We start from the raw sequence: 55,870 nt of genomic DNA on the forward strand, positions 1-55,870 counted from the left end.
CCGCCGCACCCGTTCCGCGACAGTTCACGAGTCGATCGACGCGTGGTCTGTCGCAAGAGTGGTGCGGGCGCTGGAGCGGCGCGGGGGCGCTAGCGGCGGGCGGGCTTGGGGAACGTGGCGCGCATGTGGTCGGTGGTGAGCACGTCGCCGATGCCGATCATGAACAGTGAGAACACGATCTGCTCGATCACCATCCAGAACGGGTACAGCCCGGGGATCGCCGCCACGATGAGCGTCACGATCGGGAAGATCCGACTGAACAACCGCACCCGCTGGTACGCCCAGTAGTACCCGAGCTGTGCCCGCCACGCGAACACGTAGAGCGTCAGGGTGATGAGCAGCACGACCGTCGCCCGGAACCACACCGCCCACGGCACGGTCTCCCCCGCGCGCGTCAGCAGCACTGCCACGACGATCGCGGCGAGTCCGACGATCGTCTCCGCGACGAGCAGCCACCGGATCCACCGGAAGGAGCGCACGGTGTCGGGGTGCTCGAGCATGTCCTGGCGGATGACGTACCCGCCCTGGCGACCTCCGGCCAGCCGGTCGAGCCGCAGCCGGCACCACAGACGGTCGGCGAGGCCACCGAGTCCGTCGTTGCGCTGCGTCACCAGTACATCGTGCCGCATCGAGCGACCACCGGCGTACCGCGCCGTCGCCGACCCCAACCCCGACCCCGACGCCGACGCCGAACGACGTCATCGAGGTCGCACGACGTCGACGATGTCGTTCCGGGTCGGCGCGGGACCGCCCAGCCGGCTCAGTCGCTCGGCACGAGCGCCGCGCCACCGAGCACGGTGCCGCTCGCCGCATCGAGCAGGACGAGGGAGCGGACCTCGTCGGGCAGTGTCCACGGGTCGCTCAACACGACGGTCAGTCCCTGCTCGACGCCGGCGGCCTGGAACACGTCGAAGGACTCCCCCGCCGGGGTCCACTCCGGGTCCTTGCCTCCGGTGACGGTCCCACCGGACAACACGACGTCGACGGGGCCGCTCGTGCCCGTCTTCAGGCGCGAGATGTCGACCGCGAGGGTCGCGTCACCCGTGTTCGCCGCGATGTGGACGTGTCCAGAGGCAGCGGCGCCGTCGATGCCGACGATGTCCCCGGAGACCGGCGGGACACGGCGCCACCACGGCTCGATCGGCGACGAATCGACGGGTTGCACGGCCGGGGACGCCTCGGGCAGGGGCACGCCGAGGCCGTTCGAGGGTCGCAGCCCCTCCGCGGGCGACTGCGCGGGCTCGGGCGCGGCACGGTCGGAGCGGGTGACGGTGTCGTCCTCGGGCGGTGCGTGCGAGACCGCCCAGAGTGACACCGAGCCGACGACGACCACGGCGACGAGGGCACCCACCAGGGCGAGCCGACGTCGATCCGTTCCCCACCGCCCGATGCGCACGCTCCCATGATGCCGCGCCGACGCTGCGGACGCGCTCCGGGCCTCCCGGCCGAACGCGAAGGCGAACGCGAACGCACAACGCGCCCCGTGCAGACGGGACGCGTTGTGTGTGACGGAGCTGCGACTCAGCGCTTCCGGCGCTCGCGCACCCGCATGTTGACGTTGATCGGCGTGCCGGAGAACCCCCAGACCTCGCGGAGTCGACGGGTGATGAACCGTCGGTACTGCGGGTCGAGGAACGCCGACGTGAAGAGCACGAACGTCGGCGGCTGGCTCGACGCCTGGGTCCCGAACAGGATGCGGGGCTGCTTCCCGCCGCGCACGGGGTGGGGGTGCTCCTGGACGAGCTCGGCGATGAAGGCGTTGACCTTGCCCGTCGGGATGCGGGTGTCCCACGACGCGAGGGCGGTCTCGAGCGCCGGCACGAGCTTCTCGAGGTGGCGGCCGGTGCGGGCCGAGATGTTCACACGCGGGGCCCAGGCGACGTGCGCCAGGTCCTGCTCGATCTCGCGCTCGAGGTAGCGGCGGCGTTCGTCGTCGAGCAGGTCCCACTTGTTGTAGGCCAGGACGAGCGCACGGCCCGACTCGAGCACCAGGTCGATGATGCGGAGGTCCTGCACGGAGACGGGCTCGGTGACGTCGAGGACGACGACGGCGACCTCGGCCTTCTCGAGCGCCGCGGTGGTGCGGAGCGACGCGTAGAAGTCGGCGCCCTGCTGCATGTGGACGCGCTTCCGGATGCCGGCGGTGTCGACGAACCGCCACACCTTGCCGCCGAGCTCGATCTGCTCGTCCACCGGGTCGCGGGTGGTGCCGGCGATGTCGTTCACGACGACGCGCTCTTCACCGGCGGCCTTGTTGAGCAGCGAGCTCTTGCCGACGTTCGGGCGGCCGAGGATCGCGACGCGGCGGGGGCCACCGACCTCCTGCTTGGCGACGGCCGAGGTGTCGGGCAGCGTCTTGATGATCAGGTCGAGCAGGTCCGCGACGCCACGGCCGTGCAGGGCCGACACGGGGTGCGGCTCGCCGAGCCCCAGGTTCCAGAGCTCGTAGGCGTCGAGTTCGCGGCGCTCGTCGTCGGCCTTGTTCGCGACGACGATGACGGGGCGGTCGGTGCCGCGGAGCATCTTGACGACGTGCTCGTCGGTGGCGGTGATGCCGACCGTGACGTCGACGACGAACAGCACGGCGTCGGCGAGGTCGATCGCGACCTCGGCCTGCGCGGCGACCGAGGCGTTGATGCCCTCGGCGCCGGGCTCCCAGCCGCCCGTGTCGACGAGCGTGAAGCGCTTGTCGTTCCAGTCGGCCTTGTAGCTGACGCGGTCACGCGTGACGCCGGGGACGTCCTGCACGACGGCCTCGCGACGACCGAGGATGCGGTTGACGAGCGCGGACTTGCCGACGTTCGGGCGGCCGACGATCGCGAGCACCGGGTAGGCGGGCAGGTAGTGGACGCCGTCCTCGCCGACCTGACCGGCCTCGAGCAGGGCGAGGTCTTCGTCCTCGAGGTCGTACTCCTCGAGTCCGGCGCGGAGCGCGGTCGCGCGCTGCTCGGCCTCGGCCTCGTCGAGTCCGGCGAGCCGCTCGCCGAGGGCGTCGTCGTACTGGGGGAAGTCGTCGTTGTCCGGGTTGTCCAACTGAGCCATGGTGGGTTCCTCGCGAGCGGCCGGAGCCGCGGTGTCGGTGGCCGTTCCCGGCCGGGCCGGAGATCCGGCCGTGGTGTGACCAGGCGGCCGAGGCCGTCCGGTCGTGCGTCAGTGCGTGGCCGCGCGGGCCAGGTCGACGACCGCCTGCACGGTCTGGTCGAAGTCGAGGTCGGTGGAGTCGAGCGTCGTGACGCCGTCTGCGGCGTTCATGAAGTCGACGACCTTCGCGTCCGCCGCGTCTCGACGAGCGAGTGCGGCGGAGGTCTCTGCGGCCGACTGGGTCGTGACCTCCGCCGAGCGCCGGGCCATTCTAACGGACTCGTCGGCCGTCAGCAGGATCCGGACCTCGGCGTCGGGTGCGACCACCGTGGTGATGTCCCGACCCTCGGTGATGATGCCCGGTGCGTCGGTCTTCCGCATGACGTTCCGGAACAGCTGCACGAGGCGGTGTCGGACGTCGGGGAGCTTCGCGATGTGCGCCACCGCGCCCGTCACGTCCGGGGTGCGGATCGCGTCGGTGACGTCGGTCTCCCCCACGCGCACGTAGTAGTCGTCGGGGTCGGTGCCGATGGCGTAGTCGAACGTGTCCCAGCTCGCCAGGATCGCCGCCGCGTCGTCGAGGTCGACCCGCTGCTGCAGGGCGTGCCAGGCGAGGGCGCGGTAGGCGGCGCCGGTGTCCTGGTAGCCGTAGCCGAGCGCACGGGCGGCCGCGCGGGAGACGCTCGACTTGCCGCTGCCCGCGGGGCCGTCGACCGCGATGACGATCTTGGCCACGTAGGCGCCGTCGATGAGACCGGCCGGTACCGGGGCGCTGGTCGAACCGGGCTCGCCGCCGGGCTCGCCGAGGCCGCCGGCCGGACCGCCGAGCGGGCCGCCGTCCGCGCCACCGCGGGCGCCGTCACCGGGGGGCGGGGTCGGCAGACCGGAGTCCGGACCGTCCGGCCCGCCGGTCACGCCGGAGTCGGCGGTCACACCGGAGTCGTTCGTCGCTGCGTTCGTGTCGTTCAGGCCCATGCTGCTGCGATCCTCCATCCGCGACCCTCGAGTTCCTCGACGAGTCGCTGTTCCTGCTCGGGCAGGACCGACACCTCGACGATGCCGATCTGCGCGCCCGGTGAGTGCTCGAGGCGCATGTCCTCGAGGTTGATGCCGATCTCCCCGATGAACGTCAGGAGCGCGGCGATCTGCCCGGGGGTGTCGTCGACGAGGACGACCACCTGGGCGAAGCGCTTGGTGGTGCCGTGCTTGCCGGGCAGCCGTTCGACACCGCGGTTGCCGGCGGCGATCGTCTCGGCCAGGGTCCGCGGCGCCCCGGCGGCGGCGGGGTCGTCGAGCGCCCCGATCACGTCGCTCAGCTCGTCGCGCAGGTCGGACAGCACCCGCCGCACGTTGGCCGCGTTCGCGCCGATGATCTGCACCCACAGGCCGGGGTCGCTCGCGGCGACACGGGTGACGTCGCGGACGCCACCGCCCGCCAGACCGAGGGAGCCGTCCGGGGCGTCACGAAGCCGCGAGGCCATCAACGTCGACACGAGCTGCGGCACGTGCGAGACGTAGGCCACGGCCAGGTCGTGCGACGCCGGGTCCATCGGCACGACGGTCGCACCGACGTCGAGCGCCAGGTCCTCGACCACGGCGGCGCGCTGGTAGCTGATGGCGTCGTGCCCGGCGATCACCCAGGGGCTGCCGACGAACAGGTCGGCGCGGGCGGCGCTCGGTCCGCTGCGTTCACGTCCGGCCATCGGGTGCGACCCGATGTAGCGGGTGACGTCGGCGCCGGCGGCCACGAGCTCGGCCAACGGTCCGGCCTTGACGCTCGCGACGTCGGTCACGATGGCGTCCGGGTACGCCGACAGTTCGCGGGCGACGACGGTCGCCACGACGTCCGGCGGGACCGCCACCACCACGAGTTCCGGCTGGTCGCCGGGTTCGGGCCGGCGGCCGGCCCCGTAGTCGACGGCGAGCGCCAACGCGCCGGGTGAGACGTCGTCGAGGACGACGTCGACCCCCTTCTCGCGCAGCGCCAGACCGATCGAGGTGCCGAGGAGCCCGGTGCCGACGACCCGCACCGGGCCGCGCACGCGGCGGTCGATGTCGGGTGGGGTCAGGTCGGTCACCGGGCAAGCCTACCGACCGACACCCGGGCGTCGGTCGACGCCCGGGTGCCGGTCACGGCCCGAGGGGCCGGGCGCGGTCAGTCCGCGGTCTCGTCGTCCCACTCGTCGTCGTCGCTCTGGTCGAGGGCGACGTCGCGGTCGTCACGAGCGGAGGGCTTCGCGTCGCGGACGGTGCCGAGCAGCTTGCCGACCTCGACCGTGCCGAGCTCGCGCATCTTGCCCGGCGGCAGGCTGCCGAGGTGGAGCGGCCCGAACGAGCGGCGGACGAGTTCGAGGACCGGGTGGTCGACGGCCTCGAGCATGCGACGGACGATCCGGTTGCGGCCGGAGTGCAGCGTGATCTCGACGAGCGACTCACCCCGCGAGGACTCGAGCAACCGCACCTTGTCGGCCTTGATCGGACCGTCCTCGAGCTCGACGCCCTCGGTCAGACGCTGGACCACGGCGGGGTTCACGTTGCCGTGCACCTTCGCGATGTAGGTCTTCTGCACGCCGAACGACGGGTGCGCGAGCACGTGTGCCAGGTCGCCGTCGTTCGTCAGGACGAGCAGCCCGGAGGTCTCGGTGTCCAGGCGACCGACGTTGAACAGGCGTTCCTCGTAGCGGTCCACGAACTCGGTCAGGTCGCGGCGACCGCGCTCGTCCTGCAGGCTCGAGACGACACCGGTCGGCTTGTTCAGCACGATGTACCGCCGCGAGGAGTCGATCTGCACCGGCACGCCGTCGACCGAGATCGCGTCGGTCGCGGGGTCGACACGACGCCCGAGGGCGTCCACGACCTGGCCGTTGACCGTCACACGGCCCTCGACGATCAGGTTCTCCGCGACGCGGCGAGATGCCACGCCCGCAGCGGCGATCACCTTCTGCAGGCGCTCCCCCTCTGCCTGGAGGCCCGGCTCAGCCCCGGCAGACGTCGTCCCGTCCGCCGCGTCCCAGTCCTCGATGATCGGGCGTTCGGGCGTGCCCTCCACCGGAGCACCGTGGCTGTCGCGCTCACCGCTCGGCTTCGGCGTGGTGCGGTTGCTGGCGCTGTTGCCGCCCTTGCCGGGGCGGTCGCTGTTGCGGACGCTCGTGGTTCCGCCGACGTAGCGGCGGCCGTTGTGCCAGACGCGGCTCTGCTGGCCGTCGGGGCCGCGGCGGTCCTCGCGGCTGTCGCGGTTGTCGCGAGGTGCCGAGCTGCGGTCGTCACGACCGCGGTACCCACCACGGTCGTCGCGCGGCGCGGCGCTGCGGTCATCGCGACCCCGGTACCCGCCACGGTCGTCACGCGGAGCCGAGTTCCCGCGGTAGCCACCACGGTCATCGCGCGGCGCGGCGCTGCGGTCGTCGCGCCCGCGGTAGCCGCCACGGTCATCACGCGGAGCCGAGTTACCGCGGTAGCCACCACGGTCGTCACGCGGCGCGGCGCTGCGGTCATCGCGGCCGCGGTAGCCACCACGGTCATCACGCGGCGCCGAGTTCCCGCGGTAGCCACCACGGTCATCGCGCGGCGCGGAGCTGCGGTCGTCGCGACCCCGGTACCCACCGCGGTCGTCGCGCGGAGCCGAGTTACCGCGGTACCCACCACGGTCGTCACGCGGGGCCGAGCTGCGGTCGTCGCGACCCCGGTAGCCACCGCGATCGTCACGCGGCGCGGAGTTCCCGCGGTACCCACCGCGGTCATCGCGCGGAGCCGAGCTGCGGTCATCGCGCCCGCGGTAGCCACCACGGTCATCGCGCGGCGCGGAGTTTCCGCGGTAGCCGCCACGGTCGCCGCCGCCGGCACGGTCGTCACGGCCGCGGTACCCACCGCGGTCGTCACGCGGAGCCGAGTTGCCCCGGTACCCGCCACGGTCGTCGCGCGGAGCCGAGCTGCGGTCGTCACGGCCGCGGTACCCACCACGGTCATCACGCGGCGCGGAGCTACGGTCATCGCGACCCCGGTACCCACCACGGTCGCCACCGCGGTCGTCGCGCGACTGGTAGCCGCCACGACGGTCGTCGTCACGCGGCGGACGTGCGCCCCCGCGGTCGTCGCGCCCGTACCCGCCGGAGCGGCCACCGGCACTGGAGCCGGCCCCGCCGCGGCCGGGAGCCGAACGCCCGGGGCGATCCGGGCCTCCTGAGCGTCCGTTGCGGTCGTCTCGGTCTCGGGGCGCGCCGCGCCCCCGGTCGTCAAACCCGGCCATCGGGGATCCCTTCGTTCTGCCCGAAGCCGTCCGCACCGTCGTCCAGGAGGGGCGAGATGAGCGGCAGCTCGTCGAGCGAGTTGATGCCGAGCTGCTGCAGGAGCAGATCGGACGTGACGTAGTTGATGGCGCCGGTCTCGGAGTCGGTGAACGACTCTTCGATGAGACCGCGCGCGACCAGCGTTCGGACGACGCCGTCGACGTTGACGGCGCGGATCGACGCGATCTGGGATCGCGTGATCGGTTGCTTGTAGGCGACGACCGCGAGGGTCTCGAGTGCGGCCTGCGACAGGCGCGAGGGACGCTCGGCCTCGACGAACTGCTCGACGACGGCGTCCAGGTCCTGGCGGACGTAGAAGCGCCAGCCGCCGCCGACCTCGCGGAGTTCGAACCCGCGGCGGGTGGTGCCGTCGACGCCGTCGAAGTCCGCGACGAGGCGTTCGACGGCCTGGCGGACGGCGGGGACGGGGGCGTTCACGGCGGCGCCGAGCGCGACGAGCGACTGGGGCTCGTCCGCGATCATCAGGATCGCCTCGAGCTGGCGGTCGATCGGGATCGCCGGGTGCGCCTGCGGGGCGCGGTCGTGCTCGGCGTGCTGGCCGTGCTCAGCGTGCTCGGCGCGCTCGTGCATCTCGTGCTCGATCGCGCGGGCGTCGGCCATCTCGTCGGCGCCGCCGGGTTCGGCGCTGGACGTGTCGTGCACGTCATCCGTCATAGTCGGCTCCCAGGTTGGCGAGGCTCTCGTCGGACCAGTCCTCGGCGGTCCATCGGAGCGTGAGTTCCCCGAGCGGCTCGAGTTGTTCGAACGAGATCGATGCGTTCCGGTACAGCTCCAGGATCGCGAGGAAGCGAGCCACCACGATACCCGTCTGGTCGACGCCCGCGACCAGTTCGCGGAACGAGACCCCCTCGCCGTCGCGTGTCCGCAGGATCGAGACGACGATCGCGGCCTGTTCGCGGATGCTGATGAGCGGCGCGTGCAGGTGGTCGAGTCCGACCGTCGGGATCTCCCGCGGGGCGAACGCCAGCGCTGCCAGTGCGGCGAAGTCCTGTACCGAGAGCGTCCACACGAGCTCGGGCGTGCGGGCGCGGAACCGCTCCTCGAGCCGGACGCTCCGGACGTGCCGACGCGACTCCACACCCCAGCGTTCGCCGAACCAGTCGGCGGCCTGCTTGAACGCCCGGTACTGCAGCAGCCGCGCGAACAGCAGGTCGCGGGCTTCGAGCAGGGCGACGTCCTCGGCGTCGACGAGCTCACCCTGCGGCAGCAGCCCGACGATCTTCAGGTCGAGCAGGGTGGCGGCGACGACGAGGAACTCGCTCGCCTCGTCGAGTTCGTCCGCCGACTCGGCCTGACGCACGTACTGGATGAACTCCCCCGTGACCGCGCCGAGCGAGACCTCGGTGATGTCGAGCTCGTGCTTCGTGATGAGCGACAGCAGGAGGTCGAACGGGCCGTCGAAGTTGGTGAGTCGGACCCGGAACCCCGACTCAGGCGACGGCGCCACGCTGGACGAGCTCTCGTGCGAGCTGCCGGTAGGCGTGGGCGGCGGCGTGGTCCGGCGCCGTCTGGGTGATCGGTCGAGCGGAGACCGTGGCGTCCGGGAACTTCACGGTGCGCCCGATGACGGTGTCGAGGACCCGGTCGTCGAACGTGTCGACGACGCGCTCCATGACCTCGCGCGAGTGCAGGGTGCGCGAGTCGTACATGGTGGGCAGGATGCCGTCGAGCGTCAGCGCCGGGTTGAGGCGGTCGCGCACCTTGTCGATCGTCTCGATGAGCAGGGCGACACCGCGCAGGGCGAAGAACTCGCACTCGAGCGGAATGAGCACCCCGTGCGCCGCGGTCAGGGCGTTGACGGTGAGCAGGCCGAGCGACGGCTGGCAGTCGACCAGGATCACGTCGTAGTCGTTCGCGACCTTGCGCAGCACGCTCGCCAGGATCTGCTCGCGGGCGACCTCGTTGACCAGGTGCACCTCGGCCGCGGACAGGTCGATGTTCGCCGGGATCACGTCGAGCCCCGGAGTGTTCGTCGGCTGGATGACCTGGATCGGGTCCTTCACGGCGCCCATGAGCAGGTCGTAGACGGTGTGGATGTCGTGCGTGCGGACACCGAGGCCCGCGGAGAGCGCACCCTGCGGGTCGAAGTCGACGGCCAGGACCTTGCGGCCGTACTCCGCCAGGGCTGCACCGAGGTTGATCGCCGTGGTGGTCTTGCCGACGCCGCCCTTCTGGTTGCAGAGGGCGATGATGCGCGCAGGGCCGGTGCTGTCGAGTTCCTCGGGCACGGGGAACTCCCGGACAGGACGACCCGTCGGACCGATGGAGGTCGCGCCGGTGGGGTTGGTCGTCGGGTTCGTGCTCACCCGGCCATCGTACCGGCGACGTCGGCCGGCCCGGGGCCGCACCGCCGCGCGCGGCCGGGTCTGCGTTGCTCGTGGCCGGGTCGGCTTTGCTCGTGGCCGGGTGCTTGGCCGACGCGGTCGCCGCTCAGGCTGCCCGCAGGGCCACGCGCATGCTGTCGACGCGTTCGGCGATGACGGCGTCCGTCGACCACCGCTGCTGCAGGCGTCCGACGAGCTCGCCGACCTGCTCGCGGTCGAGCCCGGGGTGCAACGCCAGTCCGACGGTCAGCTCCGGGCCGGCGAAGCGTCCGACCGGGTCACCGGGGGTCAGTTCGACACGGGCGACGCTGCGCTCCCCCACGACCGAGTCGGCGAACGCCTGAGCGACCTCGGGGTCCTCGAAGCACGGGGTCCACGGCAGGTCCTGGCCGAGCGCCCACACCGCGGGACGGCGCAGCACGAACTCGGTCGCCGACTTCGGGTCGAGCACGACGAGCTGCGTCTCCTCGCTCGCCGCGGCCATCGCCACCCGGCGTGACTCGACGGGCACGGGCCGGGCATCGGCGTCCCAGGCGTGCATCGCGTCGACCGAGGTGAACGCTGGCATCACGCTCCGCCCGTCCGGGCCGGCGACCGTCACGATCGAGAGCTCCTGGGTCTTGTCCACGAGCTTGCCGGCGTCGGTCTCGCCGAGGTCGCCGGCCTCGGCGATGAGCGGGATGAGCAGACGGGCGGTGCGCAGTGCATGGACGACCGCCGCCTGCGATGCACCGGCGGCCACGCCTGCGATCGCCGCGGTCAGCGCCGGGTCGGCCAGCCCGTCGTCGTCGGCGAACGCGGTGTCGTGGTGGTCGAACGTGCGGCCTTCCCACGTGAAGCCGGCCGAGTCCGCCGCGCCACCCGGGGTGTGTGCGTCGTCGGGACCGGTTGCCGCGTCCGGACCGGTTCCGCGCCCGTTCGAGATCCCCGCCACGCCGCTACTCCGAGGCGATGTCGAGTGCGGCCGGCAGCGTGAACGCCCCGGAGTACAGCGCCTTGCCGATGATCGCGCCCTCGAGCCCGAACGGCACGAGCTCGCGCAGTGCCCGCAGGTCGTCGAGCGTCGAGATCCCGCCAGAGGCCACGACGGGCTGGTCGGTCCGGTCGCACACCTGGCGCAGCAGCTCGACGTTCGGGCCCTGCAGTGTGCCGTCCTTCGTGACGTCGGTGACGACGTACCGGGCGCACCCCGCGGCCTCGAGCCGGTCGAGGACCTCCCACAGGTCGCCGGCGTCCTCGGTCCAGCCACGGCTGGCGAGGGTCGTGCCACGAACGTCGAGCCCGACGGCGATCTGCTCGCCGTACTCGCCGATCACCCGAGCGGCCCAGTCCGGGTTCTCGAGCGCCGCCGTGCCGAGGTTGACCCGGGCAGCGCCGGTGGCCAGCGCAGCTTCGAGCGAGGCGTCGTCGCGGATGCCGCCCGACAGCTCGACCGAGACGCCGTCGACCTCGCGGATCGCGTGCGCGATGACCTTGCGGTTGTCGCCCCGACCGAACGCCGCGTCGAGGTCCACCAGGTGGATCCACTCCGCGCCCTGGTCACGCCAGGTGCGCGCGGCGGCGACGGGGTCGCCGTAGCCGGTCTCGCTCCCCGCCTCGCCCTGGGTCAACCGGACGGCCTGGCCGTCGACCACGTCGACGGCAGGCAGCAGGACGAGGGGCGAGGTGTCGGTGAGGTCGGTCATGGTCCTGTCGATTTCGTCACGGTGGAGATGGTGCGGTGGAGAAGGTGCGGTGGTGAAGGTGCGGGGTTCGGCCTGGAGGCCCGTGGCGCGTCCGGCGGCGCCGTCGCGCCCGTCGCGGGCCGGGTTCAGAGCGAGCGCACCCAGTTGGTCAGCAGACGGATGCCCGGCTCGCCGGACTTCTCGGGGTGGAACTGGGTCGCGGTGAGCGGCCCGTTCTCGACCGCGGCGATGAACCGCTGCCCGTGTTCAGCCCACGTCAGGCCGGGTGCACGGAACGGGCCGTAGGCGTCGAGCGGGAAGTCGGTCACGCCGTACGAGTGCACGAAGTAGAACCGCTCGTCGTGCAGCCCGTCGAACAGCACGGAGTTCTCCGGTGCCTGGACGGTGTTCCAGCCCATGTGCGGCAGGACCTCGGCCTGGAGCTGCTCGACGGTGCCGGGCCACTGTCCCAGACCCTCGACGTCGGCTCCGCGTTCGATGCCGCGGGAGAACAGCACCTGCATGCCGACGCAGATGCCGAGCACCGGACGACCGCCGGCCAGACGGTGGTCCACGATCTCGCCGCCCTGGACGCCCTCGAGCTGGTCGATGACCGCGGCGAACGCCCCGACCCCGGGTACGAGCAGGCCGTCCGCACGGAGCGCCGCCTGCTTGTCGGCGGTCAGCGTGACCTCGGCTCCGGCCCGCTCGAGTGCCTTGGCCGCGGAGTGGACGTTGCCCGACCCGTAGTCGAGGACGACGACGTTCGGCTTCGCGGTCACAGTGCGCCCTTGGTGGAGGGGATGCCGTCGACGCGCGGGTCGAGCTCGACCGCCTTGCGCATCGCACGCGCGAACGCCTTGAACTCGGCTTCCGCGATGTGGTGCGGGTCGCGGCCACCGAGCACACGGACGTGCACGGTGATGCCCGCGTTGAACGTGATCGCCTCGAACACGTGGCGGATCATCGACCCGGTGAAGTGACCGCCGATGCGGTGGAACTCGAACCCCTCGGGCTCACCCGAGTGCACGAGGAACGGACGCCCGGAGACGTCGACGACCGCCTGGGCCAGCGCTTCGTCGAGGGGCACGAGGGCGTCGCCGTAGCGGCCGATGCCGGAGCGGTCACCGAGGGCCTGCTTGAGGGCCTGTCCGAGCACGATGCCGGTGTCCTCGACCGTGTGGTGCACGTCGATGTCGGTGTCACCGGTCGAGCGCACGCGCAGGTCGATGAGCGAGTGCTTGCTGAACGCGGTCAGCATGTGGTCGAAGAACGGCACGCTCGTCGAGATGTCGGACGAGCCGGTGCCGTCGAGGTCGAGCTCGAGTTCGACGCTCGATTCGCTCGTGCTGCGGCTGATCGAGGCGGTACGGGCGGTCATGCCCCAACCCTAACCGGCGGCTGCTCGGCGGCGACCTGCCGCATGGCGTCGAGGAACGCGGTGGTCTCCTCTTCGGTGCCGGCACTCACCCGCAGGTGGTTCGGGATCCCGAGGTCACGGACGATGACGTCCCGCTCGAGCAGTGACTCGAACGCGGCGTGCGGGTCGGCGACCCCGCCGAACAGGACGAAGTTCGACCAGGTCTCGTACGTCCGGTAGCCCAGGGCCTGCAGCTCGGTCACCATCCGGTCGCGCTGCTCCTTGATGTCGTCGACCATCGCGAGCATCTCGGGCGCGTGGCGCAGTGCTGCGACGGCGGCTGCCTGCGTCAGGACGGACAGGTGGTACGGCAGCCGCACGAGCCGTACGGCGTCGATCACGGCGGGGTGCGCCGCCATGTAGCCGACCCGTGCGCCGGCGAACGCGAACGCCTTGCTCATGGTCCGGGAGACCACGAGTCGCTCCCGCCCGGGCAGCAGCGTGAGGGCGCTCGGCACGTCGGCCGGCATGAACTCGGCGTAGGCCTCGTCCACCATCACGATGCCGTCGGTCGCGGCGTACGCGGCCTCGATCGTCTCGATCGGCAGCGGTGTGCCCGTGGGGTTGTTCGGCCCGCACAGGAACACGATGTCCGGACGGTGCTGCTCGATCGCCGCCACGACGGTCTCGGGCGAGATGCGGTACTCGTCGTCGCGCTCCGCCGGGATCCAGGTCGTGCCGGTGCCGGACGCCAGGATCGAGTGCATCGAGTAGGTGGGCGGGAACCCGAGGACGGAACGCCCCGGGCCACCGAAGGCCTGCAACAGCTGCTGGAGGACCTCGTTCGAGCCGTTCGCCGCCCACAGCTGTTCTGCCGTGAGGCCGTGGCCGAGGTACCCGGCGAGCGACTCGCGGAGCTCCGTGAACTCGCGGTCCGGGTAGCGGTTCACCGTCGCGAGCGCCTGTCGGATCGAGGCGACGATGTCGTCAGCAACGTCGTCCGGAACGGGATGCGTGTTCTCGTTGACGTTCAGCTGGACGCGGACGTGCTTCTGCGGAGCGCCGTAGGGGCTCTGACCGCGGAGGTCGTCTCGGATCGGGAGGTCTTCCAGCGTGAATGCCACCGATCCATCGTAGGCCGCTGTGGCCACCGGACGACCAGCCGTCCGGACGGGACTGCCCTCGACCACTCGCCGCGGCTACTGGCCGGAGGTGTACTTCGTCGGGATGGCGATCTGCTCGCCGGCCTGTAGCCCGGAGCCCTCGAGGGCGTTGAGGCTGATGACGTCCTGCACGAAGTCGCGCGGGTCGGCGTTCGGCGCGGTGTCCTCGGCCAGCTGCCAGAGCGTCTCGCCCGGCTGGATCGTGACCGTGTCGAACTGCGTCCGGGCGCCACCAGCGGCGGCGTCACCGGCGGACGCCTGGCCGCCGTTGAGGACGAAGAAGGCGACGACGATGAGGAGGGGGAGCGCGGCGAGCGTCGTGAAGACGATGCGGCCGCGGCGCGTCAGGCGCAGGCGGACGCGCACGGCGGGGGCCGCGGTGCGCTGGATGTCAGCGATGGCGATGGTGCTCATGTCGTTCTTGCCTTCCCGTTCGGGTGAACCGAAGTCGTGTACCGAACATAGTTTCGAATCAGACGACGCACAAGTCCTGGGAGTGGATTTCTGCGGGGTTTTCTTGCGACACGCTCGAACAGGTGTTTGTCCGGGGTTGACCGGTCGGATACTGTTTCGATCGACTGGGACAAGTCAAACGGGGACCACCGACATTCCCGCCACGGCCGCTCAGCACCGACGAAAGCGAGACGACGTGGTGGACGAACTGCGGGGCCAGAAGCCGCTGACCGCGAAGCAGCAGACGATCCTCGACGCCATCCGCGCGTCCATCGCCTCGCGGGGCTACCCGCCGAGCATGCGCGAGATCGGCGATGCAGCCGGGCTCTCCTCACTGTCGAGCGTGTCCCACCAGCTCGGCCAGCTCGAGCTCGGTGGCTGGATCCGCCGCGACCCGAACCGTCCCCGTGCGCTCGAGGTCCTGGTCGACGAGCCCACGCCGGACGTCACCGGACCCGACGTCGACGCCACGACCCTCGTGCCGCTGGTCGGCCGGATCGCCGCAGGTGTCCCGATCACGGCGGAGCAGCACGTCGACGAGATCGTCCCGCTCCCCCGGCAGCTCGTCGGCTCGGGTGACCTCTTCATGCTCAAGGTCGTCGGCGAGTCGATGATCGACGCCGCGATCTGCGACGGCGACTGGGTGGTCGTCCGCGCGCAGCAGACCGCCGAGAACGGTGACATCGTCGCCGCGATGCTCGACGAAGAGGCGACCGTCAAGGTATTCCGCCAGCGCGACGGCCACACGTGGCTGCTCCCCCGCAACACCGCGTTCGAGCCGATCCTCGGCGACGCGGCGTCGGTGCTCGGCAAGGTCGTCGCAGTCCTCCGCTCGCTCTGACGCGCCCCGGGCACAACCACGATCGGCTCGAACCACGAGATCTCGTGGTCCGAGCCGATTTCGGTTGTGCGGCGTTGAACTGAACCGCGGCCGGAGCGCACCCGCGCGACGGACGTGGGGCGGGCCTCCCGGCCGTCAGCCGGTACCGGCCGTCAGGACGTGACGGGGGCGACCACGTACGGATCGAGCTCCGCGACCTGCCGCTGGAAGACACGGACGCGCAGGCGCGTGCCGTCCTCGACGTAGTCGACGGAGTCTACCGCGCCCGCGTCGTGCAGCGTGGAGACGAGGTCACCGCGGTCGTAGGGCACGACCACCGTGAGCTCGACGTCGGGCTCCGGCAGGCGCTCCTCGATGGTGCGGAGGAGCTCCGGGATGCCCTCGCCCGTGCGGGCCGACACGAAGACGGCGTCCGACACGAGCCCGATCAGGACCAGGCGCTGTGCGTCGTCGATCAGGTCGGCCTTGTTGAACACGACGATCTCGGGGATGTCGTGCGCGCCGACGTCGCCGATGACCTCGCGCACGGTCGCGAGCTGGGCCCCGGGGTCGGGGTGCGAGCCGTCGACCACGTGCACGATGACGTCGGCCTCGCCGACCTCCTCGAGGGTGGAGCGGAACGCCTCGACCAGCTGGTGCGGCAGGTTCCGGACGAAGCCGACCGTGTCCACGAAGGTGAACTCCCGGCCCTTGGTGCTCTCGGTCCGGCGGACCGTGGCGTCCAGCGTCGCGAACAGCTGGTTCTGCACCAGCACGCCGGCGCTCGTCAGACGGTTCAGGAGCGAGGACTTGCCCGCGTTCGTGTAGCCGGCGATCGCGACGCTCGGCACCTCGTTGCGGTGACGGTCGGCACGCTTCGCCTCGCGCGCAGGGCGGAACCCGGCGATCTGGCGGCGAAGCTTCGACATGCGGGTGTGGATGCGACGACGGTCGAGCTCGATCTTCGTCTCACCGGGACCACGCGAACCCATGCCCGCACCGCCGGAGACCTGACCACCGGCCTGCCGGGACATCGAGTCACCCCAGCCGCGCAGTCGGGGCAGCAGGTACTGGAGCTGCGCGAGCTCGACCTGGGCCTTGCCCTCTCGGGTCTTCGCGTGCTGGCTGAAGATGTCGAGGATCACGGCCGTGCGGTCGATGACCTTGACCTTCACGACGTCCTCGAGCGCGCGGCGCTGCGACGGGGCGAGCTCGGTGTCCGCGATCACCGTGTCGGCGCCGGTGGCCTTGACGACCATCGCGAGCTCTTCCGCCTTGCCCTTGCCGAGGTAGGTCGCCGGGTCGGGGTTCGGTCGACGCTGGAGGAGCCCGTCGAGGACCACCGCGCCGGCCGTCTCGGCCAGGGCGGACAGCTCCCGCAGGGAGTTCTCGGCGTCCTGCGCGTCACCGTGCGGGTACACGCCGATCAGGACGACCTGCTCGAGCCGCAGCTGGCGGTACTCGACCTCGGTGACGTCCTCGAGCTCGGTGGAGAGGCCGGCGACGCGGCGCAGGGCCGCCCGGTCCTCACGGTCGTACTGGTCGCCGTCGCCGTCCCACCCGTGCTCGTCGACCGAGCGGGTCTGGATCGCCTGGGCAGGGGCGAAGATGGACGATGCTGCGCGGCGATCGGCGTTGCGCAACACCCGTTCGACGACACCGTCTGCGCTGTCGTCGTTGGTCTGGTCGTTCTGCTGATGGGTATCCGTCATCCTGTCCACAGGGTACCTCCGGCGGGCCTCGGACACACCGGGTTCCCGCTACGGTTCATCCATGGCGAACGACCACTACTTCTCCGCGAACCCGTCATCGGACACCCGCGAACGCCAGATCGACGTCACCCTCGCCGGCCGGTCGCTCACGCTGACCACGGCAGCAGGGGTCTTCAGCCCGGACGGCATCGACCGCGGCACCCGTGTGCTGCTCGGTTCCGTCCCGCCGCCCGCGCACGACGGCGCCTTGCTCGACGTCGGCTGCGGCTGGGGCCCGATCGCGGTCACGATGGCGCTGCACTCCCCCGACGCGTCGGTGTGGGGTGTCGACGTCAACGAACGGGTGCTCGGCTTGGCGCGGACAAACGCCGAGGCCGCCGGTGCGTCGAACGTCACCATCGCCCTGCCCGACGACGTCCCGGACGACCTGCGGTTCCGGACGATCTGGTCGAACCCTCCGATCCGCGTCGGCAAGGACGAACTCCACGAGATCCTGCTGACGTGGCTGCCCCGGCTCGAGGTCGAGGGCGACGCCTGGCTCGTGGTGTCGAAGGACCTCGGGGGCGACTCGTTGCAGAAGTGGCTCGTCGGTGCGCTCGGGGCAGGGTTCCACGTCGCGCGGGCGTCCACCGACAAGGGGTTCCGCGTCATCCGGGTGCACCGGACGGCGTAGGCGGGCGCGCCGCGCCGCGGGCCGCCCGCGCCGCGCCGCGCCGCCCGCGCCACTTCGTGAGCAGAAATGGTCGAGTCGCCGCAGCGCACCCGACCATTTCTGCTCACGAAGCGAAGCGAAGCGCGCCGCGCGCCGCGCGGCCCCGCCCCGCGGCCCGCGGCCCCCGCGCCCGCGTCAGACCGTCAGGTCGCCGGAGAACACGAGCTCGGCGGGCCCGGACAGCGACACGTGCTCGCCGTCCTCCGCCGCGAACATCCGCACCGTCACGACGCCGCCGGGAACCCGCACGCGCCAGGTGTCCGGCGCACCGGATCCCACCCAGTACCGCGTCGCGAGGGCCGCAGCCACCGCACCGGTGCCGCACGACAGCGTCTCGCCACTGCCCCGCTCGTGCACCCGCATCGTGATCTCGCCGACGCCGTCGTTGATCAGGGGGTCGCCGGGCAGCACGAACTCGACGTTGGCGCCGTGCTCGGGCGCCGGGTCGAGCACGGGCAGGAAGGTCAGGTCGAGGTCGGCGAGTTCGTCTTCGGTCGCGACGGCGACGACCACGTGCGGGTTGCCGACGTCGATGCCGATGCCAGGCCGGGCACCGTCGAGGTTCTTGGCGCGCACCATGACGTCGTCCGAGCCGCCGTCCTCGATGCCCAGCCCCCACCGGCCGAGGTCGGCAGCGAAGCCGTTCGTGGTCCGCTGGATGTCGACCAGGCCCTTGCGGCTGCCGACGGTCAGGGTCTCACCGGGTGCGAGCTCGACCAGGCCGGACTCGGTCAGGTACCGCGCGAACACCCGGATCCCGTTGCCGCACATCTCGGCGATCGTGCCGTCGGCGTTGTGGTAGTCCATGAACCAGGTCGCCGCGGGTTCGACGGCCACCAGGGTGCGTCCTTCGGGGATCGCTTCGGACCGCACCGCACGGATCACGCCGTCGCCTCCCACGCCGAAGCGTCGGTCCGCGATCGCGCGGATCCGCTCGGGGGTCAGGTCGACGGTGGCGTCGGGGTCGGCGAACAGGACGAAGTCGTTGCCGGTCCCCTGGCCCTTGGTGAAGTGCAGCTCGGTCACGGGACGATCCTACGGGCCAGTTCCGACAGGTCCCCGCGGTCGACTCCGCTGACGTCGAGGGTCTCGGCGTCGGCGTAGCGGCGGAACCACGACACCTGCCGTCGGGCGTACTTGCGCGTCGCGATCCCGGTCGCTTCGACCGCGGCCTCGATCGTGGAGGTCCCCCGCAGCACGTCGAGCGCCTGCGAGTACCCGATCGCGGCCCGCGCGGTCTTCCCGTGCTCGATGCCCTGCTCGCGCAGCCCTGCGACCTCGTCGACGAGTCCGGCGGCGAACATCCCCGCCGCACGCGCGTGCAGCGCCGCGACCAGCTGCCCACGGTCCCGTCGCAGGTGCAGGATGCGGGACGGTCGCCAGGCGCGGGGCGCGGACGGGAGGCTCGGGGTCACGACCTCGGATCGGCTCGCGATCTCGAGTGCCCGGATCAACCGCCGTGGGTTGCGTGCATCGATCGTCGCTGCGGCCGCCGGGTCCATGCCGCGGAGCCGCTCGAGCAGGATGCCCGGACCGAGCTCGTCGTGCTCGCGCTCGAGCTGCGCGCGGAGTTCCGGGTCGGTGCCGGGGAACGCCAGGTCGAACAGGACGGACGACACGTAGAGCCCGCTGCCCCCGACGAGCACGGCGACGCCGCCGTCCGCCTGGATCCGGTCCACGTCGGCTCGGGCAGCCACCTGGTACGCGGCGACGCTCGCCTCGTCGGTGACGTCGAGCACGTCGAGTTGGTGGTGCGGGATGCCGTGCCGTTCGTCGAACGACAGCTTCGCGGTGCCGATGTCCATGCCCCGGTACAGCTGCATGGCGTCGGCGTTGACGATCTCGGCGTCCCGGCCGGCGGCGCGGAGGCGTTCGGCGATCGCGATCCCGAGGTCGGACTTGCCCGTCCCGGTCGCCCCGACGACGGCGATCAGATCAGCGTCGGAGGCGTCGAGCCCGCGGTGCTGCGCCGGGTCGCGCTCGGGGCATCCGGCGGGGCCGCGCTCGGAGCCGTCCCCGACGGGGGCGTCAGCGCCCGACACGGAGCGTCGGCAGCCCGAGCGACACCGGGCGCGGACCGTCGCCGGGCGCCGCCGGGGTCGGCACGCCGCAGCTCTCGGCCTCGGCGCGGTCCCAGGCGTCGCCCGCACGGGTGCGTCGGATGCGCAGCGGAGCGTCGTCGTCGGCGATCAGGAAGTGCGGGGCCGCTCGGGTGATCTCGACCGTCACGACGTCGCCGGGTCGCGGGACCGCGGAGCCCTCCGGCACGGCGAAGTGCACGAGCCGCGAGTCCTCGGCGCGTCCGGACAACCGGCGGGTGGCGTCGTCCTTCCGCCCCTCGCCCGTCGCGACGAGGACCTCGACGCTCCGGCCGACCTGCGCGGCGTTCTCTTCCGCGGTGATGCGTTCCTGCAGCGCGACGAGCCGCTCGTACCGCTCCTGCACGACGTGCTTCGGCAGCTGGTCGTCCATCGTCGCCGCCGGGGTGCCGGGGCGGATCGAGTACTGGAACGTGAAGGCGCTGGCGAACCGAGCCTGCTCGACGACGCGCAGGGTGTCTGCGAAGTCCTCTTCCGTCTCGCCGGGGAACCCGACGATGATGTCGGTCGAGATCGCCGCGTTCGGGATCTTGGCGCGCACCCGGTCGAGGATGCCGAGGAACCGCTCGCTCCGGTAGCTCCGCCGCATGGCCTTGAGGACCCGGTCGGACCCGGACTGCAACGGCATGTGCAGCTGCGGCATGACGTTCGGGGTCTCGGCCATGGCGTCGATGACGTCGTCGGTGAAGGCTGCCGGGTGCGGGCTCGTGAAGCGGATGCGCTCGAGGCCGTCGATGGTGCCGGCCGCGCGCAGCAGCTTGCCGAACGCCTGACGGTCGCCGAACTCGACCCCGTACGAGTTCACGTTCTGTCCGAGCAGCGTGACCTCGATCGCACCGTCGTCGACGAGCGCCTGGATCTCGGCCAGGACATCGCCCGGGCGGCGGTCCTTCTCCTTGCCGCGGAGCGACGGGACGATGCAGAACGTGCACGTGTTGTTGCACCCGACCGAGATCGACACCCACCCACTGTGGGTCGAGTCACGCTTGGTCGGCAGCGTCGACGGGAACACGTCGAGCGCTTCGAGGATCTCGATCTGCGCCTCGTCGTTGTGCCGCGCACGCTCGAGCAGCGTCGGCAATGAGCCCATGTTGTGCGTGCCGAAGACCACGTCCACCCACGGCGCCTTCTCGAGGATGACGTTCTTGTCCTTCTGGGCCAGGCACCCACCGACGGCGATCTGCATGCCGGGGTGGTCGCGCTTGATGCCGGCGAGCTGTCCGAGGTTGCCGTACAGACGGTTGTCCGCGTTCTCGCGCACCGCACAGGTGTTGATCACGACGACGTCGGCCTGCTCGCCGTCCGCCGCCGTGTAGCCCGCCGCCTGCAGCGACCCGCTCAGCCGCTCGGAGTCGTGCACGTTCATCTGGCACCCGTAGGTGCGGACTTCGTAGGTGCGCTGGCGCGCTGCGACGGTGGCCATGGTCGTCCCAGTGTAGGTCGGGGCGACTACTCGAAGCGCACGGTCCCGCGGCCCGTCGGAGGGCGGCGTCCGCCGCCGTCGAGGGCCCGCTGGACGGCGATCCGCACCACGCCCGAGCCGTAGCCCTTGCGCATCAGGAACCCCGACAACCGACGCTCGGCGGTCGCACGGTCGAGCCCACGCATCTGCGGCGCACGCTTGTCGGCGAGCTCCTGGGCGCGGATGAACTCGTCGTCCTCGTCATCGGCGGCCTCGTCGAGCGCGGTGTCGATCGCGATCTGGTCGATGCCACGACGACGCAGCTCGGTGACCACGCCCTGCCGCCCCAGACCCTTGCGGGCGTGCAGGCGGTCCACCAGATCGGTGGCGAGGGCGACGTCGTCGAGCAGCCCGACACGGGTCAAGCGTTCGATCTCGTGCTCGACCACGTCGGGGTCGAGGTCCTGCTGGGTGAGCAGTGTCCGCATCTCGGACTCGCTCACGCCCTTGCGGCCGAGCGCCCGCATGCTGAGCCGCTCGGCGTCGGCGCGTTGCTCGTCCAGGGGACGCGGAGCATCCGCAGGGTCGAGTTCTTCGCCACCGGCGATCGAGAAGACCGACGCCGTCGTGGCATCCGCCCCGTCGTCGTCGTAGCCGTCCTGCTCGGCCCGCGCGGTCCGGCCAGAACCGTCGCCGATGACCGGCGAGACCCAGTCGGCCTGTGCACGCGGCCCGCGGATGGGCAACGGGACGGGGGTGTCCGCATCGTCCTCGAGCACGGGCTCCGGAATGCTGGGCACCGTCTGCTCGGGTTCGGGGGTGGGCTCCGCAGCTGCCGGGGCCCGGCGACGGGACCTCGCACCGAACAGGTCGGTGACCGGTGCGAGGCCGTCGTCGTCGTGGTCGGTGCTCACGCGCCCTTGCGCTCCGCGAGCTTCGGCGCGATCGACTCGACCGGAGCCTCTTCCGCCTTGGCGCCACCGACGCCGAGCTTGGCGAGGATCTTGCCCTCGATCTCAGCCGCGGTGTCGGGGTTCTGGATCAGGAAGGAACGCGAGTTCTCCTTGCCCTGCCCGAGCTGGTCGCCGTCGTAGGTGTACCAGGCACCCGACTTCTTGACGATGCCGTGGTCGACACCGAAGTCGAGCAGCGAGCCTTCGCGCGAGATGCCGACGCCGTACAGGATGTCGAACTCGGCCTGCTTGAAGGGCGGCGCCATCTTGTTCTTGACGACCTTGACACGCGTACGGTTGCCCACCGCGTCGGTGCCGCTCTTGAGCGTCTCGATGCGACGGATGTCGAGGCGGACGGACGCGTAGAACTTCAGCGCCTTACCGCCCGAGGTGGTCTCCGGGGAACCGAAGAACACACCGATCTTCTCGCGCAGCTGGTTGATGAAGATCATCGTGGTCTGCGTCTGGTTCAGCCCACCGGCGAGCTTGCGCAGCGCCTGGGACATGAGGCGGGCCTGCAGACCGACGTGGGAGTCACCCATCTCGCCCTCGATCTCGGCCCGCGGCACCAGTGCTGCGACCGAGTCGATCACGATGAGGTCGATCGAGCCGGAGCGGACGAGCATGTCCGCGATCTCGAGCGCCTGCTCGGCGGTGTCCGGCTGCGACACGAGCAGGGCGTCGATGTCGACACCGAGCTTCTTGGCGTACTCCGGGTCGAGCGCGTGCTCGGCGTCGATGAAGGCCGCGATGCCACCGGCGCGCTGGGCGTTGGCGATGGCGTGGATGGTGAGGGTCGTCTTACCCGAGGACTCCGGGCCGTAGATCTCGACGATGCGGCCGCGGGGCAGTCCTCCGATGCCGAGCGCGACGTCAAGCGCCACCGACCCGGTCTGGATGACGTTGACGGGTGCGCGTTCGTCCGAACCGAGGCGCATGATCGCACCCTTGCCGAACTGCCTGTCGATCTGTGCGAGTGCGGTCTCGAGGGCCTTTTCGCGGTCTGCCGGTGATGGCATGGGGTGCTCCTTCGTGCTCGTGTTCGGCCGCCTGTAGGCTGTCGCGTCCACGCCGGCCGGTGGTGCAAGGCCGATGGTTCTGCGACAAGGCTTCGGGCTGTTCCCGATGTCCATCAACCTATGGCTGGCCACCGACATCACTGCCGACGGTCACGCGATCTGTGGATGGAACACCTGGGCGACGCCGCTGTGGAGGAACGTACCACCGATCGAACACCCGTTCGAGCAACACGCCGAACACAGTTTCGGGCGGTGGCGGCGGCGCGACGGAGCGCGGACGCCTCAGTTCTGCGGCTCGGCCAACCCCTTGCCGTGCCGCCGGTCGAGCGGGACGTCCTGCGAGTCGCAGAGGGCATCCCACACCCGGCGGGCGTCGATGCCGGCCGCGAGGGCGTCCACGGCCGAGCGGCCACCGAGTTCCTCGAGCACGACGTCACGGCTGACCACGGACCCGTAGGCCTCGCCGAACACCTGGTCGACGGCACGCCAGAACTCACTCACCCGCATCCGACAAGCCTAAAGCGTCCCCGAACACACAGCGCCCCGGACGCAGAACGCCCCCGCCGGGAGGTTCCGGCGGGGGCGTTCAGTGCGAGGCGCTCAGCGCACCGCGAGGTCGTTGTCGAACTCGGCGACGAGGTCGTCCGGGAGCGTGTCGGGGACGGGAGTGAGTCCCTCGACGATCGCGAGGCGGTCGCCCACCTCGCGCATGATCGTGGAGATGGGGGTGTCCAGCGCATCCGCGACGGACGCGAGGATCTCCGAGCTGGCCTCTTTCTGACCACGCTCGACCTCACTGAGGTACCCGAGAGCCACACTGGCCTTGGACGCGACCTGACGGAGGGTCCGGCCCTTCTGCAAGCGGAAGTCCCGAAGCACATCGCCGATTTCCTGACGAACGAGAACCATGAGAACTCCTCCTCTCTGTCGTCTCCGCGCCCGCCCGATCCGGAGGATCGAGTTCGGGTTCAGCAACTTTAGCGTTGCCGGTTGAAGCATGCTAACCAGGCTGGCTGCCGTCCTGCTGGAGATTGCGTGAGATGTAACCCAGTGGAAACGGGACCTATTCCCGGCCTCGGACCACGGACGACATCCGTGTCAGGAGTTCGGAGACGGACGCCGTGCGGATTGCACCGCGGTCCCCGTCGAGGTGGAGTTCCCAGGCAGTGGCGCCGTCCGCCGACGCGATGCCGACGTAGACGGTGCCGACCGGCTTGCCGTCCTGCGGGTCCGGCCCGGCGACACCGGTCGTGCTGATCCCCCACGTCGCCGGCTCACCATCGACGGACAGCGCGATGCGGACACCGGCCGCCATCTGCCGCGCGACCTCGGGATCGACGGCCCCGTTGGCCGCCAGCAACGCCGACGACACCCCGAGCACGGTGTGCTTGACGGGCGTCGCGTAGGCCACGACTCCCCCGCGCACCACGGCGCTCGCCCCCGGAACACCGACGAGCGTCGATACCACCAACCCGCCGGTGAGCGACTCCGCCACGGCGACGGTCTCACCGCGACGCGTCAGGTCGGCGACCAGGTCCCGCGCGATCGCGTCGACCGTGTCGACAGGGCCGGGAGGCGCGGCGCCGGTCGCGTCGTCGGCCTGCGTCACGCGGTGGTCCGGTTGTGCTTCCACGCCTGGTACAGGTAGTCGATGCCGCTGAGCACGGTCGCCAGGAAGGCGGCGCTCATCAGCACCACGTTCACCCAGTGCGCCCAGTCACCGACGAGCTCCCACCACGGGAAGAGTGCCGACGTCAGGGCGACGGCCTGCAGCACGGTCTTGATCTTGCCGCCACGACTGGCCGGGATCACCCGGTCCGACAGCACCGCGAAGCGGAACACCGTGATGCCGATCTCGCGCACCATGATGAGCACCGTCACGTACCAGGGCAGCTCGAGCAGGATCGACAGGGCGACGAGCGCGCCGCCGATCAGGACCTTGTCGGCGATCGGGTCGACGAGCTTGCCGAAGTCGGTGACCAGGTTCTGCCGCCGGGCGATGATGCCGTCGGCGCTGTCGGTCACGATCGCGACGACGAAGACGATCGCCGCCCAGATGCGCAGCGGGCCGTCGTCGCCGGCGTCGGTGAGGAGCAGCACGAAGAACAGCGGCGCCATCAGGATGCGCACCACGGTGATGATGTTCGCGACGTTCGCCGTCGATGCCGGGCCGGGACCCTTGCGGAGCAGTCGCCCGCGCCAGGGGAACTTCGCGCCGTGTGTCGTGTCCGTGCCGTCCGAGGCGGTCATCGCCTTCACTCCCTGCCCGTCAGTCCCCACGCGTCCTCATCGGGCTCGTCGTGCACTTCATCGTACCCGCGGGTCATGTCGCCCACGGGGTCGGCGCCGTAGCGGTCGCCGTCGTCACTGGGGCCGGGCACGGGGGCCACGGGCGCCGGAGCAGCCGGCGGCTCCTCGCCGCGGAGCTTCGCGAGCACCGCGGGCAGCTGGTCGGTGGTGACGAGCACGTCGCGGGCCTTCGACCCCTCGGACGGACCGACGATGTCGCGGGACTCCATCAGGTCCATCAGGCGACCGGCCTTGGCGAAGCCGACCCGGAGCTTGCGCTGCAGCATCGAGGTCGAGCCGAACTGCGTCGAGACGACCTGTTCGACCGCCGCGAGCAGCAGTTCGAGGTCGTCGCCGATGTCGGCGTCGATCTCCTTGCGCTCGACCACGGCCTGGACGTCCTGGCGGTACTCGGGCTGGGCCTGGCGGGTGACGTGCTGGACGACCTCGGCGACCTCGCCCTCCTGCACCCACGCTCCCTGCACGCGCAGGGACTTCGACGATCCCATCGGCAGGAAGAGCGCGTCGCCCTGGCCGATGAGCTTGTCCGCGCCGGGCTGGTCGAGGATGACACGGGAGTCCGTGACGCTCGTCACCGCGAAGGCGATGCGGGACGGCACGTTCGCCTTGATCAGGCCGGTGATGACGTCCACCGACGGGCGCTGCGTCGCGAGCACCAGGTGGATGCCGGCGGCACGGGCGAGCTGGGTGATGCGGACGATCGACTCCTCGACGTCGCGCGGGGCGACGAGCATGAGGTCCGCGAGCTCGTCGACGACGACGAGCAGGTACGGGTACGGCTTGAGCTTCCGCTCGCTGCCGGCGGGCAGGACGATCTCGTTGTTCTCGATCGCCTTGTTGAAGTCGTCGACGTGGCGGAACCCGAACGACGCCAGGTCGTCGTACCGCATGTCCATCTCCTTCACGACCCACTGCAGCGCTTCGGCCGCCTTCTTCGGGTTCGTGATGATGGGCGTGATGAGGTGCGGGACACCCGCGTAGATCGAGAGCTCGACGCGCTTCGGGTCGACCAGGACCATGCGGACCTCGGACGGTTTCGCCCGCATGAGCAGCGACGTGATCATCGAGTTGATGAAGACCGACTTGCCGGAACCGGTCGAACCGGCGACGAGCAGGTGCGGCATCTTCGCCAGGTTCGCGACGACGAAGCCACCCTCGACGTCCTTGCCGACGCCGATCGTCATCGGGTGCTTCGACTTCCGCGCCGCGTTCGAGCGCAGCACGTCGCCGAGGGACACGATCTCGCGGTCGGAGTTCGGGATCTCGACACCGATGGCGCTCTTGCCCGGGATCGGCGAGAGGATCCGGACCTCGTTGGAGGCCACCGCGTACGACAGGTTCTTCGACAGCGCCGTGACGCGCTCGACCTTGACACCCGGGCCGAGCTCGATCTCGTAGCGGGTGACCGTCGGACCGCGGGAGAACCCGGTGACCTTCGCGTCGACCTTGAACTCCGTCAGCACGCCGGTGATGGCGGCGACGATGTCGTCGTTCGCCTGGCTGCGAGCGACCGAGGGGGTGCCGGAGCTCAGGGTGGTGGCGGCCGGCAGGCGGTACGGCTTCGATGGGTCGTCGTCGGTCGCCGCCGCGGAGAGTTCCTCGGGCTCGTCGACGACGGGGTCCTCGACGAGGGGGGCCGCGACCACGTCGGGCACCGCGGGGCGGATCGCCGCGGTCGGCTCCGGACGCGCGGGGACGTCGGTGCCGAAGTCCCGCAGGGCCTGCTCGGCGACCTGCAGGTCCTGTTCGACGGAGTCGTTGAGGTTGACCGAGGCGGGTTCGGCCGGTGTCAGGTCCACGAGACCGGCCGCAGCGCCCGCGTTGGGGTTGACCACCGGGGCAGCGGGTGCAGCCGCCGCGGCGGGCGGGGCCGTCGGTGCGACACCGGTGGCCGGGGGCAGCACGGGGCTGTCGTACGCCGGGTCCTCTTCGCGCCCGGACTTGTTCCGCCGCCACCACGGCACGTTGTCGCCGCCGGCGTCACCGTCGGCAGCAGCCTGCTCGTCGCCGAAGCCGAGGTCGTCGAACAGCTGGAAGTCGGTGTCGCCCTTCTTGCCGCGCTTGGCCGTCTTGGTGCGGGTGGCGGGTGCCGCAGCTGCCGCTTCGACCTCGGGCTCGGCGGCCGGGGCCGGCGCGCCGAACAGGAACGCGTACAGCTCGTGGAGCCGACGCCCGACCTTGTTCGGCGGCGTCTTGGTGATGATGAAGAGCGAGAGGACGAGCAGCACGATCGCCACCGGGACCGCGACCCAGGCGGTCGCGATCGTGACGAGCCAGCCGATCACGACCCAGCCGAGCACACCGCCGGCCGCCGCCAGGGTGGGCATGCCGTCCGCTGCGCTCGGCTGCCCGCCGAAGACGTGGCAGAGCGAGGCGATCGCGACGAGCAGGATCCCGAGGCCGATGCCGATCCGGGTGTTGTCGTGCACCGAGGCCGGGTGCCGGAACAGCCATCCGGCGAACACGATCATGATCACCGGCAGGGCGAACGCCAACCGACCGAACAGCCCGCCGAACGTGTACGCGTCGAGGGCGACCGACACGCCGTTCGTCGGGTTGAGCCACTCGACGACCGCGCCGGCGATGGCCAGCACGAACAGCAGGAACGGGAACCCGTCACGCCGCTGGTCCTTCTCGAGGGACTCCTTGCCGAGCAGTCGGAACATCGCGCCGACGCCGTGCGCCATCGCGAGCCAGAACGTCACGAGCGGGTTCTGCTCGCGGAACACCGGTGTCGGTGCCGCCTGCGGCAGCTTCTTCGTCGTGGCCTGGGTGCGCGACGAACCGCGCGTCCCGTTCCCACGGGACGACGTGGACGCGCGCGAGCGCGTGGTCGACTTGGTGCCTCCGGCCATGGGCAGAACCCTAATCCCCACTCAGGACAAACCAAGGGAGGCCCGCCGCAGCATCCGTGACGGACGCTGGACGGGCCTCCCGGTCGACCGCGATGAACGCGACTGACGCGACTGACGCGCTACGCCTCGATGACCACCGGGACGATCATCGGACGACGACGGTGCTTGGTGTTGACCCAGCGGCCGACCGTACGGCGGACGACCTGCGCGAACGCGTGCGAGTCGCGCGTGCCGTTGGCGGCCGCCTCGGCGATCGCCTTGGCGATCTGGGGACGGACGTCGTCGAACACGGAGTCGTCCTCGGCGAAGCCGCGCGACTGGATCTCCGGGCCGATGACGCACTGGCCGGTGGTGAAGTCCACCGCGGCGAAGACCGAGATGAAGCCCTCTTCGGACAGCACGCGGCGGTCCTTGAGGTCGGCGTCGGTGATCTCGCCCACGGTCGAGCCGTCGACGTACACGTAGCCGATGTCGAGCTGCCCGGCGACCGTCGCGACGCCGTCCTTCAGGTCGACGACGATGCCGTCCTGCCCGAGGATCACGTTGCGCGGCGGCACACCCGTCTGGATCGCCAGGTCGGCGTTCGCGTACAGGTGGCGGTGTTCGCCGTGCACGGGCAGGACGTTGCGCGGACGCAGGATGTTGTAGCAGTAGAGCAGTTCGCCGGCCGAGGCGTGTCCGGAGACGTGCACCTTGGCGTTGCCCTTGTGCACGACCTTCGCGCCGAGCTTCGTCAGCCCGTCGATGACGCGGTACACGGCGTTCTCGTTGCCCGGGATCAGCGACGAGGCGAGGATGACGGTGTCGCCCTCGCCGATCTCGATCTGGTGCTCGAGGTTCGCCATGCGCGCGAGCACGGCCATCGGCTCGCCCTGCGACCCAGTCGACATGTAGACGATCTGGTCGTCGGGGACGTTCTTCGCCTTCTTGGTGTCGATGAGGACGTTCTCGGGCACGCGGAGGTAGCCGAGGTCGGCGGCGATGGTCATGTTGCGGATCATCGAGCGCCCCATGAACGCGACCTTGCGGTTCGCGGCCGCGGCTGCGTCGAGGACCTGCTGCACACGGTGCACGTGCGACGAGAAGCTCGCCACGACGACCTTCTTGCGGGCGCGCGTGATGATGTTCTCGAGCACCGGGCCGATGTCGCGCTCGGGCGCGGTGAAGCCCGGCACGTCGGCGTTCGTGGAGTCCGGCAGGAACAGGTCGACGCCGGACTCGCCCAGACGGGCGAACGCACGGAGGTCGGTGATGCGGTCGTCCAGCGGGAGCTGGTCCATCTTGAAGTCACCCGTGTGCAGGACACGACCGGCGGGGGTCGTGATCGCCACGGCGAGGGCGTCCGGGATGGAGTGGTTCACGGCCACGAACTCGAGGTGGAACGGGCCGAGCTGCTCGGTCTGGTCCTCGGCCACGACGAGCGTGTACGGCTTGATCCGGTGTTCCTTGAGCTTCGCCTCGACGAGCGCGAGGGTCAGCGTGGAGCCGATCAGCGGGATGTCGTCGCGGAGCTTCAGCAGGTACGGGACGGCGCCGATGTGGTCCTCGTGGCCGTGCGTGAGCACGACACCGAGGACGTCGTCGAGACGGTCACGGATCGGCGCGAAGTCCGGCAGGATCAGGTCGACCCCGGGCTGGTGCTCCTCGGGGAAGAGCACGCCGGCGTCGACGATGAGCAGCTTGCCCTCGTACTCGTAGACGGTCATGTTGCGACCGATCTCGCCGAGTCCCCCGATGGGGATGACGCGGAGGGTGCCGGGTTCGAGCGGCTGCGGTGTGGAGACTTGTGTGGGCATTCGGTCCTACGGATTCAGGCGACGCGCGAGGAGCGCGCCGCGGTGTTCGCTAGCGGGTGGTGCCTGGCACCTTTGGCAGTGCGCCGCCGGCCGCAGCGTTGCGGTCGGGGCGGAAGTTCGAGAAGTCGGCGCCGGGCACGTCGCGCACGGCTTCGAGCGAGGTCTCGATGGCGTACGCCTCGGAGTCCTCGGGACCGACGAGCGGCAGACGGACGCGCGGGCTGCCGATGCGGCCGAGCCCGTGCAGGATGTACTTCGCCGCGACGGTGCCGGGCACGTGGGTCATCACGGCGCGGACGAGTGGCTCGACGCGCTTGTGCTCGGCGGTGGCGGTCGCCAGGTCGCCGCGGTTCACGGCGTCGATGATGGTGCGGTAGGGCGTGCTCGTGATGTTCGCGGTGACGCCGATCAGGCCCGTCGCGCCGATCGACAGGTGCGGGAGCACGTTGGTGTCGTCGCCCGAGAAGTACATGAGGTCGGTGTTGTTGAGCACGCGGGACACCTCGGCGAAGTCGCCCTTGGCGTCCTTCACGGCGAGGATGTTCGGGTGGTGCGACGCCCGCACGATCGTCTCGTACGTGATCGGGATGCCGGTGCGCCCCGGGATGTCGTACAGGATCACCGGCAGGTCGGTGGCGTCGGCGATCATCCGGAAGTGGGTGAGCACACCCGACTGGGTCGGCTTGTTGTAGTACGGCGTGACGATCATCACGCCGTCCGCGCCGGCCTTCTCGCTCTGCTTGTACAGGTGGATCGCGTGCGCGGTCTCGTTCGACCCGCCACCCGTGATGATCTTCGCGCGGCCCGCGGCGACGGACTTGCCGACCTCGACCAGACGGAGCTTCTCGGGGTCGGTCAGGGTGCTCGTCTCGCCGGTCGTGCCGGTGACGACGATGCCGTCGGCGCCGGCGGTGATGCAGTCGTCGATGTGCTGCTCGACGCCGGGCCAGTCGACCTCACCGTCGGCCGTGAACGGGGTCACGAGGGCGACGAGGACCTGACCGAAGGGATTCTCACGCGGGGACACGGGCACCAGCGTACCGGGGATGGGCGCGATGGCCGCCGTCCGGGTGGACGGTCGCCTGCCTGCGGCGCGGACGGGAGGCCCGGATCGCGTCCGTCCTGCCGCTCGCGCCCGGTGTCGCGCGCGCCCGGCGGTGTCCGGAACCTGGTTCCGCGCCAGCTGCGCCCCGCTGCGGTCTTCGCGCCCCGACTCTTCGGGGCGCGGCGCCCGCACGGGGGCGCGCGGCGCACACCGACGCGGCGCCCGCACGCTCAGGCGCTGCTCCGGCGCCACTCGAGGAAGCGGTAACGGGTCCCGGTGCGGGACACCTGCCAGGGGCCCTCGTCGGTGAGCGTCCAGCCGGCCGACTCGCCGAGCGTCGGTGCGACGGTGTCGCCGGGCACATCGACGTCGATGACGGTCTCGGACACCCGGTCGGCACGGTCCAGCGCCGCGGCGTAGACCTGGCCGCCGCCGATGACCCAGACGGGGCTGGCGGCACCGTCGGCACAGTCGAGCGCGGCGCGGAGGTCGTGCTCGACCTCGGCGCCGTCGGCGGTCCAGGACGCGTCGCGGGTGAGCACCACGTTGCGCCGACCGGGCAACGGGCGGAAGCGCTCCGGCAGGGACTCCCAGGTGCGACGACCCATGAGCACCGTGGCGTCGCCGGTGACCTGCTTGAAGTGCGCGAGGTCCTCGGGCACGTGCCAGGGCATGCCGCCGTCGGCCCCGATGACCCCGTCGGTCGACCGGGCCCAGACCATGCCGATCATCAGACGGCGACCGCGCCCTTGATCGCCGGGTGGTGGTGGTAGCCGACGACGGTGAAGTCCTCGTACTCGTAGTCGTCGATCGAGTCGCGCGGCGCGAGCTCGAGCGTCGGCAGGGCGTACGCCGTGCGGGACAGCTGCTCCTCGACCTGCTCGACGTGGTTGTCGTAGACGTGGCAGTCGCCGCCGGTCCAGACGAAGTCGCCGACCTCGAGCCCGGTCTGCGCGGCGATCATGTGGGTGAGCAGGGCGTAGGACGCGATGTTGAACGGGACGCCGAGGAACATGTCGGCGCTGCGCTGGTAGAGCTGGCACGAGAGCTTGCCGTCGTTGACGTAGAACTGGAAGAACGCGTGGCACGGGGCGAGCGCCATGTCCGGGATCTCGGCGACGTTCCACGCCGAGACGATGAGCCGGCGGCTGTCCGGGTTCGTGCGGATCTGGTCGATGACCTGGGCGATCTGGTCGACGTGCTCGCCGGACGGGGTCGGCCACGAGCGCCACTGCACGCCGTAGACGGGCCCGAGGTCGCCGTCTTCGTCCGCCCACTCGTTCCAGATCCGGACACCGTGCTCCTGCAGCCAGGTGGCGTTGCCGTCGCCGCGCAGGAACCAGAGCAGCTCGTACGCGATCGACTTGAAGTGCACGCGCTTCGTGGTCACGAGCGGGAAGCCCTTCGACAGGTCGTAGCGGAGCTGCGCGCCGAACAGGCTGCGGGTCCCGGTGCCGGTGCGGTCACCCTTCGGCGTGCCCTCGGTCAGGACCCGGCGGAGCAGGTCCTCGTACGGGGTCGGCACGGTGGGGTCGGGCTGCACGGTCTCGCTGTCGCTCACACACAGAAGCCTACGTCGGCGTGAGTAGCGTTGCCGGCATGGCAGACACGGCGGCAGAGCCCCTCTCGATCCTGATCGCCGGCGCGTCCGGTTTCATCGGCACCCCGCTCGTCCGCGCGCTGCGCGAGGCGGGCCACCACGTGACCACGCTCGTCCGGCGCGAGCCGCACACGGCCACCGAGTTCCGCTGGGCTCCGGGTCGCCGGCCGCTCGACCCGGCCATCGTCGACGGTGCCGACGTGGTGATCAACCTGGCGGGGGCGAACATCGGCAAGCTGCCCTGGACCGCGAAGTACCGCGAGGAGATCCGGCGCTCCCGCGTCGACGCGACCGACACCCTGGTCGAGGCCATGCGGCACGCCAGCACTCCCCCGGCGCTGTTCCTGTCCGGATCGGCGTCCGGCGTGTACGGCGACCGCCCGGCGGACGTCCTGCAGGACGACGCGGCCCCCGGCACCGGGTTCCTCCCCGAGGTCTGCACCGCGTGGGAATCCGCGGCGAACGCTGCCCCGGACGGCGTCCGCGTGGTGACCCTGCGCACGGGCATCGTGATCGGCGAGGGCGGCGGCGCGCTCGCACCCCTCATCCCGCTCACCCGGGCAGGGCTCGGCGGTCGCCTCGGCACCGGCGGGCAGCACTGGCCGTGGATCGCACTCGAGGACGAGGTCGGGGCGATCGTGCACCTGGCGACGAGCCCGTCGGCGTCCGGTGTCAGCGGACCGGTGAACCTCTCCGGGCCGGAAGCCGTCGTCGCCGACCGCATCACGAAGCGCGTCGCCGAGGACCTGCACCGGCCGTACCTGTTCCGGATCCCGGAGTTCGCGCTGCGCCTCGCGCTGCAGGACGCCGCCGACGAGATGCTGCTGTCGAGTCAGCGGATGGTGCCGACGAAGCTGCTCGAGTCCGGCTACACGTTCCGGTACACGCGTGCCGTGGACGCCGTCGACGCGGTCCTCTGACCAGGTCTCAGGCGCTCGATCGCGACAGGGCCGTGCGCATCGCGGCTCGAGCGCGCTTGCGGTCCCCCGCGGCGTCGTAGACCACCCCGAGCCGGTACCAGGCGCGCCAGTCCGCCGGGTCCTGCTCGACGGCGGCCTTGTACTGCGGGAAGAGCTCGTCAGCGGCCTCGCGCGTCGGACGCCCGGACGGACGCACGGGCACGACGTCCTCCGGTGCACCGCCCTCGGCCTCGAGCCGGGAGCCGAGCCGGGTGATCCGGATGCCGAAGCGGAACTCGAGCACGAGCAACAGCGCCCCGATCGCGGCGACGACGAACAGGGCGACGCCGATGCCGATCCCGATCGGGATGCCGGTGGCGATGAACGCAACGGCCCGCTGCCCGACGAGCACGATGTAGAGCGCCAACAGCAGGGTCATCAGCGCTGCTCCCCAGAACGGCGACCGGATCGCGCGACCGGCACGCGCTGCACGTCCCACCGGGTCAGCCGATGCCGAGGACGCTGCCGAGGCCCACGGTGAGCCCGCGGGCGGATCCGAGGGCGGACAACGCCGCCCGGATCCCGGCGACGTAGGCGACGTCGTCGTTGGTGTCGTGCCGGATCGTCAGGGTCTCGCCGGGACCGCTGAGCAGGACGTCCTGCACGGCCTTCACCCCGGGCAGCCGGAGCGAGTGGATCGGCACGCTCGCCACCTGCTGGCCGCGGGCGCGCTGGTCGACGTGCGGAGCCTCGACCGGGCCGACGTCGCGACGGGCCTCGGCGATGAGCTCGGCGGTGCGCACCGCGGTGCCGGACGGCGAGTCGATCTTGCCGGCGTGGTGCGTCTCGACGATCTCGACCGAGGGGAACCACGGCGCAGCGATGGTGGCCAGGTGGGTGCCGAGCACCGACCCGATCGAGAAGTTCGGCACCACGAGGACGCCCTGGTCGGGACGCTCCTGCAGGGCGGTACGGAGCTTCGCGAGACGGTCGGCGGACCACCCGGACGTGCCGACGAGGACGTTCGCCCCGCTCGACAGCGCGTTCTCGACGATCGCGGGGCTGAGCGCCGGCACCGTCACGTCCACGACGAGCGCGGCACCGCCGAACACCGACGGCGGTGCTTCGTGGGCACCGTCCTTCGACGACAGGCGGGCGACGAGCTCGAACTCCGGGAGTTCCTCGACGACGGAGGCCACGAGGCCCCCGAGACGACCGGTGGCGCCGACGACGGCGACGGGAGTGACCATGCGGTCCATCCTAGGATCGACGCATGTCAGTCGAGGTCAGGACCGTGCCGGCCGATCTGCCCGAGGTCGACGTCCTGCTCGACGCGTACCTCGACGAGCGCGAGGCGACGTTCCCCAGTGCGCAGGGCGCGTACTCGCGGAACCGCACCCCGGCGGCGGAGTTCACGCCGCCGAACGGGGTCTTCGCGGTGGCGTACGACGGCGGGGTCGCGGTCGGCTGCGGCGGCCTTCGGCGGATCGCGGACGACCCCGACGCGACCACCACGGACGTCCGGTTCGAGGTCAAGCACGTCTTCGTCACCCCGGCGGGACGGGGCAAGGGCGTGGCCACGGCGCTGATGGACGCGCTCGAACGGGAAGGCGCCGCGCTGGGGGCGACGAGCATCGTGCTGGACACGAACGACTCGCTCGTCGCGGCGGGCGCGATGTACCGCAGCCGGGGTTACGAGCGTGTCGCGCCGTTCAACGACAATCCGAACGCGACCACCTGGTTCCGCAAGCCGGTCTCCCGCTAGACGGGCTGGTCGACCGGCAGCCCGGTGCGGAGCTCCACCGGCAGGTGGGCCAGGTCGTTCAGGGCGACCACCTCGGCCGGTTTCGCGGAACGGATCCGGATGATCGTGAGCGCGGTGTGCGCGACGTTCGTGCCCATCCAGCGCCACTCGGGTGCCTGGAACGCCTCGCGCACGAACCAGCCGATCACGGCGTTGTGGGTGATGAGCAGGTCGTGCCGGTCCTCGCGCGCCGGGGTGAACCACTCGGAGACCGCGTCGCCCATCTGCGCCTGGCCGGCGATGATCTCCTCTTCCGTGACGCCGCCGTACCAGCCCTGGTAGGCGTGCGGCATGTCCGGGGTCGGGCCGGAGGGGACGCAGTCGAAGAGCAGCGTCGACGGTTCGGGCTGGATCGACGGCAGTCGCTGCGCCAGGAACGCGGCGGTCTCGCTGGGGGCCTCCAACGGCGAGTGGTACACGCCGTCGAACGGCAGCCCGCCGAGACGGTCGGCGACGAGCATGGCCTGGCGCTTGCCGCGTTCCGACAGCTTGCCGTCGCGGAGGCCGTGCTCGGCGTCCTGGTGTTCGCCGTGCCGGACGAGGTACAGGTAGTGCGACATGTCCGTGCTCAGCTGCCCATCCCGATCGCTGCGGCGAGCTCGTCCTGCTGCACCGCCCCGACCACCGACGTGATCGTCGGGCGGGTCAGGAGGTCGCGGGCGAGTTCGAGCACGCCGTCGGTGGTGACCCGGTCGACACGCTCCAGTGCGGTCGACAGGTCGGTGTACTCCCCGGTGCCGAGCTCGGACCGGCCGAGGCGGGTCATCCGGGCGTCGGAGTCCTCGAGCGAGAGCGTCAGGGCGCCCTCGATCTGGCCCTTGGCACGGCGGAGCTCGTCGTCGGTGATGCCGTCGTCCACCATGCGGCGGAACTCGGCGTCGATGATCTCGATGACCCCGGGGACGTTGTCGGGCGCACAGCCCGCGTAGACGCCGAAGGCGCCGTTGTCGAGGTAGGCGGGCGCGAAGGACGACACCGCGTAGGCGAGGCCGCGTCGCTCGCGGACCTCTTGGAAGAGCCGGGAGCTCATGCCCCCGCCGAGCACGGCGTTCAGGACGCTGAGGGACGGCCGGCGGTCGTCGCGCAGGTCGAGTCCCTGCGAGCCGCGCAGCATGCTGACCTGCTCCGTCGGACGGTGGACCACCGACAGCTTGGGCTCGATGGGGTCGGCGACGGTCTGCGGCGTCCGGCGCGCGAGCGGCTCGGCGTGCGGAGCGTCGTGGAACACCGCGGCGACGGCGTCGCAGAACCGGTCGTGGTCGACGGCGCCGGCGGCGGTCACGACGATGCCGTTCGGTGCGTAGTGCTCGCGGTAGTGGGCCAGGACCTCGTCCCGCTGGACCGCGCGGATGCTGTCCGGGGTCCCGCCGATCGGGCGGCCGAGCGCGTGTCCGCCGAAGGCCGCGGCGAAGAACGCTTCGCCCGCGACGTCGGCCGGGTCGTCGGCGGCCATCGCGAGTTCTTCGAGGATGACACCGCGCTCGACGGCGAACGCCTCGGGGTCGAGCACCGAGCCGGTCACCATGTCACCGATGACCTGCACGGCCATCGGGACGTCGGCGTCCCGCACCCGTGCGTAGTAGCAGGTGTACTCCTTGGCCGTCGCGGCGTTGTGCTCGCCGCCGACCGAGTCGAACGCGATCGCGATGTCGAGCGCCGACCGGGTCTCGGTGCCCTTGAACAGCAGGTGCTCGAGGAAGTGGGTCGATCCGAACTGGCCGTCGCGTTCGTCGCGCGAACCGACGCCGACCCAGAACCCGATGCTCGTCGAAGCGGCACCGGGCACGGCTTCGGTCAGCACACGGACACCCGACGGCAGCACGGTGCGGCGGACGAAGGCTCCTCCGGACGTCAGGAAGGACGTGTCCGGGGCCCCGAGCGGCAGTGGCACTGGCTGGTTCATCGCAGACGAGCCTACTGATGCTCCGGAGCCCACCGCCCAGTTTCCACAGGCCCACGGACTGTCACTCGAAGAGGGGTACAGAAATTGCGGACAGACCGACTCGTCTGTCTGTCCTCCTTGTGGTACAGTCGTTCACGCCGGATCGAAAGCCCCCCTAAGTTCCGATCCGGCGGCTCGGGACATCAGTCCTCGCGGCCACGAGTCCCCCCACTCGGTCGCGGAGCCGATGAACCAAGGAGCCACGCTGTGACGGTCGATTCCCCCCAACCGGCCGTCCAGCGTCTCCCTGGTCCGAGCACGAACCTCGCGTCGCCGGACGGGTCGAGCGTCCCCCCGACTCCCCGCTCCGGCGGCGCGAAGGTCCGCATCCTCGAGACGGCCACGCGACTCTTCTACGAAGAGGGCATCCACAGCGTCGGCGTCGACCGCCTCATCTCCGAGGCGAGCGTGACGAAGGCGACGTTCTACAAGCACTACGGGTCGAAGGACAACCTGATCCTCGCCTACATCCGCACGCAGCACGAGCGGGTGCAGGAACGCCTGGAACAGCTCGTCACCGACGCCGGCTCCTCCGCCGCAGCGGTCCGCGCGTGGGTCGCTGCCCTGGCGGACGAGGTCAACCACCCCGACTTCCGCGGGTGCGCGTTCCTCAACGCCGCCGCCGAGTACCACGACCCCCGCGACCCCGTGCGCGAGGTGGTCGCCACCCACCGCGACTGGTACACCGACCGGCTCGCCACCCTGCTGCAGGAGTCCGGCCACCAGCTGCCGGGCGACGGTGCCGACGAGCTCATGCTCGCGCGCGACGGTGCGATGGCCGGCGCCTACGCCGGTGACGCCATCGCGGCGACGGCAGCGCTCGGTCGCGTCGTCGACCGCGTCCTCGCCGCCTGACGCCCGGCTGCCGTCGGGGCCCCGCTCGGCTGCGGCCCGTCTGCCGTCGGGGCCCTCCCGGGTGCCGCGAAAGCGACAGTGTGCCGCGAACCGTTCGCGGCACACTGTCGCCCTCGCGGCACGGATCCGCCGACGTGACGGACATCCGTCGCTTTCGCGACCACGGCGCGGACGGGAGGCACGGTGCCAGCTGGCACCGTGCCTCCCGTCCGCACCGTGGTCGCGCTCACCGCGACCGGTCGCGTCGCGCGGATCAGGCCGGTCCGGTGGAGCTCCCGGGGTTGCCGCTCGAGACGATCGACCCGTTGACGCCGTCCGGGAAGAACCCGCCCTTGTCGATCTGGTTCGGGTTCAGGAACACCACGTTCAGGACACGCTCCGCGGTGCGGCCGTAGGCGAGCGAGTTCGAGTCCGTCGGCACGAGGTTCACCGCTCCCGACCGGGTCGTCACACCCTGGTCGTCGTCGGTCGGACCGTCGAGCGAGTCACGGGCGTCGGAGATCTTGTTCGCCGGCACCTGCAGCCCCTTGTCCGAGAGCTTCGACCGGATGATCCCGGCGTGGTAGGCCTCGACGGCGAGGATGCCCGCCGCGGCACTGAGGTACGTCTTGCTGGTGATGAGCGGCGCGGCCCCCTTGTAGGCGGTGACCCCGACGTCCTCGAAGATGTACGCACCGAGCAGGAAGTTCTCCTCGCTGGCGAACGGGTCGAAGGTGCCGGTCGGGCCGACCACACCCGCAGCGCGCGCCGCCGCGGTGAAGCTCGACACGAGGTCGATCTTCGGACGTGAGACCGTCGCACCGCCGAGGGCGGATCGGAGGAACGCCACGTGCGCGCGCTCGTCGTTCGCGATCTCCGTGGCGATGCCGCGGATGGCCGCGGTCTTGAACGGCACCTTCTTGCCACCGATCACCGGCCCCTGCGGGTCGATGCCGGTGATCATGCTGTCGGCGAGGCCCGCGCCGAACACGGCACGCAGGTAGAACTCGGCCTCGAGGTACTCGAGGTTCAGGGCGAAGTTGAGGATTGCGGCGTCGGAGACGGCACCGTCCTCTTCCGGGGTGGCGGCGGCGCGGTCGGTGGTGAGCACCGACGAGCCGAGCGCGGCGATGCCGGCTGAGGCGCCGGCGACGCCGGCGGCTGCGAAGAACCGTCGTCGGTCGAGCGCGTTCTCGGCGCTGCGATCGATGGCGTGGTGGATGAAACGCTTGTCGAACATCGTTGTCCTCATGTCGTGCTGGCAGCACGGGACCCCACCGACGCTGCAGGGAAACGGGTCGGTCGAGCCGCGATCGGCGGGATGGTCGATCGTGCGGCGAAGATACCCCCGAACAGGGGGCGCTTCCAGCGTTCCCGGTCATTCGGCGGAGTTCGGACAGGGCGACCGAACGGGCGGCCGCACCGGGCGGCCGCGTCGGGCGGCCGCCGAGGCTGCGGGTGTTGGCTGGGCACATGGCCAACGACCCCAACTGGAACCTCCCCGAGGTCCCCTCGTTCACCCTGACCAGCCCCGACTTCACCGACGGCGGCGAGCTGCCGACCTCGGCGCGCGGCACCGACGCGGGAGGCGAGGACCGCTCTCCCGCACTCGAGTGGTCCGGCGCTCCCGAGGGCACGAAGAGCTTCGTGCTCACCGTGTACGACCCCGACGCCCCGACCGGTTCGGGCTTCTGGCACTGGAGCCTGACCGACATCCCGGGCTCGGCGACCTCGCTGCCCGCCGGCGCCGGCACCGACGACGCCCTGCTGCCGGCCGAGGCACTCCGCCGCCGCAACGAGTTCGGCACCGACACCTTCCTCGGCGCCGCTCCGCCCGCGGGCCACGGCGTGCACCGCTACTTCTTCACGCTGAGCGCCCTCGACGTGCCGCTGCTCGAGGCGCCGGCCGACGCGACCCCCGCGGTCGTCGGGTTCGTGCTGCGCGAGCACCTGCTCGGTCGCGCGCAGCTCGTCGGCACGCAGGAGACCCCCGCCGCGTAGGACGACCCCGCAACGACGAACGGCCGCCGCCCCGGAAGGGACGACGGCCGTTCGGGCGCCAGGGGTAGATCAGACGGTGGCGTCCGTCGACTCCTCGCGGGCACCGCTGGAGTCGGTGTCCGACTCCTCGGCGACGACCGGCGCGAGCGACAGCTTGCCGCGGTCGTCCACCTTGGTGACCTCGACCAGGACCTTCTGGCCGACGCCCAGAACGTCCTCGACGTTCTCCACACGCTTGCCACCGGCGAGCTTGCGCACCTCGGAGACGTGGAGCAGGCCGTCACGGCCCGGGAGCAGCGACACGAAGGCGCCGAACGTGGCGATCTTCACGACGGTGCCGAGGAACTGGTCCCCGATCTCCGGGTTGGTCGGGTTCGCGATCGCGTTGACCGACGCACGAGCGGCCTCGGCCGACGGTCCGTCGACGGCACCGATGTAGACGGTGCCGTTGTCCTCGATCGAGATGTCGGCACCGGTCTCGTCCTGGATGCCGTTGATCGTCTTGCCCTTCGGGCCGATCAGCTCGCCGATCTTGTCGACGGGGATCTGCACCGAGATGACGCGAGGAGCGGTGTCCGCCATCTCGTCGGGGGCGTCGATCGCCTCGTTCAGCACACCGAGGATGGCCGAGCGGGCCTCCTTGGCCTGCTTCAGCGCTGCGTCGAGCACCGTCGACGGGATGCCGTCGAGCTTGGTGTCGAGCTGGATCGCGGTGACGAACTCCGAGGTACCGGCGACCTTGAAGTCCATGTCGCCGAGGGCGTCCTCCGCACCGAGGATGTCGGTCAGCGCCGCGTAGCGGGTCTGACCGTCGACGGTGTCGGAAACCAGGCCCATCGCGATGCCGGCGACCGGGGCCTTGAGGGGCACACCGGCGTTGAGCAGCGAGAGGGTCGAGGCGCAGACGGAACCCATCGAGGTCGAGCCGTTGGAGCTGAGCGCCTCGGAGACCTGACGGATGGCGTACGGGAACTCTTCACGCGTCGGCAGCACCGGCACGAGGGCGCGCTCGGCGAGGAAGCCGTGCCCGATCTCGCGACGCTTCGGCGAACCCACACGGCCGGTCTCACCGGTCGAGTAGGGCGGGAAGTTGTAGTGGTGCAGGTAGCGCTTCTTCGTGACGGGCGACAGCGAGTCGATCTGCTGCTCCATCTTGAGCATGTTCAGCGTGGTGACGCCGAGGATCTGCGTCTCGCCGCGCTGGAAGATCGCCGAACCGTGGACGCGCGGGATCACGGCGACCTCGGCGTCCAGCGGACGGATGTCGGCGAGGCCGCGACCGTCCATGCGGACCTGCTCGGTCAGGATGCGGCCGCGGACGACCTTCTTCGTGACCGACTTGTAGGCGGCACTGACCTGCGAGTTGGCGACGTCGGGCAGTTCGCCCGCCGACACCTTCGACGCGATGGCCTCCTTGACGCGCGACTTGAGTGCGTCGTCGGCGTCCTGGCGCTCGGTCTTGGCGGCGATCTTGTAGACGTCACCGAGCTCGGAGAGCGCGATGGCCTCGACGGCCGAGTAGACCTCGGGCGCGTACGGCGGGAAGACCGGGTAGTCCTGGATCTCCTTGGCGGACTGCGCGGCGAGCTTCGCCTGGGCGTCGACGAGGGACTTGAGGAACGGCTTGGCCGCCTCGAGACCCTGCGCGACGACGGCCTCGTCGGGCTTGGTGGCGCCGCCCTGGATGAGCTCCCAGCTGTGCTCGGTGGCCTCGGCTTCGACCATCATGATGGCGACGTCCTCGTTGCCCGCCTCGTCGGTGACGACACGGCCGGCGACCGTGAGGTCGAAGACGGCGTCGGCGAGCTGCGATGCCTTCGGGAACGCGACCCACTGTTCGCCGATCAGCGCGAGGCGCACACCGGCGATCGGGCCGGAGAACGGCAGACCGGAGATCTGCGTCGACGCGGACGCGGCGTTGATGGCCAGCGCGTCGTAGAACTCGTCCGGAGCGATGCTCAGGACGGTGATGACGATCTGGACCTCGTTGCGCAGGCCGTCGACGAACGACGGGCGCAGCGGCCGGTCGATGAGTCGGCAGACCAGGATGGCCTCGGTCGACGGGCGGCCTTCGCGGCGGAAGAACGAACCGGGGATCTTGCCGGCGGCGTAGGAGCGCTCCTCGACGTCGACGGTCAGCGGGAAGAAGTCGAATCCTTCACGCGGGTGCTTGCCGGCGCTGGTGGCCGAGAGGAGCATCGTTTCCTCGTCGAGGTACGCGGCGACCGCGCCCTGCGCCTGCTGTGCGAGCCGACCGGTCTCGAACCGGACGGTGCGCTTGCCGTACTTGCCGTTGTCGATGACGGCTTCGGCGAACTTGATCTCGGGACCCTCCAAAAGGGTGCCTCCTTGATGTGTGTTCGGCAGGCCGTGGCGACGGCACTCGATGGTGCGTGCGCGCCGATCGTTCCGGACGCATGTCTGGCCAGCAGTAGAAGCACTCGGGAAACCGTTCCGGCCCGCGAGCCACCACCGATGACCAGCTCCGTGCCCGGCCTGCGCAGTGTTGTGTCGAACATCCGGGGAAACGGTCCTCGGACACGATGGACTTTACCAGTCCACAGGGAATCGGCGGCGCGGCTCGCTGACGGCCGGGCGAGCCTCGGTAACCTGCTGCCATGCGTCTCACCCCCTCGCGGGGCGTGCTCGTCGCGGCCGCCGTGGTCGTCGGCGCGCTCGTCGCCCCGGTCCTCACCGCTGTCCCGGCGTCCGCGACGGAGTACCCGACCTGGCAGGACGTGCAGCAGGCCAAGGGGAACGAGACCGCCAAGCGCGCCGAGGTCACCAAGGTGCAGGCCGCGCTGCAGTCGGCGCAGGACGAGGCGGCAGTGAAGTCGCAGGCCGCGCTGACGGCCTCGTCGAAGGCGGACGCGGCCGAGGCGGAGCTGGCGGAGGCCACCCAGGCCGCCACGAGCCTCCAGGCCCAGGCGCACCGCGCGTCCGAGACGGCCGAGCGCGCGCAGACACGCGCCGGGCAGCTGGCGGCGAACCTGTACCGCGACGGCAGCACGAACCAGATGACCACCCGGATCGCGACCGCGGGGAACCCCGACCAGCTGCTCTACCAGCTGGGCGCGCTCGACCAGCTGTCGTCCACGTGGTCCGGGGTGATGGACGAGGCGTCCGTCGCGGCCGGAACGGCATCGTCACTGCACGAACAGGCCGAACGCGCCGAGACCGAACGCGCGACGCGTGCGCAGGCGGCCGAGGAACGGTCCGCGGCGGCGAAGTCCGCCGAGGCCGTGGCGAACGCCGCGGTCGAGTCGACCGAGCAGCACAGCGACGAGCTCTACGCGCAGCTCGCGTCGCTCCGGGACACCACCGCGAAGCAGGCCGCCGGGTACGAGCTCGGGCAGAAGGTCGCGGCGCAGAAGGCCGAACAGCAGCGCAAGCGTGCGGCGGCGGCCGCGGCACAGGCGGCGGCAGCAGCCTCGGCGAGCGCCGACACCGGCAGCGGCGGGAGCACCAACGCCGGCGGCGGTACGGGCACGAGCTACCCGAGCACCGGCGGTGTCGTGGTGGACCCCGCGGCCGCGCAGGCCTACGCGCGGAGCGCCCTGGGCTCGTACGGGTGGGGCGACGACCAGTTCTCGTGCCTGGTGTCGCTGTGGACGCAGGAGTCCGGCTGGCGGGCGAACGCGTTGAACGCCTCGAGCGGCGCCTACGGCATCCCGCAGTCCCTGCCCGCTGACAAGATGTCGGCGGCCGGGGCGGACTGGCGGACGAACGCGAACACGCAGATCAACTGGGGACTCGCCTACATCAAGAGCGCCTACGGGTCGCCGTGCGGTGCGTGGGGCCACGAGATGAGCGTCAACCCGCACTGGTACTGAGCACGACTGCTCGGCGCGTCCCCGCTCACCGCTCCACCAGCCGCAACGCCTGCAGCGGGCACATCGCCACCGCGTCCGCAGCGGCGGCGCGTTCGTCCGGCCGCACCGGCACGTCGCGGGTGCCGCCGCCGTCCCGCGCGATCGGGTAGCCCCACTCGTCGCGCGCCAGCCGCTCGGCGAACAGTTCGGTGCACAGGCCGCGTCCCCGGCAGCGGGTCCAGTCGACGTGCAGCACGACGGGACCGGCGACGGTTGCACCGCCCGGTGCGCCGCTCACCGTCGTCCCCCGACCAGGCACGCGCCCCGCAGGTGCGCCTGCACGTCGTCGTGGAACACGTCGAGGGCGCTCCGCACCATCCGCGCGACGCCGTCCGGGTGGTGGCAGGCCCCGCGCCCGTCGACCAGGGCAGCGACCCGCCGGACCTCGCCGGCCAGGTCGCCCGCCCGACGCCCGGAGGCCAGGTCGGCGACCACGTCGGCGATCCGCGGCAACCCGTTCACGCACGGCCCGCAGCGGCCGGCGGACGCCCCGGCGAGCGCCGCGGCGAGGCCTGCGGTGACCCCGACCGGGCAGGTCCGGTCGTCGAGCACGGCCAGCACGCCCGCCCCGGGCGCCGCACCCCACGGTGCGAGCCCGTCGACGTCGAAGGCCGCGTCGAGCGCTGCGGCCGGCACCCAGGTGCCGCCCCACCCGCCGAGCAGGACGGCTCGCGTCCGTCGAGGGTCGGCCGCCGGTAGCCGGGAGGCCCCCAGCAGCTGCCCGAGCGGCGCACCCCCGGCGGTCTCCAGCACCACGGCACCGCCCGGGTCGGTCACGTCGCTGACCGTCACGAGACGGGTGCCGGGAGCACTCGCGCTGCCGACGCTCCGCGCCCACGCCGCCCCGTACCGTGCGACGAGTGCTGCCTGGGCGAGGGTCTCGACGTTCGACACGAGGGTCGGCCGACCGCTCGGGCCACGGTCGGCGAGCCGCACGACGCGGTCCTCCGGAAGGCCGCGTCCTCCGGCGACGGCCGAGGCGAGCGCCGTGGCCTGCCCGGCGACGAAGGTGGTGTGGGGCAGAGCACGGACCTCGATGGCGACCGGGTCGGTGCCGGTGCCGCGCCGGCCGTCGGTGCGTTCAGCGAGTGCCTGCCGGACCCGGTCGGCGAGCCGCGCGCTCGTCGCGACCACGGCCTCGGTCGCACCGATCGCGAGCGCCGCGACGACGATGCCGTCGAGCACCAGGTGCGGTGCGCGTTCGAGCAGGACGGCGTCCTTGCGGCTTGCGGGTTCCCCCTCGGCGCCGTTGGCGATGACGATGGGGGCACCGCGGCTGCCGCGCCGGGTCCGGCCCGCCACGGCGTCGAGCTTGCGGGCGAGCGGGAACCCGGCTCCGCCGCGGCCGTCGACCCCGGCGAGACCGATCTCGTCGATGATCCCGGGTCCCACGTGCGGCAGCGGCCCGTGCGTGCCGTGGTGGGCGTCGAGCCCGGGGCCGGGGGCGGCGAGGAGTCGCTGCGTGCCGGTCGGTGGTGGCACGGTGAGCGGGTGGGTCAGGGTCATCGGAGGGCCTCCTTCGGGGTCGGACGGAACGCGGTGACGCCGGCCGTGCAGCGCCAGGCCACGGCGCCGAGGACCGCGGCGGCGCAGACCCCGGCGACCACCAGGAACCAGGCGGAGGTGCCGTCGGTCCCGGTGCCGATCGCGTGCGCCATCGCGATCGGCCACATGGCGTAGGCGGACCAGTGCACGGCGCGGAACACCCGCGGTCCGATCACCCGGCGGAGCATCCCCGTGACGACGAGCACCACGAGCAGGTCGACCGCCAGGGTGCCGAGCCCGAGCCAGAACCAGCGGTACGCACCGACGAACGGCACGACGGCGTCCAGCAGGCGCAGTTCGGCCTCAGTGTCGAGCAGCAGCGTCACCACGTGCACAGCCACGAACACGGTGGACGCGAGGGCGACGTCCCGGTGCACGAGCTGCACGCCGAACCGCGGCAGGCCGGGGAGCGGTCGTCCGCCGCGGGTCACGATGCCGAGCAGGACCGTCAGGGTCAGGAGCACGACGGCGGCGACGCCCGTGCCGCGGCCGATCACCCAGAGCGCGGTGTCCATCAGGCGGCGTCCGCCCCGTCGAAGGTGACGGTGACGGCACCGTCGGCAGCCTGGTCCTCCGGCCAGCCTCCGAGCCGCAGCACGGAGCCGTCGGCCGCGACGAGCCGGGCCGCACGGCCGCTCTGCCGGAGCCACTCCACGGCGCCGTGCCCCCGGACGACGGCGGCGGTGGTCATCGTGTTGGCGGTGGTGCACGAGGGGGCGACGACCGTCACCGACCGCCACACCGGGTCGGCGGGCAGGCCCCACCGGGGATCGAGGATGTGGTGCCGCGCGGTCCCGTCCTGCTCCCAGCGGCGCTTCTGCGTGCTCGAGGTCGCGACGGACCACCCGGAGGCGATGCGGACGTGGTCGACGGGGTCGTCCGCCAGGTCCTGCACGCGCACCTGCCAGCCGCCGGAGGGGTCCGGGCCGGCCGTGGCGACGTCCCCGCCGAGCGAGACGAGGGCGCCGATGCCGAGCCGCGCGGTGATGCTCGCGGCCGCCATGTCCGCGGCGGCGGCCTTCGCCGTGGCACCGAGGTCGAGCGTGACGCCCTCGGGGACCCGCAGGAACGTGCCGGACAGCAGGATCCGCTGCCACGCCGGGCGGTCGTCGAGCGATCGGGCCACGGCGTCGGGTGACGGGACCGGTGGCGCGTCGGCGAACGCGGCGTCGTACCCGAGGGACACCATCCGTCGGCCGAGCGTCGGGTCGACGTCCCCGTCGGACAGCCGTGCGGCGTCGACGGCCTGGTGCACGAGCGTCGCCAGCAACGGCGAGACCTCGGTGCCGCGCACCAGGTCGTCAGCGCGGGACAGGAGCTCGGAGTCGGCGCGGAACCGGCTGCACGCGGCGTCGACGGCGGCCGTGACCTCGCGGACGCAGGACTCGGCGGCGGCGAGGTGGCGGCGGTCGCGGTGGTCGAGGACGACCCGGGCGGTGGTGGTCCAGAGGTCCCACTCGGCGGCGGCGCGCACGGTCACGATCCCGTCGTCGTCGTGTCGGACGAACCGCCGGTGGTGCCCTGCGAGACGCCGGTGTCGCTGCTGCTCGTGCCGCTGTCGGTCGACGTGTCGTTCGACGAGTCGGTCGACGTGTCGTTCGACGACGAGGAGGACGAGGACCCGGAGTCGGTGGTGGCGTCGCCCGACGTCCCGGTACCCGAACCGGAGTCCGTCGTGGTGCTCGTGCTCGTGGACGTGTCGGTCGTCGTCGTGCTGGCCTGCTCGTGCCCGAACCACAGCCCCGCACCCGTGACCGTCGCGACCGCGAGTCCGCCCAGGCTCACGAGCGCACTCGTGACCCGTGCGGATCGCTTGCCGTTGCCTCTGGTGTCCATCGGTCCTCCTCGTCGTCATGACGAGGCTCCCGAGCCCACCGATGAGCGAGCCGCCAGCCGGCCGCACTCCGACCCCACGAACCCTGTGGTCCGCCTAAGAGCGGGCCGCGGGGTCAGCGGTTCGGGTCAGTGCCCGAGGCCACCGAGCAGGCTCGCGAAGTCCGCGGTCGCGGGGAGCGCGTCGGCTTCCTGCGGGGCCCGCCGGGAGGCCCGGATCGCCCAGGCCAGGTCCGCTCCGGCCCGGCGGATGCGTCCGTCCAGGGCCGCGGCGTCGCCGTCGCTCCCCCAGTCGTCGGTCGCGGCGAACACGCCGGTCGGCACCACCGCTGCACGGAGGTACGCGAAGACCGGACGCAGGGCGTGGTCGATGGCGAGCGAGTGCCGCGAGGTCCCGCCCGTGGCGCCGAGCAGGACGGGCAGGTCGGCGAGCGCGTCCTTGTCGAGGACGTCGAGGAACGACTTCGCGAGGCCGCTGACGCCGGCCGTGAAGATCGGCGTGACGAACACGACGGCGTCGGCCTCGACCACTGCAGCCATGGCGGCGGACAGCGCGGGCGCCGCGAAGCCGGTGAGCATCGCGTCGGTGATCTCGTGCGCGAGCGGACGGAGCTCGACGTGCAGGACGTGCGCGGGCGTGCCCTCGGCGACGAGCGCGGCGACGGCGGCCTCGCCCAGGCGGTCGGCGAGCAGGCGGGTGGAGCTGGGCTCGGAGAGTCCGGCGGAGACGACGGCGATGGTGGTCATGGTGGTTCCCGACTTTCGATGCGTTTGCATGAACATCGTACCGAACCGCACGCAGCACGCAACCATTCCCGGGAACGGAGAACGCCCCGGTCCTCGCGAGGAGGACCGGGGCGTTCAGTCAAGCCGTGAGGCGTCGACTAGCGGCGCAGGCCGAGGCGCTCGATGAGCGCACGGTAGCGGGCGATGTCGACGTCGGAGAGGTAACCGAGGAGACGGCGACGCTGACCGACCATGAGCAGCAGACCACGACGCGAGTGGTGGTCGTGCTTGTGCTCCTTGAGGTGCTCGTTCAGGTCGTTGATACGACGCGTCAGAACGGCGACCTGGACCTCGGGGGAACCGGTGTCGCCCGGGTGGGTCGCGTACTCTTCGATGATCTCCTGCTTGACCTTCGCGTCAAGTGCCATGCGTAGATCCCCTTTCAGTCCGTTGCGCGGTGCCCGTGCCTGATGCACGAGCGCTCTTTGTCCGCGGCCGTTCGACGGCAACCGCGCAAGACTACCAGAGTCCTAGGCGGTCCTGGCGCGCAGGCGACGACGACGGGGCGCCGGCAGCAGACTGCGGACGAGTCCGACGAGCGTCGCGCCGAGCAGTCCGCCGAGGCCGTTCGACAGCACGTCGCGGGGGTCGGCGACGCGGTAGGGCAGGTAGGTGGCCTGCGCGAACTCGATGCCGGTCGACAGGGCGACCGCGACCAGGGCCCCGAGGATCCACCAGCGCCGCGGCAGCCAGAGTGCGGCGAGCATGCCGACCGGCACGAACATCGCGATGTTGGCCAGGAACTCGGTGCGCTCGTACGTGAACCAGGTGCCGTGCGGCAGCTGCTGCACCCAGGCGATCGCGTGCAGCACGAACGAGTTCTGCGCCGAGGTGAAGACCTGCGGGGTCAGCGTCATCCGCCAGATCACCCAGGCGTACGCCGCGGTCACGGCGAGGAGGAGGAGTCGACGGAACATCCCGGCATTCTGCAACACCGTCCTGCGGGGTCGCTGGAGCGCTCCTGGCAGAAGCCGTCGGCCGACCTGAACGAACACCCCGGTGTCCTGGTCAGGACTCCCCCGCACCTGTCAGCATGGGTGCGAACAGGGAGGACCGCCGGATGCCGGAGCACCAGGGGAAGCGTGCGTCCGCGCGACGTCAGTGGCTGTGGATCGCGGCCGCGGTCGTCGGTGTCGCGGCGGTCGTGACGACGCTCGTGGTCGTCGTGCCGCACGGCGGCGGCCCGGATGCCGACCCGACGGCGAGCGGACGGGACGTCGTGACGCGGAAGACCGCGGAGCAGGCGTTCCCCGGCGGCCTCGCGCACCAGCCGTCGGACGTGAACCAGCCGGGCATCCGCGAGCGCCAGGCCCGCGCCGCCGGGCACGACGACACCGCGGCGCAGATCGCCCGCATCGCCGACCAGCCGATCGCGACCTGGCTCACGAACACCTCGCGGTCCGAGACGCGCGCGACGATCCGCACCGTCGTCCGGAACGCCGAACAGCAGCGGGCCACCCCGGTGTTCGTGCTGTACACCGTGCCGGACCGCGACTGCGGCAGCTACTCGAAGGGCGGCACCACCGACGACGCGTACCTGCCGTGGGTCCGGTCCGCCGTCCGCGCGATGGCCGGCTCGAAGGCCGTCGTGCTCGTCGAACCGGACGCGATCGCGCAGATCCAGAACTGCGAGCGCCTCCGCGACTCCCGACTCCCGCTGCTCCGCAAGGCCGTGGACGCGCTGACCGGGCACGGACTGACGGTGTACCTCGACGGCGGCAACGAGAACCGTGTCCCGACCGCGACGATGGCCGACTGGCTGCGGCAGGCGGGCGTCGACGAGGTGCAGGGCTTCTTCACGAACGTGTCGAACTTCTACCGCGTCGACCAGGAACGCGCCTACGCCGACGAACTCGCCGACGCGATCGGTGGGGATCCGCACTTCGTCATCGACGTCTCCCGGAACGGTCAGGGCTGGCGCGGGACGTGGTGCAACCCCGAGGGTGCGGGTCTCGGCCAGGCGCCGCACGTCACCGGCGGATCGAGCCGGCTCGACGCCCTGCTCTGGGTCAAGACCCCTGGGCTCAGCGACGGCACGTGCAACGGTGGACCGGCCGCCGGGCAGTGGTGGGAGTCCTACGCGCTCGGCCTGGTCGAGAACCGCAAGCGCGACTGAGCCGGTGCCGGGGTGTCGGTGCCCGGTGGTTGCATGAGCGCATGACCCCGACCGACAGCCGGCGCTCCGTCGTCCCGCCCTACCTGCTCCACGCCGTGGCCCAGGCGGCCGAGTTCCCCCGGGCGGCGTCTGCCGCGCGCACCGCACTGGCGTCGCTCGAGCTCGTGCAGAGCCCGAAGCACCAGCACCTGGTCGCCCCGCGCCGTGTCAGCGGCACGGTCGACCGGTCGCCCCAGCGCACGATCGCCGACGCCCGCGGCACGACGACCCTGCCCGGCACGGTGGTCCGGAGCGAGGGCGCCCCCGACACCGGCGACGCGGCCGTCGACGAGGCGTACGCGGGCCTCGGTGCGACCCACGCCTTCTGGCTCGACGTCTTCGGCCGGGTGTCGATCGACGGTGCCGGACTCCCCCTCGACGCCACGGTCCACTTCGGGCAGGACTACGACAACGCCTACTGGGACGGCAGCCGGATGGTGTTCGGCGACGGCGACGACGAGGTCTTCCGGCGCTTCACCATCGCGCTCGACGTCATCGGGCACGAACTGGCGCACGGCGTCACGCAGTACACCGCCGACCTGACCTACCAGGGGCAGTCCGGGGCGCTCAACGAGTCGATCAGCGACGTGTTCGGCTCACTCGTCGCCCAGTACGCGGCCGGGCAGACCGCCGAGCAGGCGAGCTGGCTCATCGGCCAGGGGCTCTTCACCGATGCCGTGCACGGCGATGCCCTGCGCTCGATGCGGGCCCCGGGTACCGCCTACGACGACCCGGTGCTCGGCAAGGACCCGCAGCCCGCGACGATGGCCGACTTCGTCGTGACGACCGACGACGCCGGTGGGGTGCACACGAACTCCGGCATCCCGAACCAAGCGTTCTTCCTGGCGGCGACCGCGATCGGCGGGTACGCCTGGCAGGGCGCCGGTGCCGTGTGGTGGGACGCCCTGACCTCGGACGCCGTCACCGCCTCGATCGACTTCGCTGGCTTCGCCGCCGTGACGATCGACGCCGCTGGGTCCCGGTTCGGCGCCGGTTCCGCGGAGCACACCGCGGTGCAGGACGCCTGGCGGACGGTGGGCGTCCTCGTCTGAGACGATCGAGCGCCACGCACCGGCGTACGGTCGGGAGCATGCGCATCGAGGTCCGTCGTTCCGGGGGCTTCGCCGGTACCACGCGGCACTGGCGGGTCGACACCGACACGAGCGCCGACCCCGCGGCGTGGTCCGATGTCGTCGACGCGCTCCCCCGGACCCCCGCGACGGCGACGGCCGGGCTGCCGGTCCCCGACGACTTCACGTGGACGATCACCGTCGAGCGCACGACCGTGACGATCCCGGGTCGCCGCCTCGACGGCGCGTGGGCCGACCTCGTCGCGCGCGTTCGCTCTGCAGGCGACCAGTCCTGAGACGGCGGGCCCGTGCCGGAGCCGCCACGGGCCTCCCGTCCGCCCCGCGCCGGCCGTACCGCCGCGGATCGTGAGCAGGAATGGTCGCCTCCGCGCGGCGAACTCGACCATTTCTGCTCACGAAGTGGCCGCGCGCGATGCGCGAACGCGACCCCTCAGTCGACGTCGATGACCGTCAGGCGCCGCGTCGGACGGGTCATCGCGACGTAGACCGCGGCCGCCGGGCGCGCAGCGTCGGCGCCGACCCGGTCGGGGTCGACGAGCAGCACGCCGTCGAACTCGAGGCCCTTGGCGTCCGCCCCGGTCAACACCGTGAGCGACCCGGCGTGCGGCGAGGCGAGCCCGCGCACGTCGGCCTCGGTGCGCGTGAGCCGCTGCCGGACGGCGTCGACCTCGGACTCGGCGACGATCACGCCGATGGTGCCGGCACCGATCCGCGACCGTTCGGCGTCGGCGACCGACACGACCGTGTCGAGCAGGTCGGCACGGGCGACGCGGACGCGCTCGACGGGGTCGCCGTCGCGCACGGCCTCGTTGCGGGTGACGGTCAGGCCGGCACCGTCGGCGAAGACGCCGGCGGCCTCGACGATCGACCGCGGGGTGCGGTAGTTCACGGTGAGCTGCTCGATGCGGTGGTCGAGCGGCATGAGCGGTGCCCGGCCACGGCGCCGGCGGGCGAGCGCGCCGAGCACGTCGTCCCAGGTGCGCGCGGCCCCGGGCGAGGAGCCCTGCGCCATGTCGCCGACGATCGTGAAGGAGCGCAGCGGGTTGCGGCGTGCGAGCACGCGCCACTGCATCGGCGAGAGCTCCTGCGCCTCGTCGACCACGATGTGCCCGTAGGTCCACTCGCGGTCGTCGGCGGCGCGCTCCGCGGTCGAGCGGGGGTCGCCGCCCTCGGCGAACGAGCCGGCGACCTGCTCGGCGGTGACGATGCCCTCGACGCCCATGTTCTCGATCGCCTGCCGCGCGTTCTCGATGTCACGGTTGCGGCTGGCCTTCGCCGCGCGCTTGGCGGCGCCGCCGGTCGGGTCGAACGGGCCGAGCAGTTCGGCGGCCTCGTCGAGCAGGGGGACGTCCTCGACCGTCCAGGCAGCACCGCGTGCGCGCTGCAGCAGGGCACGGCGTTCCGGGGTCCAGTCCGGGGTCAGCGAGGCGAGCCAGTTCGGACGGGCGTACAGGTCCTCGAGGAACTTCTCCGGGGGCAGCGGCAGCCACGCGGTGTTGAGCAGCACGCGGGCGTCGTAGGAGCTCCGGATGTCCTCGCGCAGGACCTTCTCGTCGGCCTCGTCGACCGTCGTGCCGCGCTCGCGCAGCTGTTCGGCGAGCAGCCGGGTCATCGCGTCGAGCGCGAGCTTGTTGAACGTCACGCGCGCGGCGTTGTGGGGCTTGCCGCGGTCCTGGGCGCGCTTCATCGCGTCGGCCACGAGCTGCGGCGTCACGACGAGCCGCTCGCCCTCGATGTCGAGCGTGACCGACTCGGTCGGCACCACCTGGCGGGAGCGCACGGCGCGGCGCAGGAGTGCGGCCGTCTGCGCGGAGCCCTTCACGGCGGCGACGTCGCGGGAGTCGTGCGTCGTCGCGTGCACCCCCGGGTAGAGCGAACCGAGCGAGGCCATCACGACGCCGGTCTCACCGAGCGACGGCAGGACCTGTTCGATGTACGTCAGGAACGCCGGCGACGGGCCGACCATCAGGACGCCGGAACCCCGCAGCCGCTCGCGGTACGAGTACAGCAGGTACGCGGCACGGTGCAGCGCCACGGCGGTCTTGCCGGTGCCGGGGCCGCCCTGCACGATCAGCACGCCCTCGAGCGGGGAACGGATGATGCGGTCCTGCTCGCCCTGGATGGTGGCGACGATGTCGGTCATCCGGCCGGTGCGCTCGGCGGTCACGGCGGCCAGCAGCGCCCCCTCGCCCTGCAGGTGGGTGCGCTCGTCGTCGTAGAGCGAGGCGTCGAACACCTCGTCCTCGACGCCGACGACCCGGCGGCCCTCGAGCGACAGGTGGCGACGCGAGCGCATCCCCATCGGGTACGCCGCGGTGGCCTGGTAGAACGCGCTGGCACCGGGCACACGCCAGTCGAGCAGCAGCGGGCGGTGGTCGGCGTCGCGGAGCCCCACCCGGCCGATGTACCGGAAGGCGTCCTCGGAGCTGTCGGGCTCGGAGACCTCGAGCCGGCCGAAGACCAGACGGTCCCCCACGCGCTCCAGGGTCGCCACGGTGTCTTCGTAGAGTCGCGCGTACGCATCGCGCTCGCTGCGGCTCTGGTGGTTCCCGCCGACCGCCTGACGACGGGTCTCGGCGAGACGCTGCTCGGCCTCGGCGGTCAGCTCGTCGAGACGGCGGAAGAGGCCGTCCACGTAGCCGCGCTCGCGGTCGATCTCGGTCGGTTCGGACACACGCAACCCTTCGGGAAGAGGGGAATCCAGTGTACTGCCCGCTGGAGGCCCGCAGTTCCCGAAGGGTCGTCGGTCACATCTCTTCGTGCGTGTCCGGGTCTGCGTCCCACAGCCGGCCGCGCTCGAGGCCGGAGATGGCCTGCACCTCGGCGTCGGTCAGCTCGAAGCCGAACACGTCGAGGTTCTCGCGCTGCCGGGTGGCGTCGGCCGACTTCGGCACCGGCACGGCACCGAGCTGGACGTGCCACCGCAGGACGACCTGGCCGGGGGTCACACCGTGGGCCGCTGCGGCGTCGGTGATCGGCTGCTCGGTGAGGAGCTCCGACCGGACGGCGAGCGGGCTCCAGCTCTCGGTCACGATGCCGAGCTCCTGGTGCACCTTCCGCAGTTCTGCCTGCGGGAAGTACGGGTGCAGCTCGACCTGGTTCACGGCCGGGGCGACACCGGTCGCGTCGATGATGCGACGCAGGTGCTCCGGGGTGAAGTTCGAGACGCCGATCGAGCGGACCTTGCCGCTGTCGCGCAGGTCGACGAACGCCTTCCACGTCTCGACGAACTTGTCCACCGACGGGTTCGGCCAGTGGATCAGGTACAGGTCGACGTGGTCGAGCCCGAGGTTGCCCAGGGTCTCGTCGATCGAGCGGTGCGCCTCGTCGTAGCCGTGGTGGCGGCCGGGGAGCTTCGACGTGACGACGAGGTCCTCGCGTGCCACCTCGGACTCGCGGACGGCACGGCCGACGGCGTCCTCGTTGCCGTAGTTCAGCGCCGTGTCGAGCAGCCGGTAGCCGCTCGCGATCGCGGTGCCGACCGCGGCCGCACCCTCGTCGCCGTTCAGGCCGTAGGTGCCGAGGCCGAGCTCCGGGAACCGGTGGCCGTCGTTCAGCTCGATGGTCGGGGCACCGACCTGCATCAGCGCACCCCGAGCAGGTCGATCACGAAGATCAGGGTCTTGCCGGACAGGAAGTGGCCGCCACCGGCGGGACCGTAGGCGAGCTCCGGCGGGACGACGAGCTTGCGGCGACCGCCGACCTTCATGCCGGGGATGCCCTCCTGCCAGCCGCGCACGAGCGCTGCGAGCGGGAAGTCGATGGGCTCACCGCGGTTCCACGAGCTGTCGAACTCCTCGCCGGTCTCGTACTCGACGCCGGCGTAGTGCACCTTGACGGTCGAGCCGGCGGACGCTTCCTCGCCGGAGCCCTCGACGATGTCGGTGATGACGAGATCGGTGGGGGCCGGGCCCTCGGGCGCGTCGAACTCGGGCTTGCTGTTGAGGTCAGTCATGCGATCCAGTCAACCAGAGCGCGGCAACGGCAGACGCAACGGCCACCCAGGCCGCAGAATGGTTCCACCGTGACACGACCCACTCCCGCACCGCCGCGCCGCCGCCTGCTCGCCGACCTCACCCCGCTCCGCCGATCCCCCGCCTTCGCCCGGCTCTGGGCGGGCACCGCGATCGCCGGGATCGGCACGCAGATGACCACGGTGGCGGTCGGGCTCGAGGTGTACGAGATCACGCACTCCACCTTCGCGGTGGCGCTCGTGGGGGTCATCGCCCTGCTGCCGATGGTGGTCGCCGGCCTGTACGGCGGCATGCTCGCCGACGCCTTCGACCGGCGCACCGTCGCACTCGTGTCGTCGATCATCGCCTGGGTCGCGGTCGCCCTCATCGCCACCCACTCGTGGCTCGGGCTGCACAGCGTCCCACTGCTCTACGTCCTGGCGACCGTGAACGCCGTCGCAGCGACCGTCAGCAACGCGT

Annotated in this window: 58 protein-coding genes (1 of these 58 cut by a window edge); 11 read left to right on the forward strand and 47 right to left on the reverse strand. The window is 71.5% G+C overall.

The window, feature by feature from the left end:
* Window positions 1–89: 89 nt before the first annotated feature.
* The 15 genes from GVL05_RS10340 to GVL05_RS10410 form a co-directional block, all read right to left on the reverse strand.
* Window positions 90–611: a hypothetical protein gene (locus GVL05_RS10340; RefSeq protein ID WP_159573100.1), complete on the reverse strand. Its 522-nt coding sequence runs from the start codon at window positions 609–611 to the stop codon at window positions 90–92.
* 149 nt (window positions 612–760) lie between these two features.
* Window positions 761–1,396 (reverse strand): hypothetical protein, encoded by a 636-nt coding sequence (locus tag GVL05_RS10345; protein ID WP_159573101.1) that lies wholly within the window; start codon window positions 1,394–1,396, stop codon window positions 761–763.
* A 125-nt stretch (window positions 1,397–1,521) separates the two neighbouring features.
* The gene (gene der, locus GVL05_RS10350; protein ID WP_111084613.1) at window positions 1,522–3,042 is read right to left on the reverse strand and encodes a ribosome biogenesis GTPase Der; all 1,521 of its coding nucleotides are present in this window, start codon (window positions 3,040–3,042) and stop codon (window positions 1,522–1,524) included.
* 108 nt (window positions 3,043–3,150) lie between these two features.
* Window positions 3,151–3,816 (reverse strand): (d)CMP kinase, encoded by a 666-nt coding sequence (cmk, locus tag GVL05_RS10355; RefSeq protein ID WP_132099786.1) that lies wholly within the window; start codon window positions 3,814–3,816, stop codon window positions 3,151–3,153.
* 230 nt (window positions 3,817–4,046) lie between these two features.
* Complete coding sequence (locus tag GVL05_RS10360) at window positions 4,047–5,159, reverse strand: prephenate dehydrogenase (protein ID WP_131845494.1); 1,113 nt, start codon at window positions 5,157–5,159, stop codon at window positions 4,047–4,049.
* Between the two features lie 77 nt (window positions 5,160–5,236).
* A complete protein-coding gene (locus tag GVL05_RS20170) occupies window positions 5,237–6,028 on the reverse strand; it encodes a pseudouridine synthase (RefSeq protein WP_235035936.1) in 792 nt (263 codons plus the stop codon).
* A 1,285-nt stretch (window positions 6,029–7,313) separates the two neighbouring features.
* Window positions 7,314–8,042 carry an SMC-Scp complex subunit ScpB gene (scpB, locus tag GVL05_RS10370; RefSeq protein WP_194672324.1) on the reverse strand — a complete coding sequence of 243 codons (729 nt, stop codon included), beginning with the start codon at window positions 8,040–8,042 and terminating at the stop codon, window positions 7,314–7,316.
* A complete protein-coding gene (locus tag GVL05_RS10375; RefSeq protein ID WP_111084610.1) occupies window positions 8,032–8,835 on the reverse strand; it encodes a ScpA family protein in 804 nt (267 codons plus the stop codon). The genes scpB and GVL05_RS10375 overlap by 11 nt, the downstream gene beginning before the upstream one ends.
* Entirely contained in the window at window positions 8,819–9,694 is an 876-nt protein-coding gene (locus tag GVL05_RS10380) for a ParA family protein (RefSeq protein WP_111084609.1), read from the reverse strand. The genes GVL05_RS10375 and GVL05_RS10380 overlap by 17 nt, the downstream gene beginning before the upstream one ends.
* A gap of 124 nt (window positions 9,695–9,818) precedes the next feature.
* Window positions 9,819–10,646, reverse strand: coding sequence for an SseB family protein (locus GVL05_RS10385; RefSeq protein ID WP_123293900.1), 828 nt, complete (start codon window positions 10,644–10,646; stop codon window positions 9,819–9,821).
* Between the two features lie 4 nt (window positions 10,647–10,650).
* Window positions 10,651–11,397, reverse strand: coding sequence for a bifunctional 1-(5-phosphoribosyl)-5-((5-phosphoribosylamino)methylideneamino)imidazole-4-carboxamide isomerase/phosphoribosylanthranilate isomerase PriA (priA, locus tag GVL05_RS10390; RefSeq protein ID WP_111084607.1), 747 nt, complete (start codon window positions 11,395–11,397; stop codon window positions 10,651–10,653).
* A 125-nt stretch (window positions 11,398–11,522) separates the two neighbouring features.
* Window positions 11,523–12,158, reverse strand: a complete 636-nt coding sequence (gene hisH / locus GVL05_RS10395; protein WP_123673456.1) for an imidazole glycerol phosphate synthase subunit HisH — start codon at window positions 12,156–12,158, stop codon at window positions 11,523–11,525.
* Complete coding sequence (hisB, locus tag GVL05_RS10400; protein WP_111084605.1) at window positions 12,155–12,757, reverse strand: imidazoleglycerol-phosphate dehydratase HisB; 603 nt, start codon at window positions 12,755–12,757, stop codon at window positions 12,155–12,157. The genes hisH and hisB overlap by 4 nt, the downstream gene beginning before the upstream one ends.
* Window positions 12,754–13,860 (reverse strand): histidinol-phosphate transaminase, encoded by a 1,107-nt coding sequence (locus GVL05_RS10405; RefSeq protein ID WP_159573103.1) that lies wholly within the window; start codon window positions 13,858–13,860, stop codon window positions 12,754–12,756. The genes hisB and GVL05_RS10405 overlap by 4 nt, the downstream gene beginning before the upstream one ends.
* A 75-nt stretch (window positions 13,861–13,935) precedes the next feature.
* Window positions 13,936–14,313, reverse strand: a complete 378-nt coding sequence (locus tag GVL05_RS10410) for a LysM peptidoglycan-binding domain-containing protein (RefSeq protein ID WP_159573104.1) — start codon at window positions 14,311–14,313, stop codon at window positions 13,936–13,938.
* Between the two features lie 235 nt (window positions 14,314–14,548).
* Between GVL05_RS10410 and lexA the strand changes: the two genes are divergently transcribed.
* Entirely contained in the window at window positions 14,549–15,193 is a 645-nt protein-coding gene (gene lexA / locus GVL05_RS10415; RefSeq protein WP_123293903.1) for a transcriptional repressor LexA, read from the forward strand.
* Window positions 15,194–15,345: 152 nt separating this feature from the next.
* Here lexA and hflX read toward each other — a convergent pair whose 3' ends face one another.
* Window positions 15,346–16,884 (reverse strand): GTPase HflX, encoded by a 1,539-nt coding sequence (gene hflX / locus GVL05_RS10420; protein WP_159573105.1) that lies wholly within the window; start codon window positions 16,882–16,884, stop codon window positions 15,346–15,348.
* Between the two features lie 61 nt (window positions 16,885–16,945).
* Between hflX and GVL05_RS10425 the strand changes: the two genes are divergently transcribed.
* Complete coding sequence (locus GVL05_RS10425) at window positions 16,946–17,557, forward strand: class I SAM-dependent methyltransferase (protein ID WP_159573106.1); 612 nt, start codon at window positions 16,946–16,948, stop codon at window positions 17,555–17,557.
* A gap of 174 nt (window positions 17,558–17,731) precedes the next feature.
* Here the strand turns inward: GVL05_RS10425 and dapF are convergent, their stop codons facing one another.
* The 14 genes from dapF to GVL05_RS10495 all read right to left on the reverse strand — a co-directional run bounded on the left by dapF (window position 17,732) and on the right by GVL05_RS10495 (window position 32,636).
* A complete protein-coding gene (gene dapF / locus GVL05_RS10430) occupies window positions 17,732–18,622 on the reverse strand; it encodes a diaminopimelate epimerase (RefSeq protein WP_159573107.1) in 891 nt (296 codons plus the stop codon).
* Entirely contained in the window at window positions 18,619–19,638 is a 1,020-nt protein-coding gene (gene miaA / locus GVL05_RS10435; protein ID WP_327785638.1) for a tRNA (adenosine(37)-N6)-dimethylallyltransferase MiaA, read from the reverse strand. The genes dapF and miaA overlap by 4 nt, the downstream gene beginning before the upstream one ends.
* Entirely contained in the window at window positions 19,625–21,118 is a 1,494-nt protein-coding gene (gene miaB / locus GVL05_RS10440) for a tRNA (N6-isopentenyl adenosine(37)-C2)-methylthiotransferase MiaB (RefSeq protein WP_123341028.1), read from the reverse strand. Before miaB ends, miaA begins: the two co-directional genes overlap by 14 nt.
* Before the next feature lie 26 nt (window positions 21,119–21,144).
* Window positions 21,145–22,011: a regulatory protein RecX gene (locus tag GVL05_RS10445; RefSeq protein ID WP_123673447.1), complete on the reverse strand. Its 867-nt coding sequence runs from the start codon at window positions 22,009–22,011 to the stop codon at window positions 21,145–21,147.
* Window positions 22,008–23,069, reverse strand: a complete 1,062-nt coding sequence (gene recA, locus GVL05_RS10450) for a recombinase RecA (protein WP_111084595.1) — start codon at window positions 23,067–23,069, stop codon at window positions 22,008–22,010. The genes GVL05_RS10445 and recA overlap by 4 nt, the downstream gene beginning before the upstream one ends.
* 282 nt (window positions 23,070–23,351) lie before the next feature.
* On the reverse strand, window positions 23,352–23,576 hold the full coding sequence (locus GVL05_RS10455; RefSeq protein WP_123293908.1) for a DUF3046 domain-containing protein: 225 nt from the start codon (window positions 23,574–23,576) through the stop codon (window positions 23,352–23,354).
* 93 nt (window positions 23,577–23,669) lie between these two features.
* Entirely contained in the window at window positions 23,670–23,978 is a 309-nt protein-coding gene (locus tag GVL05_RS10460; RefSeq protein WP_027464765.1) for a helix-turn-helix domain-containing protein, read from the reverse strand.
* Window positions 23,979–24,132: 154 nt separating this feature from the next.
* On the reverse strand, window positions 24,133–24,678 hold the full coding sequence (locus GVL05_RS10465; RefSeq protein ID WP_235035934.1) for a CinA family protein: 546 nt from the start codon (window positions 24,676–24,678) through the stop codon (window positions 24,133–24,135).
* On the reverse strand, window positions 24,675–25,319 hold the full coding sequence (pgsA, locus tag GVL05_RS10470) for a CDP-diacylglycerol--glycerol-3-phosphate 3-phosphatidyltransferase (RefSeq protein WP_194648082.1): 645 nt from the start codon (window positions 25,317–25,319) through the stop codon (window positions 24,675–24,677). Before pgsA ends, GVL05_RS10465 begins: the two co-directional genes overlap by 4 nt.
* 5 nt (window positions 25,320–25,324) lie before the next feature.
* Window positions 25,325–28,234: a DNA translocase FtsK gene (locus GVL05_RS10475; protein WP_159573108.1), complete on the reverse strand. Its 2,910-nt coding sequence runs from the start codon at window positions 28,232–28,234 to the stop codon at window positions 25,325–25,327.
* A gap of 119 nt (window positions 28,235–28,353) precedes the next feature.
* A complete protein-coding gene (locus GVL05_RS10480) occupies window positions 28,354–30,030 on the reverse strand; it encodes a ribonuclease J (protein ID WP_159573109.1) in 1,677 nt (558 codons plus the stop codon).
* Window positions 30,031–30,079: 49 nt separating this feature from the next.
* Window positions 30,080–31,057 (reverse strand): 4-hydroxy-tetrahydrodipicolinate synthase, encoded by a 978-nt coding sequence (gene dapA / locus GVL05_RS10485; protein ID WP_111084638.1) that lies wholly within the window; start codon window positions 31,055–31,057, stop codon window positions 30,080–30,082.
* Window positions 31,058–31,305: 248 nt separating this feature from the next.
* Window positions 31,306–31,806, reverse strand: a complete 501-nt coding sequence (locus GVL05_RS10490; RefSeq protein ID WP_200849199.1) for a dihydrofolate reductase — start codon at window positions 31,804–31,806, stop codon at window positions 31,306–31,308.
* Window positions 31,806–32,636, reverse strand: a complete 831-nt coding sequence (locus tag GVL05_RS10495; RefSeq protein WP_159573110.1) for a thymidylate synthase — start codon at window positions 32,634–32,636, stop codon at window positions 31,806–31,808. Before GVL05_RS10495 ends, GVL05_RS10490 begins: the two co-directional genes overlap by 1 nt.
* 38 nt (window positions 32,637–32,674) lie before the next feature.
* Here GVL05_RS10495 and GVL05_RS10500 point away from each other — a divergent pair, with 38 nt between their 5' ends.
* Window positions 32,675–33,595 (forward strand): TIGR01777 family oxidoreductase, encoded by a 921-nt coding sequence (locus tag GVL05_RS10500; protein ID WP_159573111.1) that lies wholly within the window; start codon window positions 32,675–32,677, stop codon window positions 33,593–33,595.
* Window positions 33,596–33,602: 7 nt separating this feature from the next.
* On the opposite strand, the gene GVL05_RS10505 is transcribed toward GVL05_RS10500, so the two are convergent.
* A complete protein-coding gene (locus tag GVL05_RS10505; protein ID WP_123938809.1) occupies window positions 33,603–34,013 on the reverse strand; it encodes a tetratricopeptide repeat protein in 411 nt (136 codons plus the stop codon).
* A 64-nt stretch (window positions 34,014–34,077) separates the two neighbouring features.
* A complete protein-coding gene (locus GVL05_RS10510; RefSeq protein ID WP_228505012.1) occupies window positions 34,078–34,824 on the reverse strand; it encodes a 4-hydroxy-tetrahydrodipicolinate reductase in 747 nt (248 codons plus the stop codon).
* 23 nt (window positions 34,825–34,847) lie between these two features.
* On the opposite strand from GVL05_RS10510, the gene GVL05_RS10515 reads away from it, so the two are divergent.
* A complete protein-coding gene (locus GVL05_RS10515) occupies window positions 34,848–35,339 on the forward strand; it encodes a GNAT family N-acetyltransferase (RefSeq protein ID WP_159573112.1) in 492 nt (163 codons plus the stop codon).
* Here GVL05_RS10515 and GVL05_RS10520 read toward each other — a convergent pair.
* Together GVL05_RS10520 and GVL05_RS10525 are read right to left on the reverse strand one after the other, a co-directional pair.
* Entirely contained in the window at window positions 35,336–35,938 is a 603-nt protein-coding gene (locus GVL05_RS10520) for a histidine phosphatase family protein (RefSeq protein WP_111084585.1), read from the reverse strand. The genes GVL05_RS10515 and GVL05_RS10520 overlap by 4 nt on opposite strands.
* A gap of 8 nt (window positions 35,939–35,946) precedes the next feature.
* The gene (locus GVL05_RS10525) at window positions 35,947–37,281 is read right to left on the reverse strand and encodes a pitrilysin family protein (RefSeq protein WP_123293916.1); all 1,335 of its coding nucleotides are present in this window, start codon (window positions 37,279–37,281) and stop codon (window positions 35,947–35,949) included.
* Window positions 37,282–37,527: 246 nt separating this feature from the next.
* Between GVL05_RS10525 and GVL05_RS10530 the strand changes: the two genes are divergently transcribed.
* Window positions 37,528–38,175, forward strand: a complete 648-nt coding sequence (locus GVL05_RS10530; RefSeq protein ID WP_159573113.1) for a TetR/AcrR family transcriptional regulator — start codon at window positions 37,528–37,530, stop codon at window positions 38,173–38,175.
* 253 nt (window positions 38,176–38,428) lie between these two features.
* Here GVL05_RS10530 and GVL05_RS10535 read toward each other — a convergent pair whose 3' ends face one another.
* Window positions 38,429–39,394 carry a ferritin-like domain-containing protein gene (locus GVL05_RS10535; RefSeq protein WP_159573114.1) on the reverse strand — a complete coding sequence of 322 codons (966 nt, stop codon included), beginning with the start codon at window positions 39,392–39,394 and terminating at the stop codon, window positions 38,429–38,431.
* A 233-nt stretch (window positions 39,395–39,627) separates the two neighbouring features.
* On the opposite strand from GVL05_RS10535, the gene GVL05_RS10540 reads away from it, so the two are divergent.
* Window positions 39,628–40,155: a YbhB/YbcL family Raf kinase inhibitor-like protein gene (locus GVL05_RS10540; RefSeq protein ID WP_123313522.1), complete on the forward strand. Its 528-nt coding sequence runs from the start codon at window positions 39,628–39,630 to the stop codon at window positions 40,153–40,155.
* Between the two features lie 69 nt (window positions 40,156–40,224).
* Here GVL05_RS10540 and GVL05_RS10545 read toward each other — a convergent pair whose 3' ends face one another.
* Window positions 40,225–42,492: a polyribonucleotide nucleotidyltransferase gene (locus GVL05_RS10545; protein ID WP_123938813.1), complete on the reverse strand. Its 2,268-nt coding sequence runs from the start codon at window positions 42,490–42,492 to the stop codon at window positions 40,225–40,227.
* Between the two features lie 281 nt (window positions 42,493–42,773).
* On the opposite strand from GVL05_RS10545, the gene GVL05_RS10550 reads away from it, so the two are divergent.
* Entirely contained in the window at window positions 42,774–43,988 is a 1,215-nt protein-coding gene (locus GVL05_RS10550) for a hypothetical protein (protein ID WP_159573115.1), read from the forward strand.
* Between the two features lie 25 nt (window positions 43,989–44,013).
* On the opposite strand, the gene GVL05_RS10555 is transcribed toward GVL05_RS10550, so the two are convergent.
* The 8 genes from GVL05_RS10555 to GVL05_RS10585 all read right to left on the reverse strand — a co-directional run bounded on the left by GVL05_RS10555 (window position 44,014) and on the right by GVL05_RS10585 (window position 49,108).
* Window positions 44,014–44,223, reverse strand: a complete 210-nt coding sequence (locus tag GVL05_RS10555) for a ferredoxin (RefSeq protein ID WP_159573116.1) — start codon at window positions 44,221–44,223, stop codon at window positions 44,014–44,016.
* Between the two features lie 38 nt (window positions 44,224–44,261).
* Window positions 44,262–45,533, reverse strand: a complete 1,272-nt coding sequence (locus tag GVL05_RS10560; RefSeq protein ID WP_159573117.1) for an NADH-ubiquinone oxidoreductase-F iron-sulfur binding region domain-containing protein — start codon at window positions 45,531–45,533, stop codon at window positions 44,262–44,264.
* On the reverse strand, window positions 45,530–46,087 hold the full coding sequence (locus GVL05_RS10565) for a ferric reductase-like transmembrane domain-containing protein (RefSeq protein WP_159573118.1): 558 nt from the start codon (window positions 46,085–46,087) through the stop codon (window positions 45,530–45,532). The genes GVL05_RS10560 and GVL05_RS10565 overlap by 4 nt, the downstream gene beginning before the upstream one ends.
* Window positions 46,087–47,052, reverse strand: a complete 966-nt coding sequence (locus GVL05_RS10570; RefSeq protein WP_200849200.1) for an FAD:protein FMN transferase — start codon at window positions 47,050–47,052, stop codon at window positions 46,087–46,089. The genes GVL05_RS10565 and GVL05_RS10570 overlap by 1 nt, the downstream gene beginning before the upstream one ends.
* Window positions 47,049–47,408, reverse strand: coding sequence for a hypothetical protein (locus GVL05_RS19995; protein ID WP_133939020.1), 360 nt, complete (start codon window positions 47,406–47,408; stop codon window positions 47,049–47,051). The genes GVL05_RS10570 and GVL05_RS19995 overlap by 4 nt, the downstream gene beginning before the upstream one ends.
* Before the next feature lie 126 nt (window positions 47,409–47,534).
* The gene (locus tag GVL05_RS10575) at window positions 47,535–48,152 is read right to left on the reverse strand and encodes a CE1759 family FMN reductase (protein ID WP_123938818.1); all 618 of its coding nucleotides are present in this window, start codon (window positions 48,150–48,152) and stop codon (window positions 47,535–47,537) included.
* Window positions 48,153–48,289: 137 nt separating this feature from the next.
* Window positions 48,290–48,559, reverse strand: coding sequence for a 30S ribosomal protein S15 (gene rpsO, locus GVL05_RS10580; RefSeq protein ID WP_070416523.1), 270 nt, complete (start codon window positions 48,557–48,559; stop codon window positions 48,290–48,292).
* 102 nt (window positions 48,560–48,661) lie between these two features.
* Window positions 48,662–49,108, reverse strand: coding sequence for a VanZ family protein (locus tag GVL05_RS10585; RefSeq protein ID WP_123293926.1), 447 nt, complete (start codon window positions 49,106–49,108; stop codon window positions 48,662–48,664).
* A gap of 143 nt (window positions 49,109–49,251) precedes the next feature.
* Between GVL05_RS10585 and GVL05_RS10590 the strand changes: the two genes are divergently transcribed.
* Genes GVL05_RS10590 through GVL05_RS10600 form a run of 3 tightly spaced genes read left to right on the forward strand, consistent with a single transcriptional unit; the run spans window position 49,252 to window position 51,712 of the window.
* Entirely contained in the window at window positions 49,252–50,307 is a 1,056-nt protein-coding gene (locus GVL05_RS10590; RefSeq protein ID WP_159573120.1) for a glycoside hydrolase family 6 protein, read from the forward strand.
* 41 nt (window positions 50,308–50,348) lie between these two features.
* On the forward strand, window positions 50,349–51,398 hold the full coding sequence (locus tag GVL05_RS10595) for a M4 family metallopeptidase (RefSeq protein ID WP_159573121.1): 1,050 nt from the start codon (window positions 50,349–50,351) through the stop codon (window positions 51,396–51,398).
* A gap of 38 nt (window positions 51,399–51,436) precedes the next feature.
* The gene (locus GVL05_RS10600; RefSeq protein WP_159573122.1) at window positions 51,437–51,712 is read left to right on the forward strand and encodes a protealysin inhibitor emfourin; all 276 of its coding nucleotides are present in this window, start codon (window positions 51,437–51,439) and stop codon (window positions 51,710–51,712) included.
* A 155-nt stretch (window positions 51,713–51,867) separates the two neighbouring features.
* On the opposite strand, the gene GVL05_RS10605 is transcribed toward GVL05_RS10600, so the two are convergent.
* The 3 genes from GVL05_RS10605 to GVL05_RS10615 all read right to left on the reverse strand — a co-directional run bounded on the left by GVL05_RS10605 (window position 51,868) and on the right by GVL05_RS10615 (window position 55,392).
* Window positions 51,868–54,111, reverse strand: coding sequence for an AAA family ATPase (locus GVL05_RS10605; protein WP_235035935.1), 2,244 nt, complete (start codon window positions 54,109–54,111; stop codon window positions 51,868–51,870).
* Window positions 54,112–54,184: 73 nt separating this feature from the next.
* On the reverse strand, window positions 54,185–55,021 hold the full coding sequence (locus GVL05_RS10610; RefSeq protein ID WP_134194182.1) for an aldo/keto reductase: 837 nt from the start codon (window positions 55,019–55,021) through the stop codon (window positions 54,185–54,187).
* Window positions 55,021–55,392: an FKBP-type peptidyl-prolyl cis-trans isomerase gene (locus GVL05_RS10615; RefSeq protein ID WP_123293932.1), complete on the reverse strand. Its 372-nt coding sequence runs from the start codon at window positions 55,390–55,392 to the stop codon at window positions 55,021–55,023. Before GVL05_RS10615 ends, GVL05_RS10610 begins: the two co-directional genes overlap by 1 nt.
* Before the next feature lie 69 nt (window positions 55,393–55,461).
* Between GVL05_RS10615 and GVL05_RS10620 the strand changes: the two genes are divergently transcribed.
* Window positions 55,462–55,870: the 5' end (the start) of an MFS transporter gene (locus tag GVL05_RS10620; protein WP_123293933.1), read on the forward strand. Its footprint extends 911 nt past the window's final position; 409 of the gene's 1,320 nt are visible here — the first part of the coding sequence; its start codon is at window positions 55,462–55,464; its stop codon lies off the right edge, out of view.

Source organism: Curtobacterium sp. 18060, assembly GCF_902706105.1.
Classification (GTDB): Bacteria; Actinomycetota; Actinomycetes; order Actinomycetales; family Microbacteriaceae; genus Curtobacterium.

What these genes read in the sequence shown, in the direction of transcription:
- recA (WP_111084595.1), bottom strand. Translation starts at nt 23,069, where the DNA reads ATGCCATCACCGGCAGACCGCGAAAAGGCCCTCGAGACCGCACTCGCA.
- GVL05_RS10520 (WP_111084585.1), bottom strand. Translation starts at nt 35,938, where the DNA reads ATGTCGCACTACCTGTACCTCGTCCGGCACGGCGAACACCAGGACGCC.
- pgsA (WP_194648082.1), bottom strand. Translation starts at nt 25,319, where the DNA reads ATGACCGCCTCGGACGGCACGGACACGACACACGGCGCGAAGTTCCCC.
- GVL05_RS10505 (WP_123938809.1), bottom strand. Translation starts at nt 34,013, where the DNA reads ATGACCCTGCTGTTGGCGCTCTACATCGTGCTCGTCGGGCAGCGGGCC.
- rpsO (WP_070416523.1), bottom strand. Translation starts at nt 48,559, where the DNA reads ATGGCACTTGACGCGAAGGTCAAGCAGGAGATCATCGAAGAGTACGCG.
- hflX (WP_159573105.1), bottom strand. Translation starts at nt 16,884, where the DNA reads ATGACGGATACCCATCAGCAGAACGACCAGACCAACGACGACAGCGCA.
- der (WP_111084613.1), bottom strand. Translation starts at nt 3,042, where the DNA reads ATGGCTCAGTTGGACAACCCGGACAACGACGACTTCCCCCAGTACGAC.
- GVL05_RS10410 (WP_159573104.1), bottom strand. Translation starts at nt 14,313, where the DNA reads ATGAGCACCATCGCCATCGCTGACATCCAGCGCACCGCGGCCCCCGCC.
- GVL05_RS10425 (WP_159573106.1), top strand. Translation starts at nt 16,946, where the DNA reads ATGGCGAACGACCACTACTTCTCCGCGAACCCGTCATCGGACACCCGC.
- GVL05_RS10480 (WP_159573109.1), bottom strand. Translation starts at nt 30,030, where the DNA reads ATGCCCACACAAGTCTCCACACCGCAGCCGCTCGAACCCGGCACCCTC.
- miaB (WP_123341028.1), bottom strand. Translation starts at nt 21,118, where the DNA reads ATGGCCACCGTCGCAGCGCGCCAGCGCACCTACGAAGTCCGCACCTAC.
- scpB (WP_194672324.1), bottom strand. Translation starts at nt 8,042, where the DNA reads ATGACGGATGACGTGCACGACACGTCCAGCGCCGAACCCGGCGGCGCC.
- GVL05_RS10610 (WP_134194182.1), bottom strand. Translation starts at nt 55,021, where the DNA reads ATGCAGGTCGGTGCCCCGACCATCGAGCTGAACGACGGCCACCGGTTC.
- GVL05_RS10535 (WP_159573114.1), bottom strand. Translation starts at nt 39,394, where the DNA reads ATGTTCGACAAGCGTTTCATCCACCACGCCATCGATCGCAGCGCCGAG.
- GVL05_RS10500 (WP_159573111.1), top strand. Translation starts at nt 32,675, where the DNA reads ATGGCAGACACGGCGGCAGAGCCCCTCTCGATCCTGATCGCCGGCGCG.
- hisB (WP_111084605.1), bottom strand. Translation starts at nt 12,757, where the DNA reads ATGACCGCCCGTACCGCCTCGATCAGCCGCAGCACGAGCGAATCGAGC.
- GVL05_RS10595 (WP_159573121.1), top strand. Translation starts at nt 50,349, where the DNA reads ATGACCCCGACCGACAGCCGGCGCTCCGTCGTCCCGCCCTACCTGCTC.
- GVL05_RS10490 (WP_200849199.1), bottom strand. Translation starts at nt 31,806, where the DNA reads ATGATCGGCATGGTCTGGGCCCGGTCGACCGACGGGGTCATCGGGGCC.
- GVL05_RS10510 (WP_228505012.1), bottom strand. Translation starts at nt 34,824, where the DNA reads ATGGTCACTCCCGTCGCCGTCGTCGGCGCCACCGGTCGTCTCGGGGGC.
- GVL05_RS10515 (WP_159573112.1), top strand. Translation starts at nt 34,848, where the DNA reads ATGTCAGTCGAGGTCAGGACCGTGCCGGCCGATCTGCCCGAGGTCGAC.
- GVL05_RS10585 (WP_123293926.1), bottom strand. Translation starts at nt 49,108, where the DNA reads ATGTTCCGTCGACTCCTCCTCCTCGCCGTGACCGCGGCGTACGCCTGG.
- GVL05_RS10475 (WP_159573108.1), bottom strand. Translation starts at nt 28,234, where the DNA reads ATGGCCGGAGGCACCAAGTCGACCACGCGCTCGCGCGCGTCCACGTCG.
- GVL05_RS10550 (WP_159573115.1), top strand. Translation starts at nt 42,774, where the DNA reads ATGCGTCTCACCCCCTCGCGGGGCGTGCTCGTCGCGGCCGCCGTGGTC.
- GVL05_RS10615 (WP_123293932.1), bottom strand. Translation starts at nt 55,392, where the DNA reads ATGACTGACCTCAACAGCAAGCCCGAGTTCGACGCGCCCGAGGGCCCG.
- GVL05_RS10600 (WP_159573122.1), top strand. Translation starts at nt 51,437, where the DNA reads ATGCGCATCGAGGTCCGTCGTTCCGGGGGCTTCGCCGGTACCACGCGG.
- GVL05_RS10590 (WP_159573120.1), top strand. Translation starts at nt 49,252, where the DNA reads ATGCCGGAGCACCAGGGGAAGCGTGCGTCCGCGCGACGTCAGTGGCTG.
- GVL05_RS10460 (WP_027464765.1), bottom strand. Translation starts at nt 23,978, where the DNA reads ATGGTTCTCGTTCGTCAGGAAATCGGCGATGTGCTTCGGGACTTCCGC.
- GVL05_RS19995 (WP_133939020.1), bottom strand. Translation starts at nt 47,408, where the DNA reads ATGGACACCAGAGGCAACGGCAAGCGATCCGCACGGGTCACGAGTGCG.
- GVL05_RS10565 (WP_159573118.1), bottom strand. Translation starts at nt 46,087, where the DNA reads ATGGACACCGCGCTCTGGGTGATCGGCCGCGGCACGGGCGTCGCCGCC.
- GVL05_RS10525 (WP_123293916.1), bottom strand. Translation starts at nt 37,281, where the DNA reads ATGAACCAGCCAGTGCCACTGCCGCTCGGGGCCCCGGACACGTCCTTC.
- GVL05_RS10560 (WP_159573117.1), bottom strand. Translation starts at nt 45,533, where the DNA reads ATGACCCTGACCCACCCGCTCACCGTGCCACCACCGACCGGCACGCAG.
- GVL05_RS10455 (WP_123293908.1), bottom strand. Translation starts at nt 23,576, where the DNA reads ATGCGGGTGAGTGAGTTCTGGCGTGCCGTCGACCAGGTGTTCGGCGAG.
- priA (WP_111084607.1), bottom strand. Translation starts at nt 11,397, where the DNA reads ATGACCGACCTCACCGACACCTCGCCCCTCGTCCTGCTGCCTGCCGTC.
- GVL05_RS10540 (WP_123313522.1), top strand. Translation starts at nt 39,628, where the DNA reads ATGGCCAACGACCCCAACTGGAACCTCCCCGAGGTCCCCTCGTTCACC.
- GVL05_RS10575 (WP_123938818.1), bottom strand. Translation starts at nt 48,152, where the DNA reads ATGACCACCATCGCCGTCGTCTCCGCCGGACTCTCCGAGCCCAGCTCC.